Annotated in this window: 47 protein-coding genes (1 of these 47 running past the window's edge); 25 read left to right on the forward strand and 22 right to left on the reverse strand. The window is 69.1% G+C overall.

From position 1 onward, the window contains the following. Nucleotides 1–758: 758 nt before the first annotated feature. Nucleotides 759–1,010: an acyl-CoA carboxylase subunit epsilon gene (locus tag HOW07_RS14745; protein ID WP_083397471.1), complete on the reverse strand. Its 252-nt coding sequence runs from the start codon at nucleotides 1,008–1,010 to the stop codon at nucleotides 759–761. Further along, nucleotides 1,007–2,608, reverse strand: coding sequence for an acyl-CoA carboxylase subunit beta (locus tag HOW07_RS14750; protein WP_071262519.1), 1,602 nt, complete (start codon nucleotides 2,606–2,608; stop codon nucleotides 1,007–1,009). Before HOW07_RS14750 ends, HOW07_RS14745 begins: the two co-directional genes overlap by 4 nt. A 139-nt stretch (nucleotides 2,609–2,747) precedes the next feature. Between HOW07_RS14750 and HOW07_RS14755 the strand changes: the two genes are divergently transcribed. Further along, entirely contained in the window at nucleotides 2,748–3,539 is a 792-nt protein-coding gene (locus HOW07_RS14755; RefSeq protein ID WP_175117678.1) for a biotin--[acetyl-CoA-carboxylase] ligase, read from the forward strand. Here the strand turns inward: HOW07_RS14755 and HOW07_RS14760 are convergent. Then, nucleotides 3,523–4,335, reverse strand: coding sequence for an EI24 domain-containing protein (locus HOW07_RS14760; protein ID WP_121291906.1), 813 nt, complete (start codon nucleotides 4,333–4,335; stop codon nucleotides 3,523–3,525). The two genes, HOW07_RS14755 and HOW07_RS14760, sit on opposite strands and share 17 nt — an antisense overlap. A 101-nt stretch (nucleotides 4,336–4,436) precedes the next feature. Here HOW07_RS14760 and HOW07_RS14765 point away from each other — a divergent pair, with 101 nt between their 5' ends. Together HOW07_RS14765 and HOW07_RS14770 are read left to right on the forward strand one after the other, a co-directional pair. Next, nucleotides 4,437–4,994: a PH domain-containing protein gene (locus HOW07_RS14765; RefSeq protein WP_231884331.1), complete on the forward strand. Its 558-nt coding sequence runs from the start codon at nucleotides 4,437–4,439 to the stop codon at nucleotides 4,992–4,994. 129 nt (nucleotides 4,995–5,123) lie between these two features. Further along, entirely contained in the window at nucleotides 5,124–6,269 is a 1,146-nt protein-coding gene (locus tag HOW07_RS14770; RefSeq protein WP_121291905.1) for a 5-(carboxyamino)imidazole ribonucleotide synthase, read from the forward strand. Between the two features lie 178 nt (nucleotides 6,270–6,447). On the opposite strand, the gene HOW07_RS14775 is transcribed toward HOW07_RS14770, so the two are convergent. Continuing rightward, nucleotides 6,448–8,280, reverse strand: a complete 1,833-nt coding sequence (locus tag HOW07_RS14775; RefSeq protein ID WP_175117679.1) for a sulfite reductase subunit alpha — start codon at nucleotides 8,278–8,280, stop codon at nucleotides 6,448–6,450. A 23-nt stretch (nucleotides 8,281–8,303) separates the two neighbouring features. Beyond that, nucleotides 8,304–13,886 (reverse strand): glutamate synthase-related protein, encoded by a 5,583-nt coding sequence (locus HOW07_RS14780; RefSeq protein ID WP_371743693.1) that lies wholly within the window; start codon nucleotides 13,884–13,886, stop codon nucleotides 8,304–8,306. A gap of 389 nt (nucleotides 13,887–14,275) precedes the next feature. Here HOW07_RS14780 and mvk point away from each other — a divergent pair, with 389 nt between their 5' ends. Genes mvk through HOW07_RS14805 form a run of 5 tightly spaced genes read left to right on the forward strand, consistent with a single transcriptional unit; the run spans nucleotide 14,276 to nucleotide 19,800 of the window. After that, nucleotides 14,276–15,214 (forward strand): mevalonate kinase, encoded by a 939-nt coding sequence (gene mvk, locus HOW07_RS14785; RefSeq protein ID WP_175117681.1) that lies wholly within the window; start codon nucleotides 14,276–14,278, stop codon nucleotides 15,212–15,214. Then, the gene (gene mvaD / locus HOW07_RS14790; protein ID WP_314140515.1) at nucleotides 15,211–16,269 is read left to right on the forward strand and encodes a diphosphomevalonate decarboxylase; all 1,059 of its coding nucleotides are present in this window, start codon (nucleotides 15,211–15,213) and stop codon (nucleotides 16,267–16,269) included. Before mvk ends, mvaD begins: the two co-directional genes overlap by 4 nt. Continuing rightward, on the forward strand, nucleotides 16,266–17,483 hold the full coding sequence (locus HOW07_RS14795) for a phosphomevalonate kinase (protein ID WP_175117683.1): 1,218 nt from the start codon (nucleotides 16,266–16,268) through the stop codon (nucleotides 17,481–17,483). Before mvaD ends, HOW07_RS14795 begins: the two co-directional genes overlap by 4 nt. Continuing rightward, complete coding sequence (locus tag HOW07_RS14800; RefSeq protein ID WP_079002857.1) at nucleotides 17,480–18,547, forward strand: hydroxymethylglutaryl-CoA reductase; 1,068 nt, start codon at nucleotides 17,480–17,482, stop codon at nucleotides 18,545–18,547. The genes HOW07_RS14795 and HOW07_RS14800 overlap by 4 nt, the downstream gene beginning before the upstream one ends. A 59-nt stretch (nucleotides 18,548–18,606) precedes the next feature. After that, nucleotides 18,607–19,800 (forward strand): hydroxymethylglutaryl-CoA synthase, encoded by a 1,194-nt coding sequence (locus tag HOW07_RS14805; protein ID WP_175117684.1) that lies wholly within the window; start codon nucleotides 18,607–18,609, stop codon nucleotides 19,798–19,800. Nucleotides 19,801–20,021: 221 nt separating this feature from the next. Here HOW07_RS14805 and HOW07_RS14810 read toward each other — a convergent pair whose 3' ends face one another. Together HOW07_RS14810 and HOW07_RS14815 are read right to left on the reverse strand one after the other, a co-directional pair. After that, nucleotides 20,022–22,115 (reverse strand): acyltransferase family protein, encoded by a 2,094-nt coding sequence (locus HOW07_RS14810; RefSeq protein ID WP_175117685.1) that lies wholly within the window; start codon nucleotides 22,113–22,115, stop codon nucleotides 20,022–20,024. A gap of 131 nt (nucleotides 22,116–22,246) precedes the next feature. After that, nucleotides 22,247–23,350: a VIT1/CCC1 family protein gene (locus tag HOW07_RS14815; RefSeq protein ID WP_175117686.1), complete on the reverse strand. Its 1,104-nt coding sequence runs from the start codon at nucleotides 23,348–23,350 to the stop codon at nucleotides 22,247–22,249. A 146-nt stretch (nucleotides 23,351–23,496) separates the two neighbouring features. On the opposite strand from HOW07_RS14815, the gene purE reads away from it, so the two are divergent. Together purE and HOW07_RS14825 are read left to right on the forward strand one after the other, a co-directional pair. Further along, nucleotides 23,497–24,018, forward strand: a complete 522-nt coding sequence (gene purE / locus HOW07_RS14820; protein ID WP_370582001.1) for a 5-(carboxyamino)imidazole ribonucleotide mutase — start codon at nucleotides 23,497–23,499, stop codon at nucleotides 24,016–24,018. Further along, a complete protein-coding gene (locus HOW07_RS14825) occupies nucleotides 24,015–25,388 on the forward strand; it encodes an LCP family protein (RefSeq protein ID WP_254628419.1) in 1,374 nt (457 codons plus the stop codon). The genes purE and HOW07_RS14825 overlap by 4 nt, the downstream gene beginning before the upstream one ends. 110 nt (nucleotides 25,389–25,498) lie before the next feature. Here the strand turns inward: HOW07_RS14825 and HOW07_RS14830 are convergent, their stop codons facing one another. The 4 genes from HOW07_RS14830 to HOW07_RS14845 all read right to left on the reverse strand — a co-directional run bounded on the left by HOW07_RS14830 (nucleotide 25,499) and on the right by HOW07_RS14845 (nucleotide 28,991). Continuing rightward, nucleotides 25,499–26,317 (reverse strand): class I SAM-dependent methyltransferase, encoded by an 819-nt coding sequence (locus tag HOW07_RS14830; protein WP_175117687.1) that lies wholly within the window; start codon nucleotides 26,315–26,317, stop codon nucleotides 25,499–25,501. A 99-nt stretch (nucleotides 26,318–26,416) separates the two neighbouring features. Then, nucleotides 26,417–27,553, reverse strand: coding sequence for a glycosyltransferase family 1 protein (locus tag HOW07_RS14835; RefSeq protein ID WP_079002852.1), 1,137 nt, complete (start codon nucleotides 27,551–27,553; stop codon nucleotides 26,417–26,419). Then, nucleotides 27,550–28,401: a dTDP-4-dehydrorhamnose reductase gene (gene rfbD, locus HOW07_RS14840; protein WP_217485354.1), complete on the reverse strand. Its 852-nt coding sequence runs from the start codon at nucleotides 28,399–28,401 to the stop codon at nucleotides 27,550–27,552. Before rfbD ends, HOW07_RS14835 begins: the two co-directional genes overlap by 4 nt. Continuing rightward, nucleotides 28,398–28,991 carry a GtrA family protein gene (locus tag HOW07_RS14845; RefSeq protein WP_175117688.1) on the reverse strand — a complete coding sequence of 198 codons (594 nt, stop codon included), beginning with the start codon at nucleotides 28,989–28,991 and terminating at the stop codon, nucleotides 28,398–28,400. Before HOW07_RS14845 ends, rfbD begins: the two co-directional genes overlap by 4 nt. Nucleotides 28,992–29,091: 100 nt before the next feature. Between HOW07_RS14845 and HOW07_RS14850 the strand changes: the two genes are divergently transcribed. Together HOW07_RS14850 and rfbA are read left to right on the forward strand one after the other, a co-directional pair. Continuing rightward, nucleotides 29,092–29,697 (forward strand): dTDP-4-dehydrorhamnose 3,5-epimerase, encoded by a 606-nt coding sequence (locus tag HOW07_RS14850; RefSeq protein WP_175117689.1) that lies wholly within the window; start codon nucleotides 29,092–29,094, stop codon nucleotides 29,695–29,697. A gap of 2 nt (nucleotides 29,698–29,699) precedes the next feature. Next, nucleotides 29,700–30,569 carry a glucose-1-phosphate thymidylyltransferase RfbA gene (gene rfbA, locus HOW07_RS14855; RefSeq protein ID WP_175117690.1) on the forward strand — a complete coding sequence of 290 codons (870 nt, stop codon included), beginning with the start codon at nucleotides 29,700–29,702 and terminating at the stop codon, nucleotides 30,567–30,569. A gap of 30 nt (nucleotides 30,570–30,599) precedes the next feature. Here rfbA and HOW07_RS14860 read toward each other — a convergent pair whose 3' ends face one another. Beyond that, nucleotides 30,600–31,586, reverse strand: a complete 987-nt coding sequence (locus tag HOW07_RS14860; protein WP_175117691.1) for a lysylphosphatidylglycerol synthase transmembrane domain-containing protein — start codon at nucleotides 31,584–31,586, stop codon at nucleotides 30,600–30,602. 45 nt (nucleotides 31,587–31,631) lie between these two features. Between HOW07_RS14860 and HOW07_RS14865 the strand changes: the two genes are divergently transcribed. Continuing rightward, on the forward strand, nucleotides 31,632–32,837 hold the full coding sequence (locus HOW07_RS14865; RefSeq protein ID WP_175117692.1) for a glycosyltransferase: 1,206 nt from the start codon (nucleotides 31,632–31,634) through the stop codon (nucleotides 32,835–32,837). A gap of 7 nt (nucleotides 32,838–32,844) precedes the next feature. Here the strand turns inward: HOW07_RS14865 and HOW07_RS14870 are convergent, their stop codons facing one another. After that, nucleotides 32,845–33,786: a glycosyltransferase family 2 protein gene (locus HOW07_RS14870; RefSeq protein WP_175117693.1), complete on the reverse strand. Its 942-nt coding sequence runs from the start codon at nucleotides 33,784–33,786 to the stop codon at nucleotides 32,845–32,847. 217 nt (nucleotides 33,787–34,003) lie between these two features. Between HOW07_RS14870 and HOW07_RS14875 the strand changes: the two genes are divergently transcribed. Further along, nucleotides 34,004–36,859, forward strand: a complete 2,856-nt coding sequence (locus tag HOW07_RS14875) for a hypothetical protein (protein ID WP_175117694.1) — start codon at nucleotides 34,004–34,006, stop codon at nucleotides 36,857–36,859. On the opposite strand, the gene HOW07_RS14880 is transcribed toward HOW07_RS14875, so the two are convergent. The 4 genes from HOW07_RS14880 to HOW07_RS14895 form a co-directional block, all read right to left on the reverse strand. Next, nucleotides 36,841–38,376, reverse strand: a complete 1,536-nt coding sequence (locus tag HOW07_RS14880) for a glycosyltransferase (RefSeq protein ID WP_175117695.1) — start codon at nucleotides 38,374–38,376, stop codon at nucleotides 36,841–36,843. The two genes, HOW07_RS14875 and HOW07_RS14880, sit on opposite strands and share 19 nt — an antisense overlap. After that, nucleotides 38,373–38,723, reverse strand: a complete 351-nt coding sequence (locus HOW07_RS14885; protein ID WP_175117696.1) for a hypothetical protein — start codon at nucleotides 38,721–38,723, stop codon at nucleotides 38,373–38,375. The genes HOW07_RS14880 and HOW07_RS14885 overlap by 4 nt, the downstream gene beginning before the upstream one ends. Before the next feature lie 63 nt (nucleotides 38,724–38,786). Beyond that, a complete protein-coding gene (locus HOW07_RS14890) occupies nucleotides 38,787–39,527 on the reverse strand; it encodes an ABC transporter ATP-binding protein (RefSeq protein WP_175117697.1) in 741 nt (246 codons plus the stop codon). Further along, nucleotides 39,524–40,360 carry an ABC transporter permease gene (locus HOW07_RS14895; RefSeq protein WP_175117698.1) on the reverse strand — a complete coding sequence of 279 codons (837 nt, stop codon included), beginning with the start codon at nucleotides 40,358–40,360 and terminating at the stop codon, nucleotides 39,524–39,526. Before HOW07_RS14895 ends, HOW07_RS14890 begins: the two co-directional genes overlap by 4 nt. Before the next feature lie 112 nt (nucleotides 40,361–40,472). Between HOW07_RS14895 and HOW07_RS14900 the strand changes: the two genes are divergently transcribed. From HOW07_RS14900 to HOW07_RS14935, 8 genes are all read left to right on the forward strand, one after another. Then, nucleotides 40,473–41,408 (forward strand): class I SAM-dependent methyltransferase, encoded by a 936-nt coding sequence (locus tag HOW07_RS14900; RefSeq protein ID WP_175117699.1) that lies wholly within the window; start codon nucleotides 40,473–40,475, stop codon nucleotides 41,406–41,408. An 80-nt stretch (nucleotides 41,409–41,488) separates the two neighbouring features. Next, complete coding sequence (locus tag HOW07_RS14905; protein ID WP_175117700.1) at nucleotides 41,489–41,749, forward strand: hypothetical protein; 261 nt, start codon at nucleotides 41,489–41,491, stop codon at nucleotides 41,747–41,749. 2 nt (nucleotides 41,750–41,751) lie between these two features. Next, entirely contained in the window at nucleotides 41,752–43,191 is a 1,440-nt protein-coding gene (locus HOW07_RS14910; protein ID WP_175117701.1) for a glycosyltransferase, read from the forward strand. 17 nt (nucleotides 43,192–43,208) lie between these two features. After that, nucleotides 43,209–44,447: a glycosyltransferase family 1 protein gene (locus HOW07_RS14915; protein WP_175117702.1), complete on the forward strand. Its 1,239-nt coding sequence runs from the start codon at nucleotides 43,209–43,211 to the stop codon at nucleotides 44,445–44,447. Then, nucleotides 44,440–45,369, forward strand: a complete 930-nt coding sequence (locus HOW07_RS14920; protein WP_175117703.1) for an NAD-dependent epimerase/dehydratase family protein — start codon at nucleotides 44,440–44,442, stop codon at nucleotides 45,367–45,369. The genes HOW07_RS14915 and HOW07_RS14920 overlap by 8 nt, the downstream gene beginning before the upstream one ends. 109 nt (nucleotides 45,370–45,478) lie before the next feature. Beyond that, nucleotides 45,479–45,949 (forward strand): hypothetical protein, encoded by a 471-nt coding sequence (locus HOW07_RS14925; RefSeq protein WP_175117704.1) that lies wholly within the window; start codon nucleotides 45,479–45,481, stop codon nucleotides 45,947–45,949. Further along, complete coding sequence (locus HOW07_RS14930; protein ID WP_175117705.1) at nucleotides 45,949–48,228, forward strand: hypothetical protein; 2,280 nt, start codon at nucleotides 45,949–45,951, stop codon at nucleotides 48,226–48,228. The genes HOW07_RS14925 and HOW07_RS14930 overlap by 1 nt, the downstream gene beginning before the upstream one ends. A gap of 40 nt (nucleotides 48,229–48,268) precedes the next feature. Next, the gene (locus tag HOW07_RS14935) at nucleotides 48,269–50,296 is read left to right on the forward strand and encodes a hypothetical protein (protein WP_175117706.1); all 2,028 of its coding nucleotides are present in this window, start codon (nucleotides 48,269–48,271) and stop codon (nucleotides 50,294–50,296) included. A 17-nt stretch (nucleotides 50,297–50,313) separates the two neighbouring features. On the opposite strand, the gene HOW07_RS14940 is transcribed toward HOW07_RS14935, so the two are convergent. From HOW07_RS14940 to HOW07_RS14955, 4 genes are read right to left on the reverse strand one after another with little or no spacing between them, the layout of a single operon-like run. Then, complete coding sequence (locus HOW07_RS14940; protein ID WP_175117707.1) at nucleotides 50,314–51,276, reverse strand: glycosyltransferase family 2 protein; 963 nt, start codon at nucleotides 51,274–51,276, stop codon at nucleotides 50,314–50,316. A 2-nt stretch (nucleotides 51,277–51,278) separates the two neighbouring features. Further along, nucleotides 51,279–51,725 (reverse strand): GtrA family protein, encoded by a 447-nt coding sequence (locus tag HOW07_RS14945; RefSeq protein WP_175117708.1) that lies wholly within the window; start codon nucleotides 51,723–51,725, stop codon nucleotides 51,279–51,281. Continuing rightward, nucleotides 51,722–52,690 carry a Gfo/Idh/MocA family protein gene (locus HOW07_RS14950; protein ID WP_175117709.1) on the reverse strand — a complete coding sequence of 323 codons (969 nt, stop codon included), beginning with the start codon at nucleotides 52,688–52,690 and terminating at the stop codon, nucleotides 51,722–51,724. Before HOW07_RS14950 ends, HOW07_RS14945 begins: the two co-directional genes overlap by 4 nt. Continuing rightward, entirely contained in the window at nucleotides 52,687–53,793 is a 1,107-nt protein-coding gene (locus tag HOW07_RS14955) for a DegT/DnrJ/EryC1/StrS aminotransferase family protein (RefSeq protein WP_175117710.1), read from the reverse strand. The genes HOW07_RS14950 and HOW07_RS14955 overlap by 4 nt, the downstream gene beginning before the upstream one ends. 99 nt (nucleotides 53,794–53,892) lie before the next feature. On the opposite strand from HOW07_RS14955, the gene HOW07_RS14960 reads away from it, so the two are divergent. Beyond that, the gene (locus HOW07_RS14960; protein WP_175117711.1) at nucleotides 53,893–54,531 is read left to right on the forward strand and encodes an acyl-ACP--UDP-N- acetylglucosamine O-acyltransferase; all 639 of its coding nucleotides are present in this window, start codon (nucleotides 53,893–53,895) and stop codon (nucleotides 54,529–54,531) included. Nucleotides 54,532–54,693: 162 nt separating this feature from the next. Further along, a complete protein-coding gene (locus tag HOW07_RS14965) occupies nucleotides 54,694–55,293 on the forward strand; it encodes an LPXTG cell wall anchor domain-containing protein (RefSeq protein ID WP_175117712.1) in 600 nt (199 codons plus the stop codon). A gap of 43 nt (nucleotides 55,294–55,336) precedes the next feature. Here the strand turns inward: HOW07_RS14965 and HOW07_RS14970 are convergent, their stop codons facing one another. Then, nucleotides 55,337–56,902: a DUF2142 domain-containing protein gene (locus tag HOW07_RS14970; protein ID WP_175117713.1), complete on the reverse strand. Its 1,566-nt coding sequence runs from the start codon at nucleotides 56,900–56,902 to the stop codon at nucleotides 55,337–55,339. A gap of 142 nt (nucleotides 56,903–57,044) precedes the next feature. On the opposite strand from HOW07_RS14970, the gene HOW07_RS14975 reads away from it, so the two are divergent. After that, nucleotides 57,045–57,671, forward strand: the 5' portion of a protein-coding gene (locus HOW07_RS14975) for an acyltransferase (protein WP_175117714.1). Its footprint extends 603 nt past the window's final position; the window shows 627 of its 1,230 coding nt (coding positions 1–627); it begins with the start codon at nucleotides 57,045–57,047; its stop codon lies beyond the right edge, outside the window.

Genomic DNA, 57,671 nt, shown 5'->3' on the forward strand with positions numbered 1-57,671 from the left:
CGGGCGAGGAGGCGGACCTCCTCGGCGTCCAGAGCAGCACGCCGACGCTGGATCTCCTCGTACTGCTCCGAGAACTCCGCGAGCTGCGCGGCGTATTCGTCGCCGACGAGGGTCGCGGTGATGGTGGTCTCGGTCATGGGACAACTCCACCATGGACCACTGACATTCCAGATGCCGAGTCGCACCGGTTGTGGAAGTCTCCTCGTGTGCCCTTCGACAGGCTCAGGGACCGGGGAAGGGTCGCTCGTGGACCGGGAAAGGGCTGCTCAGAGCCGGAGGGAAATCGGGCGCACCTCCTCCGATCACTGAGCCTGTCGAAGTGCTTACGTGCGCCCTTCGACAAGCTCAGGGACCGGGGAGGGCGCTCAGCGGACCGGGGAGGATGCTTCAGAGGATCGGAGGAGGTTGCTCAGGGACCGGGGGTGCTCCGGACCGGGGAGGGTGCTCAGGGACCCGGGGGAAGTCGCGCAGGCGGCGGGAGAGGTCAAACGAAAGGAGGGCCAGCACCCGATGCTGGCCCTCCGTGACGTTCGTGGGTCAGAGCGGTAACCCGAATACCGCTCTGACCCGCCCCCGAACTCCTGCCCGCTTACCCTAGATGGAGCAGGAGCTGGTGAAGTGGTCTCGATGAGACTCAACTGTCGAGAATGATCATCCCCCATCAGGGGTACCCCCGACAGTCGGCACTATGGAGGACACGAACGGGGGACAGCACCGCGCGCCACGAGGGGCAACCGGTGGTCGTCCGCCCAGGCGGATCAGCCCGTGAACGCGCGCCAGTGTCCGGGGCCCGCGGTGATCCCCGTACGGAGGTTCCGCCTCGTCCGCTCCCACGTCGACGGGACACGGGGCGCCGGGGCGGTGTCGGCGTCGCGCAGCGCCTGTTCGGCGATCGCGACGCTCAGCACCGCGGTCAGCGCAGCCAGTTCCTCGTCTGTGGGCGCACCGCGCACGATCCGCAGATCGATCGACGACGGCTCGGTCGTGCTCGGCTCGGTGCCGGTGCTCACAGCGGGATGTTCCCGTGCTTCTTGGCGGGCAGGCTCGCACGCTTCGTCCGGAGTGCGCGGAGCGCCTTGATGACCGAGACCCGCGTGGCAGCCGGCTCGATGACGCCGTCCAGCTCGCCGCGCTCGGCGGCGAGGAACGGGCTCGCCACGTTGTAGGTGTACTCGTTCGCGAGGCGCGTGCGCACGGCGGCGACGTCCTCGCCGGCCTCCTCGGCCCGCTTGATCTCGCCGCGATACAGGATGTTGACGGCACCCTGCCCGCCCATGACCGCGATCTCGGCCGTGGGCCAGGCGAGGTTGATGTCGGCCCCGAGCTGCTTCGAGCCCATGACGATGTAGGCGCCGCCGTAGGCCTTGCGCAGGATGACGGTCACCAGGGGCACCGTGGCCTCGGCGTAGGCGTAGAGGAGCTTCGCGCCGCGGCGGATGACGCCGGTCCACTCCTGGTCGGTGCCGGGCAGGTAGCCGGGGACGTCGACCAGGGTGAGGATCGGGATGCTGAACGCGTCGCAGAACCGGACGAACCGACTCGCCTTCTCGCCCGCTTCGATGTTGAGCGTCCCGGCCATCTGGGAGGGCTGGTTCGCGATGACACCGACCGACCGTCCCTCGACGCGCGCGAAACCGATGACGATGTTCGGCGCGAAGAGCGGCTGGACCTCGAGGAAGTCCGCGTCGTCGACGACGTGCTCGATGACGGTCTTCACGTCGTAGGGCTGGTTCGGCGAGTCGGGGATGAGGGTGTTGAGTCGGCGGTCCTCGTCCGTCGTCTCCAGCTCCACCTCGACGTCGAAGACCGTGGCCTCGGACAGGTTGTTGTCGGGCAGGAAGCCGACGAGGGTCCGGGCGTAGTCGAGCGCGTCCGGCTCGTCGCTCGCGAGGTAATGGGCGACGCCCGAGCGGGTGTTGTGCGTGTACCCGCCGCCGAGCTCCTCCATGCCGACGTCCTCGCCCGTGACGGTCTTGATGACGTCGGGCCCCGTGACGAACATCTGGCTCGTCTTGTCGACCATGATGACGAAATCGGTGAGTGCGGGGGAGTAGACGGCACCGCCGGCCGCCGGACCCATGATGATGGAGATCTGCGGGATGACCCCGGAGGCCTGCGTGTTGCGTCGGAAGATCTCGCCGTACTTGCCGAGCGCGACGACGCCCTCCTGGATGCGCGCGCCGCCGGAGTCGAGCATGCCGATGATCGGGACGCCCGTCTTCAACGCGAGGTCCATGATCTTGATGATCTTGTCGCCGGCGACCTCGCCGAGCGAACCGCCGAAGATGGTGAAGTCCTGCGAGTACACGGCGACCTGGCGGCCGTGGATGGTGCCGGTGCCGGTGACGACGGCATCGCCGTACGGCCGTGAGCGGTCCATGCCGAAGGCGGTCGTGCGGTGCCGCACGAACTCGTCGAGTTCGACGAAGCTGCCGTGGTCGAGCAGCTGCTCGATGCGCTCCCGCGCGGTGAGCTTGCCCTTCTTGTGCTGCTTCTCGATGGCGGCTTCGCCGCTCGCCGTCACGGCCTCGTGATAGCGATTCTTGAGGTCGGCGAGCTTCCCGGCCGTCGTGTACAGGTCAGGGCCGGAGGTGGTTTCGTCGGTCACGCTTTCACCTTACCCGGTGGTCCCCCGGCCGACCCGTTGACGATCGGGTACAAGCGGCGCGCTGATCCGTTGTCGGCATCGTCCAAGCATGCCGGTGGGCGACGCGGGCACCGACGACGGGCCTCAGTAGGGTTGTGCCATGGATCTGCCCCTCGCCGCCGCCCTCGTCCCACGCCTCGAGATCCTCGCCCACGCCGGCTCCACCAACGACGAACTCGCCCGACGCGTGCGCGAGGACGGCGGCGCCGCGTGGCCGGACCGCGCGGTCGTCGTCACCGACGACCAGCGCGGGGGACGAGGCCGCCTCGGTCGCGTGTGGACGGTGCCACCCGGCACGTCACTCGCCGTCTCGGTCCTGCTCCGGCCGGTCACTCCGTCGGGTGATCCGCTCCCGCTGCAGGCCTACGGCTGGCTCCCGCTCCTCGCGGGTGCGGCGCTCGCGGAGTCGCTCCGGGAGCTCGGGGTGCCCGCCGACGTGAAGTGGCCGAACGACGTGCTCATCGGCGGTCGGAAGGTGTCCGGCATCCTCGCCGAGCTGCTGCCGAGTGGGGACGCGGTGATCCTCGGGACCGGTGTCAACCTCCGTCAGCGTGCCGAGGAACTGCCGACCGACCGGTCCACCTCGCTCGCGCTCGCCGGTCTCGTCGATCCTGACCCGGACACCGTCCTCGTCGGCTACCTGCGCGCGTTCGGCACACTGTACGACGCCTACCTGGCGGCGTCCGGTGACGCCGAGGCCAGCGGGCTCCGAGCTGCGGTCACCGAGCGATGCGTGACGTTGGACAGCTCGGTGCGGGTGGAACTCCCCGGCGGCGACATCCTGACCGGGACGGCCGAGCGGATCGACGCCGACGGGCGGCTCGTCGTCCGACCGACCGACGGTGGTGCGCCGGTCGCGGTGGCGGCCGGCGACGTCACGCACGTGCGCTGAGCGTTCCCGCCTGTTCGGTGAGGGACCGGCGTGCGAGTACCGTCGCGCCGGAGACGGCTGCCGGCATGACCAGCACGGACAGGACCGGCACGAGGAAGAGGACCGCGACCGTCATCCCGAAGCCCAGGGTGCGGGCGCGTCTCCTCGCGAGGGTCCGGCGGCGGTCGCGCAACGACAATCCCCTCGCGTCGAACGCGTAGCCCGTCAGCTCGAGGGCGAGGAACCAACCGCTCACGGCGAGCCCGAGCACCGGGACCACCGTCTGGCCGACCACCGGGACGAAGCCGAGGAGGAAGAGGACGGCCGCCGTCGGGATGGTGAGCATGAGCAGGCCGAGTGCCCGGGTGACACCGGTGAGGAGTCCGCGCCAGGCGGACTCACCCGACTCCGGAGGAGCGTCGCCGAGGGTGCGTTCGACGTCGGCCCAGATCCGCTCGTAGAAGGGGTCGCCGACGAGGAGCGTCGCTGCGGCGTAGGCGTACAGCATCACCACGACGGCGACGGCCACCAATGCCACCGCTGCGGCCACCCGGATGGACGAGCGGTACGGCTCGTCCCAGGTGTCGGCGAACGGTGTCGCCCAGTCGACGATCGTGGCGGCGTTGACGCCGAGGAGGACGAGCAGCGCGATGAACACGACGCCCACGATCGCGGCGGGGACCATGCCGAGCAGCATGCGCTTCGGCGAGGTACCCCAGAGGCGGAACCCGCCGAAGAGGATGCCGATCCCCTCGAGGAACGACCCGACGACGCCGGGGTGCTGCGCCGTCGGTGCGGTGCTGTCGGCCGGTTTCACGCCTTCATGCTAGCCGGGCGGCCGATGCACGCATGCTCGGGATCGCCGACGGGCGGGGTGGGAGCAGGCGGCGGGTTGCCGCGACTGCTAAGAATGGGAGTATGGCTGATCCCGGTATGACGGGGCCGGGCAGGCCGGCTCCTCCCGCGGCGGCGACCGAACGTGTGGTCGCACGCCTGCGTCCGCATGCCCGGCGGCTCCTGCTCCCTGCCCTCCTGCTCATCGCGGTGAGCGGCGCCGGAGCGTACTTCTTCGGCTCGTTCGACCTCGAGTGGCAGAACTGGGCCGTCCTCATCGGCGGCGGGGTGATCGTGCTGGTCGCCTGCGTCCTGCCGTTCATCGCCTGGCTGTCGGTCCGCTACGTGATCACGACCCGGCGACTGATCGTCCGTCGCGGGTTCTTCGTGCGGACGCGCCAGGAGCTCTACCACGCCCGCGGCTACGGCATCACGGTGCACAAGAGCTGGGTGCAGAGCGCCTTCGGGAGCGGCAACGTCCGGGTGACGAGCGGTGGCGAGGTGCCCGTCGTCCTGCGGGACGTGCCCGGTGCGGTCCTCGTCCAGAACGCCCTGCACGAGCTCGTTGCGGAGAACCAGAGCATCGCCGCGCCGTACCCGGCAGCTCCGCCTCCGATGCAGCAGCCACCGGTCCGACGCTGACCGGTGCGGGGCGCGCCCGGCCGGTACGATGTTCGAGTCGGGGCACCCGCCGATCCGCCTCAGGATCCGCCCGTCCCGCCTGCCGAAACGAGACCCGCCGGCCGGTCGCCGGAGAGCTGGAGTGAACCCATGAGCATTCGCGTCGGAGTGATCGGCGGCGGTCAGCTGGCCAGGATGATGGTGCCCGCGGCCGTGAACCTCGGACTCGACATCCGGGTGCTCGCCGAGCAGGAGGGCATGTCCGCCCGGCTCGCCACCGTCGAGGTGGGCGACTACCGCGACGCCGACACGGTGCTCGCCTTCGCCGAGACGGTCGACGTCATCACCTTCGACCACGAGCACGTGCCACAGCAGGTCCTGCGGGCGCTCGTCGATGCCGGTGTCCAGGTACACCCGGGACCGGACGCGCTCGCCGTCGCCCAGGACAAGCTGCTCATGCGCGAACGCCTCACGGAGCTCGGACTGCCGGTGCCCGACTGGGCGCGCGTGCACGATCAGGAGGAGCTCGCCGCCTTCCTCGCCGAGCACGGCGGGAAGGGCGTCGTGAAGACGCCACGTGGTGGCTACGACGGCAAGGGCGTCCGCGTCGTCCACGGACCGAACGAGGTCGACGACTGGTTCACGGCGCTCTCCGAGGACGCCAACGGCGGAGCACTGCTCGTCGAGGAGCTGGTGTCGTTCCGGCGCGAGCTCGCCCAGCTCGTCGCCCGGCGCCCGTCCGGCGAGGTGGTGCCGTGGCGCGTCGTCGAGACCGTCCAACTCGGCGGGGTGTGCAGCGAGGTCATCGCTCCGGCGCCCGGCTCGGCTGGTCGGCTCGCCGACACCGCGGAGGAGATCGCCGTGACCGTCGCGACCGCGCTCGGGGTGACGGGCGTCCTGGCCGTCGAACTCTTCGAGACCGACGACGACCGCCTGCTCATCAACGAACTCGCCATGCGTCCGCACAACAGCGGGCACTGGACGCAGGACGGCAGCGTCACGAGCCAGTTCGAGCAGCACCTGCGGGCCGTCCTCGACCTGCCCCTCGGCTGGACGGGCTGCCACCGCGATTGGACCGTCATGGTGAACGTCCTCGGCGGGCCCGCGGAGGGGACGCTCGACGACCGGTACCCGCAGGTCCTCGGTGCGCACCCGCTGGCGAAGGTGCACAACTACGGCAAGGACCCGCGCCCCGGGCGTAAGGTCGGCCACGTCAACGTCGCCGGCGACGACCTCGACGACGTCGTGTACGAGGCACGGGCCGCCGCGGCGTTGCTCGGAGCCGAGAACGCCTGACCGCCCTTCGACAAGCTCAGGGGCCGGGTGAGGGCCTCAGGGACCGGGTGAGGGCCTCAGGGACCGGGTGAGGGCCTCAGGGATCGGGCGGGGAGCCCAGGGACCGGGCGGGGCGCCCGGGGATCGGTGACCGGTCCCTGAGCCTGTCGAAGGGCCCTGCTCACGAGCCCGCAGCGCCTCAGTACACGTCGCGGATGTAGCGCTTCTCGCGCTTCAGCGTGTGCACGTACTCGGCCGCGGCCTCGGTCGAACGCCCGCCGTGTTCGGCGATGAGCTCATGCAGCGCCTGGTCGACGTCCTTCGCCATCCGTGAGGCGTCACCGCAGACGGCGAAGTGGCCGCCCTCCTCGAGCCAGGCGTAGAGCTCCTTGCCGTTCTCGCGCATCCGGGTCTGGACGTACACCTTCTCGCGCTGGTCGCGGGAGAACGCGAGGTCCAGACGGTCCAACACCCCTCCGGTGAGCAGCTCGCCGAGTTCGTCCTCGTAGATGAAGTCGTGCGCTCGGTGCTGGTCGCCGAAGAACAGCCAGTTCCGACCCGTCGCCCCGCGCTCGCGGCGCTCCTGGAGGAACGAGCGGAACGGCGCGATCCCGGTTCCCGGGCCGACCATGATGAGCGGTGCATCGTCGTCCGAGGGCACCCGGAAGCCCGCGTTCGCGGAGACGAAGATCCCGCTCGTGGCACCCTCCGCGACCCGGTCGGCGAGATGCGTCGACGCGACGCCGCCGTGCAGACGGTCGCCGACCGCGTACCGGACGCTCGCTACGGTGAGGTGCACGCGCCCGTCGGCCGCCAGCGGACTGGACGAGATCGAGTACGCGCGGTGCTGGAGCGGACGCAGCACGTCGAGGAGCGAGGCGGCGTCGAACCGGACCGCGGTGGAGCGCAGGAGGTCGAGGATGTCGCGGTCGCGCAACCAGGAGTCGAGCGTCTCCGCCTGGGCGAGCGCGAGGATCCCCGCCAGCTCCGAGCCCGGCGCGCGGTCGGCGAGCTCGGCCACGAGGTCCTTCGACGGGGTGCGGATCTCGAACCCGTGGGTGAGCCGGTCCGCCAGGGTCGAGCCGTCGACCGACTCGTCCGCGGTCGCGTCCAGTTCGGCGATGATGGCGTCGACGAGCGCCGGGTCGTTGCTCGGCATGACGCCGAGGGCGTCGCCGGCCGCGTATTCGATGCCGCTGTCGCCAAGGTCGAACTCGTAGTGCCGGATCTCCTTCGACGAGGCGGGCCCGGACAGGACGCGGTTGACGGCGAGGGTCGCGCCGTACGGCGTCTTGCGGGTCCACGGTGAACGCGTGCGGCCGGGCTTCTTCGCCGGTTTGGCCGCCGGCGCGGGAGCGGGTGCCGCATCGGCATCCGTCGGGGCGAGGGCGCCGAACAGCGACAGCGCCTGCGTGGTCCACGCCGCGGCGGGCTCCTCGTAGTCGACGTCGCAGTCCACGCGGGCGAGGATGCGTTCCGCGCCGAGCTGCTCCAAGCGCGTGTCGATGAGCTTGCCCGCCTGGCAGAACCCGTCGTATCCGGAGTCGCCGAGCGCGAGCACGGAGAACTTCAGGCCGTCGAGGCGTGGTGCGGTGCTCGCCTGAAGCGTCTCCCAGAACAGTCCGGCGTTGTCGGGCATCTCACCTTCGCCGTACGTGGAGGTGATGACGACGACGTGTCCCATCGTCGGGAGCCGGTCGACCTCGACGTCGTCGAGCCCGATCGTCGTCACCGCCACGCCGTAGCCGGAGGCGGCTCGGCCGAGATCCTCCGCGATGGCCTCCGCGGTGCCCGTCTGCGTCCCGACGAGCACGTGCAGGGCGAGCTGCGGCGTGCGGCCACCTGCGTCGGTGGCGTCGATCGCGCTGGAGCGGACACCGGCCAGGAAACCGGCGAGCCAGACACGCTGCTCGGGGCTGAACGGTGCGTCCGCCGGGATGAACGGGTCGTCGGCGCTGCTGCCGAGCGCGGCGAGCGCCTCGAAGAGCACCGGGCTCGATCCGATCGCCGTCGGTGTCCGTGTCTCGGTCATGATCCCCTCCGGGCCGGGCGCGTTCATCGGCCACCCGCCAGCGTCAGTTCGGCCAGAGCGGCCGATGCAAGGAGTGCTTCGGTGCCACCGGTCGCTGCGGATCGGGCACGGTTCTTGGCGTGCTGGTGCATGATCCACCCCGTGGTGCCCGGGTGGTCGATCGACCGCACGTTCCGCAGCCGCAGGGCCTCCGTGTAGTCGTGGAGTCGCTTCGACGCGATCATGGCGGCGAGCGCCCCGTCGTCGTACCGTTCGAGCAGCTCTCGAGCCGCCCGCTGCACCCGCTGCATGACGAAGAAGTCCTCGGTGAGGATGAGCGTGCGCACGCTCGCCTGCACGAGCGGGTGCGACGGGTCGTCGACGCCTGGTGTGCGGGACAGCGCGACCTCCTGGGCGAGCTTCAGCACCGTGTAGCTCGTGAGGAGTGCGTAGACGTCCTGCGGGTCAGCCGCCGGTTCGCCGAGTCCGGGGGCACGACCGCCGCGGACCGGCCGGCGGTCGCGGTAGTCGAGCTTGAAGGTGCGGAGCTGCTGTGCCGCGAGGGCCGCGCCGAGCTCGTCGAGGAGTTCCTTCCGGCTCTTGGCTGCGAGGATCGCGTCGCTGTCCTGGTAGAGGAGCAGTGCGCGGGGCATGCCGAACACGAACTGGTGCCTCGCCGTGTCCCACTCGGCGAGCAACCGGGAGGCGAGCGGCGAGCCGGTCGCCTCGACGTGCCACTCCAGCAGCAGGAGCACGGCGGCCTCGTGGAACGCCGCCTGCTCGCCCTCGGTGATCGATCCGAGGAGGAGCGAGTCCGCGCTGACCTTGCTCGGCAGTTCGCCCCGCGGGTCGTACTGGTAGACGAAGCCACCGCTCATCCCGTTGCCGAAGCCGATACCGAAGCCGCCGAGGTTCAGCACGGCGCCGTTGGTCATGTACTCGCAGGCGTAGTCGCCGACGCCCTCGACGACCGCGGTGGCGCCCGAGTTGCGGACGGCGAAGCGGTCGCCGGCCTCGCCCTGGACGAAGGTGCGGCCGCCGGTCGCCCCGAAGAGCGCGAAGTTGCCGATGAGGACGTTGCCGCCGTCCTCCGAGCTGCCGCCGCCGGGGGAGAGGATCGCGATGGTGCCACCGGAGGCGCTCTTCCCGACGCCGTCGTTGCAGGTGCCGGTGTGCCGCCAGTGCAGGCCGTCGACGCAGAACGCCGCGTACGACTGCCCCGCGGAGTGTTCGGTGCGGATGGTCACGGTGTCGGCGGCGAGCGAACGGTGGCCGCGGTCGTCGGTGACGACGGACGGGATCGCCGCCGCCTGGGCGTCGTCGAGCTCATGGTTGAGGATGCGCTCGAGGTCGATCGCGAGCTGCCCGCCCACGGAACGCCAGCGGTTGCCGAGGCGGATCCCGCCGTCGGCGTCCTCGGCTCCGAGGTCGAGCGTCGTCCGGCCGTCGTCGAAGAGTCCTGCCCGTACCCGCTCGATGAGGGCGTCGTCGAGCGTGAAGTCCTTCTCCAGGTAGACGGGGTCGGTGACGACGACCTCGGGGACGACCGCGAGCATGGCCCGCAGGTCGAGGTCCGCGACGGCGGCCGGATGGTCGACGAGGTGGAGGAGGTCGGTGCGACCGCGGGCTTCGCGGAGCGAGCGGAGGCCGAGGATGGCGAGCCGCTCGCGGACGTCGTGCGCGATGTTCAGGAGGTACTGCGCGAGCGCGCGCGGGTCGCCGTCGAAGGTCTCCGGGTTGGTCGTGAGACCGGCCGGGCACTTCACGTTGCAGTTCTTCGCCATGACGCACTTGAGCATCATGAGCGCGGTGGTCCCGAACTCGAAGCTGTCGCCGCCGAGCAGGGCGGAGATGACGACGTCGCGACCGGTCTGGTGCGCGCCGGAGCAGCGCAGGGTGACCTTCGACCGCAGACCGTTCGCGCTGAGGGCCTGGTGGACCTCGGCGATGCCGATCTCGGCGCTGCGTCCGGCGTACTTGAGGCTCGTCACGGCGGCTGCGCCGGTCCCTCCGGTGTTGCCGGCCACGTTGATGACGTCGGCACCGGCCTTGGCGACGCCGACGGCGATCGTGCCGATGCCCTCGGAGGAGACGAGCTTGACGACGACGCGGACCCGTGCCGCCTTGCAGTCGTGGATGAGCTGCGCGAGGTCCTCGATCGAGTAGGTGTCGTGGTGCGGTGGCGGCGAGACGAGCTCGATGCCGGGCGTGCCACCCCGGGCGGCGGCGATGTCCACCGTCACCTTGGGAGCCGGGAGCTGACCGCCTTCGCCGGGCTTCGCGCCCTGGCCGATCTTGATCTCGAGCTCCTGGAGCATCGGGTCGGCGAGGTAGCCGGCCCAGACGCCGAAGCGCCCGGAGGCGAACTGCTTGATGCGCGAGCCGCGGATGGTGCCGTAGCGGGACAGGTGCTCGCCGCCCTCGCCACTGTTCGACATCCCGCCGACCATGTTGGTGCCGTGCGCGACCGCCTCGTGCGCGGTCGCCACGAGGGCGCCGTGGCTCATCGCCCCGGATGCGAGGGATCGGGTGATCTCGCTCGCCGGCTGGACGAGGTCGGTCGAGATGCTCTCGGCCCCCTCGACGAGCATCGAGAAGTAGTCGTCGGCGGACCCCGTCGCCTCGACGATGAGGTCGCCACCGGAGATCCAGTGCCCCGTCACCTCGCCGCCGAAGCGGTGGACGTAGTACTCGCCGAGCGCCGAGACCCGGGTGAGGTCGCCCGCGAGCGGTCCCGTGAGCTGCAGCCGGTGCCGACCCTGCTCGGTCCGCGTCGCGCGCAGGCCGCGGACGACGATCGAGGAGTTGCCGACGGGGCCGAGCCGATCGAGCTCGCGCGCGAACTCCTCCGGGGTGGTCAGCCGGGTGATGTCCTCGGGCAGCACGAGCACGTCGCGGAGGGCGGCCGGGCGACGGCGCCGCTCGGTGGTCATCGACTGGACGAAGGAGCGGTAGCCGGGCGTGATGGTGAAGGCGTCGATCTCGTCGTCGTCGAGGGCGTCGAAGGAGGTGTGCTGGTAGGCGTCGTCGTCGATCCCGAACGCGTCCTCGAGGTTCCCGATGGTGTGGAGGCGCAGCGGGTCGTCGCCGAGCGTGCCGCCGTCGCGGTCGACGGCGGTCGTGCCCGCTCGCGGCAGCTGCACGGGCTCCTCAGTGAGGTCGACGAAGCCGCGGACCGCGGTCGTCCCGTAGGAGTGGCCGGCGCCCTCGGCGCGTTCCTTGAACAGGCCGAGGAGCGGGACGTCCGCGTCGCTCGACGTCGTCAGGGCGCGCTGGTGCCAGGCGCTCGCCGTCCGGGCGATCCCGGCGAACCCGACGCCGCCGACGGGGGCGCGGAGGTGCGGGAAGGCGCGCGCGAGCACGGGGTCGCTCGTGTCGAGGTAGTTCGGCTCGAAGAACTCTCCGCCGATGTAGCTCTCGACGGTGCACAAGCCGACCCGACCCATGGTCTTCAGGAGCGACTTCTCGGCGGCGTACGCGAACCGTCGGAACGCGGCTTCCACCTCGTCGGGGTGCTGCTGCTCGGCGCGGAGGCGGACCGCGAGCGGGTGCACCGCCGACGCACCGAAGCCGAGGGCGGAGGCGACGTGGTGCGAGGACGGCAGCTGGCCGCTGTCGACCACGAGCGACACGCGGAGCCGGAGGCCGTCGTCGATGAGTCGCTGGTTGACGGCCGCCACGACGAGGATGAGCGGCAGGGCGGCACCCTCCGCGTGGACGCCGCGGTCGCTGAGGATCGCGATGCCGCCGTTCTCTGCGGCGAACCCGGCGACCTCCGCGGCCACGCGCTCGACGGCGGCCTCGAGCGCGTCGGCGTTCGCCTGCGCGTCCACCTCGGGCCGGTAGAGGATGTCGAACCACGCGACCGGCGACTCGTGCTGAGCGCTGAGGCGCCGCAGTTCGTCCTCGCTGACGATGGGGGATCGGAGGACGAGCTGCTTCGTGCCGACCGTGCCGCTACCGGGCTTCGGACCGAGCGCGACCCGCAGGGTCATGCCGTCAGCCTCACGGATGCTGTCGAGCGGCGGGTTGGTCACCTGGGCGAAGCGCTGGGAGAAGTACTTCGCCAGGCCGCCCTCCTGGTCGGACAGGGCGTTGATGGCGTTGCCGTAGCCCATCGCCGAGATCCGCTCCTTGCCAGAGGCGAGCATCGGGTCCGTCATGAACCGGAAGCTCTCCTGGTTGAGGGAGTAGGCGACGTAGCGCTGCACCTGGCTCAGCCCACCGCGGTAGGCGAACGCGTCGTCCGCCGAGGCCGTCGGTGCGGACACCGGGACGCCCCGGTCCTCGAGCGCGTCGAGGTCGGTGGCCGATGCGGCGAGCATCGCCGGGTAGTCCTTGCGTGCCGCGAGGAGCTCGAGCGCCTCGCCCGTTCGGAGGCGCGTGCCCGTGCGGTGGTCGTAGGCGAGCATGCCGCCGGCCTCGATGCGACCGCGGTGGACCACCTCGTCGTCCGGGAACGGCAGCTGCCCCGCCTCGGAGGTGACGCAGAGGTAGTCTGCCGTCTCGACGCTGCGCAGCGGGCGCAGGCCGAGGCGGTCGAGCCGGGCGCCGACGGTCGTGCCGTCGTTGAAGATGAGGGCGGCCGGGCCGTCGTTCTTCTCCTCGACGAGCGAGAAGTACTCGAGCATCGCCCGAACCTCGCGGCTCAGCGTGCGATCGTTCTCCCAGGCCGGGGGCATGACCGATACGACCGCCTCGAGCAGTTCGAGGCCGTCCTCGACGACGCGGCTGTGCAGCGTCTGGTCGAGGCGCGAGCTGTCCGACTGGCCCCTGGCCCGGATGATCTTCCGGCCCCGCGATGCCGCCAGCGCCGTCTCGGACAGACGGTTCTTGCGGTCGGTGTTGAGCTCGCCGTTGTGCGCCATGAGGCGGAAGGGCTGCGCCATCGACGGGTGGGGAGCGGTGTTCGTCGAGAACCTGGTGTGGAAGGCGAGGGTCCTCACCCGGTGCAGGGGGTCGGCCAGGTCGGCGAAGTAGGGGATGACCTCGCCGGAGTTGAGGCGTCCCTTGAGGACCTGGGTGCGCGTGCTGAGCGACAGCGGGTACAGGCCGTCGAGGGTGAGGTCCGTGTAGGCGGTGGCCTCGATCGCGAGCAGGGCCGCGTGCGCGCGCCGGTCGAGGTCCTCCGTGGAGGCGTCGTCCGACGGCTCGAAGATCCACTGCCGGATCGGCAGCTGGTACTGCACCGCCTTCGGGCGCAGGACGGCGTCGACCGTCGGCACGGCACGCGCGAGCAGCACGGTGAAGCCGGCCTCGACGAGCGAGCGTTCGATGAGCGCCTCGGCGTCGCCGATCCGACCGTGGTCGACCGGGAGGAAGACGTTCGCGACGCCGAACCGCCCGGCGACGAGCGGCTTGCCGACGAGGGAGCTGAAGAAGTCGACCGAGAGGTCGATCTGCACGCCCGCTCCGTCGCCGACACCCTCGGAGGACATGCCGCCGCGGTGGGGGATGGCGCACAGGGCGGTGTCGCCGAGGGCGATGACGTCGTGGCTCTGCACGCCGTCCTTACGGGTGATGAAGCCGACGCCGCAGTCGCTCTTGTCGGTCTGGCGATCGACGAGGTCGGGCAGGGGCGATGGTGCTGCGGTGCGCGGGCGCGGTGGAACGGAAGACGAGATCACGACGGGGTACCCCTCGGAATGCGGGCGCTGGACGGCCCGGAGACGGTGAGATGACGGGACCGGATCTACGTCGCTGGAGGCTGGGTCCGTGTCGACGCGGGCGCTGGGTGCGGCGGCCGTCGTCTGCATGAATGGAGGTGTTCCGATCCTAACCGGGCCGTCCCGCCCACTCAACCGTAACGAGCCGAACCCGGCCGATCGGCGTAGGCTGGGTGTTTCCGGTACGTATGGGACACGCCGTGAGCGCTCCGGCGGCTCCCGTCGACGGCCCATCGCGCAGCGCCCGGATGCGCTGCGGGGCGGCTCACGAGCCGGCCCGTGGTGGATCGGATCGCGACCGGACGACCGATGTGCAGCCAGCTGCATGTTTTTCGGACCAGAATGGTGAGATGACGACAGAGCACACGGCTGCGACCGGTCGCGGCTTCGCGCACGCCAAAGCGATCCTGCTGGGCGAGCACGCCGTCGTCTACGGTTCTCCAGCCGTCGCCCTGCCCATCCCGTCGCTCCGGGTCGAGGCGACCGCCCGGCGCATCGACGGGGCCTCTGTCCTCGACACCGAGATCTCGCTCGGCCCGCTTGACGCCTCCGATCCGCTCGGGACCACCGTCCTCGAGACCCTCGCGCACGTCGGTGCGGCCCCGGCCGGCGTCGAGGTCGTCGTCCGCGGGACGCTCCCGATCGGACGGGGCCTCGGTTCGAGCGCCGCAGCGGCCAACGCGATCGTGGACGCCGTCGCCGACCTCCACGGTGTGGCGCTCGACGACGCCGACCGGTTCGAGCTCGTGCAGCGCGGCGAACGCGTCGCCCACGGGACGCCCAGCGGCCTCGACGCCCGGGCCACGAGCGCCTCGACACCCATCCTCTTCACCGCCGGCCGGGTCGAGCATCCGCCGATCCGCTTCGGCGGCAGCTTCGTCGTGGCCGACACCGGTGCGCGCGGGTCGACCCGGAAGGCGGTCGCCGACGTCCGCACCTTCGTCGAGCTGCACCCCGAGCGCGGCCGGACGCTCCTGGCCGAGCTCGAACGCGGGACCCTGGCGGGCGTCTCAGACCTCGCCGCGGACCGCCGCGACGACCTCGGGACCCGCATGAACACGGCGCAGGTCGTCCTCGACGAACTCGGCGCCGGCCACCCCGCCATCACCGCGCTCATCGAGGTCGCCACGGCGAACGGCGCCCTCGGCGCGAAGCTCACGGGCGGCGGGCAGGGTGGATGCATCATCACCCTCGCCGCGGACCCCGCGTCAGCCCGACGCATCTCGCAAGCCCTCCTCGAGGCCGGAGCACTCGGCACCTGGACGATCGACGCGGAGGACTACGCGTGACCCTGACCCCGCAACAGCACGCCGAGACCGCGTCGGCCGACGGCGCCGCGACCGCGCTGGCCAACCCCAACATCGCCCTCGTCAAGTACTGGGGCAAGCGGGACGAGGCGCTCATCCTCCCGTGGACCGGAAGCCTCTCACTGACCCTCGACGCGGCGCCCACGACGACGACGGTGCGACTGACGGACGCAGCCGACGACGTCGTGCTCCTCGGCGGACGAGCCCTCGAGGGCACCGCCCGCTCCCGCGTCACACGCTTCATCGACCTCGTGCGCGCGCTCGCCGACCGAGACGAGCGCGTCACCGTCGACTCCCACAACGAGATCCCCACGGGCGCCGGCCTCGCCTCCTCGGCCTCCGGCTTCGCTGCACTGGCGCTCGCCGCATCGACCGCGTTCGGACTCGACCTCGATCGCCGTGCCCTCTCCCGGCTGGCGCGCCGTGGCTCGGGATCGGCCTCCCGCTCGATCTTCGACGGGATCGCCGTCTGGCACGCCGGGCACGACGACGAGAGCTCCTTCGCCGAGGCGGTGCCCGCGCGCGGACTCGAGCTCGGCATGGTCCTCACCGTCCTCGACGCCCGGGCCAAGTCGGTCTCCAGTCGCGACGGCATGCGGCGCACGGTCGACACCTCCCCGTACTACCCCGCCTGGGTCGAACGCACCCCCGTCGAACTCGAGGAGATGCTCGCCGCGATCGCCCGCGCCGACTTCACCGCGGTGGGCACGATCGCGGAGCGGAACGCGATGCGGATGCACGCCACGATGCTCGGCGCCGAGCCGCCGGTCAGGTATTGGGGACCGGCGAGCGTGGAACTGCTCGATCTCGTCGCAAACCTCCGAGGCGACGGCCTCGAATGCTATGCGACGATGGACGCCGGCCCGAACGTGAAGATCCTGTGTCGAGCCGACGCGGTCGACGAGCTCGCGACTCGGATCCTCGAGGCGCAGCCCGACATCGGCGTCATCCCCGCCAGAGCCGGACGGGGCGCGAGGCTCATCACCTCGGAGCCCGGCGGATCGGCGGGCGAGCAGACAACGGAAGGAGCGCGATGATCGAGATCAAGGCGCCCGGCAAGCTCTTCGTGGCCGGCGAGTACGCCGTCGTCGAACCAGGGCACCCCTCCATCCTCGTCGCGGTCGACCGGTGTGTCACCGTCCGACTCGAAGCGAGCGAGCACGAGGGCCGCATCTTCTCCGACCAGTACGGCCGAGCGCCCATCATCTGGCGTCGCAACCGCAACGGGGTCGTCGTCGAGCACGAGGAACGCCCGCTCGACCACGTCCTCTCCGCCGTGAGCACGATGGAGACCCTCGTCGCCGAGCTCGGCGTGGCGCAGCGGTTCTCCGCGCTGTCCATCACCAGTGAGCTCGACGACGCGAGCGGCAGGAAGTTCGGCCTCGGCTCGAGTGCCGCCGTGACGACCGCCACCATCCGCGCCCTCGACGAGTTCTACCAGCTCGACCTCACCCGGACGCAGATGCTCAAGCTCGCGATCCTCGCCACCATCGACGTCGCGCCGGCAGCCTCCGGCGGCGACCTCGCGGCGAGCATGTTCGGCGGCTGGCTCCGCTACACCTCACCCGATCGGGCTCGGCTGCGCGAGGTGCGCCACCGAGAAGGGGTGCTCGCCGCCCTCCGCGACCCCTGGGCCGAGCTGGGACTCGAGCGACTGTCGCCGCCGACCTCGCTCCGGCTCCTCGTCGGCTGGACCGGCGAGCCCGCCTCGACCACGCGTCTCGTCGACGAACTGCAGTCCCGCAAATGGGCGGAGACCGCCCACTACACCTCGTTCCTCGCGGCCAGTCGCGCCGCCGTCGACGCCCTCACGATCGGCTTGAACGACGAGGACCCGGCCCTCGTGCTCGGTGCCGTCCGCTCCGCGCGCGCGACGCTCGCCGGTCTCGGACGCGACGCCGGTGTCGACATCGAGACCGCCGCGCTTGCTCAGCTCTGCGACGCCGCCGAGCGTCTCGGCGGGGCGGCCAAGTCGTCCGGTGCCGGTGGTGGCGACTGCGGGATCGCGTTCATCGGCCAGTCCGTCTCCACCGCCGCCCTCGAAGACGACTGGTCGGCGCACGGCATCGAGCGGCTCCCGCTCACGGTGCATCCGCCGACCGGACTCATCGACGCCGCCCACAGCCCGTGGGGGCCGTCGGAGATCAGCCGTACCGACGACGACGCGGTCGAATCCATCAGATCCACCTACGCTCGTGCTTTCGCCGAGCAGCACGACGTCCTCCGGGGCGGAACGGAACACCACGCATGAGCAACGAACCCGACGGCGTCGCACCGGTCCCACTCAAGTGGATCGGTCCGCTCCACCTGAGCGGCAACGTCATGGAGGGCGAGCAGGAGGTCCCGCTCGCCACCTACGAGAGCCCGCTCTGGCCGTCGGTCCGTCGGGGCGCCCGCATCTCCTCCATGGTCCCCGGCGGCATCCGCGCGACGCTCGTCGACGAGCGGATGAGCCGCTCCGTCCTGTTCGAGGTCGACTCCGCCGGCGACGCCCTGCAGGCGCTCCGCGAGATCGAGCGCAGCCTCCCCGAGCTGCAGGCCGTCGTCGCACAGTCGAGCCACTTCGCAGAACTCATCGAGATCAACTCGCAGATCGCCGGCAACCTGCTCTTCCTGCGCCTCGAGTTCCGCACGGGTGACGCGTCCGGGCACAACATGGTCACGCTCGCGGCGGACCGTCTCATGCCGTACATCATGGAGCGTTGGCCGATGCTCCGGTACGGCTCGATCTCCGGCAACTTCTGCTCTGACAAGAAGGCGACCGCGGTCAACGGCATCCTGGGTCGTGGCAAGAACGTCGTCACCGAGATGACGATCCCGCGGGCGATCGTCGAGCGGTTCCTGCACACGACGCCCGAGCAGATCGTGCAGCTGAACGTGCGCAAGAACCTCGTCGGGACGATCCTCGCCGGTGGCCTGCGTAGCGCGAACGCCCATTACGCCAACATGTTGCTCGCGTTCTACCTGGCGACCGGCCAGGACGCCGCGAACATCGTCGAGGGCTCGCAGGGCGTCACGCACGCCGAGGTCCACGACGGCGACCTCTACTTCTCCTGCACCCTGCCGAACCTCATCGTCGGCACGGTCGGCAACGGCAAGGGGCTCGGCTTCGTCGAGGAGAACCTCACCCGCCTCGGGTGCCGAGAGGACCGTGAACCCGGCGCCAACGCCCGGCGACTCGCCGTCCTGTGTGCTGCCGCCGTCTGGTGCGGCGAACTGTCACTCCTCGCCGCGCAGACCAACCCCGGTGAGCTCATGGCCGCCCACCTGAAGCTCGAACGCAGCGCGCAGACCGCGGCCGGCGCGCCCGCCTGACCCTCCCACCGCACCGGGGGACCGGTGCATCGTCGACGCTCGAACGGAGCACCCCGCACGTGAACACCAACCAGACCACCAGCCCCGCCGTCGGCATCGACGACATCGCCTTCGCGACCGGTGCGAACCGCATCGACCTCGCCGAGCTCGCGGGGCGCTTCGGCGTCGAGCCCGCCAAGTACTACGTCGGTCTCGGCCAGAGCGAGATGAGCGTCCCGGCCGCCGACGAGGACATCGTGACGATGGCCGCCGCAGCCGCAGCGCCGATCATCGAACGGCACGGCAGCGACCGGCTCCGGACCGTCCTGTTCGCCACCGAGTCCGGGATCGACCAGTCGAAGTCCGCGGGCGTCTATGTGCACCGGCTGCTCGGCCTGCCGCAGGCGGTCCGCGTGGTCGAGCTCAAGCAGGCCTGCTACTCGGCCACCGCAGCGCTGCAGTTCGCGGCTGCACTCGTGGCACGGAACCCCGAGGAGACCGTGCTCGTCATCGCGAGCGACGTCGCGCGGTACGAACTGCACTCCAACGCCGAGCCGACGCAGGGCGCCGGGGCCGTCGCCATGCTCGTTGCCGCAGATCCGGCCATCCTCGAGCTCGAGACCGCGACCGGCGTCTACACGCAGGACGTCATGGACTTCTGGCGCCCGAACCACAGTGCGACGGCGATCGTCGACGGCAAGCTGTCCATCTCCGCCTACCAGGACGCCATCGAGGGGGCCTGGGCGGACTACCGGTCACGCGGCGGAGCGGACTTCTCCGAGGTCGACCACTTCTGCTACCACCAGCCGTTCACGAAGATGGCGATCAAGGCGCACCGGCACCTGGCCAAGTCGCTCGGCGCAGGGCGCACCCAGGAGGAGTTGGACGCACAGATCGAGCCGACGACCGGGTACAACCGCCGGATCGGGAACAGCTACACGGCCTCCGTGTACCTCGCGCTGCTCGCGCTGCTCGACGGTGACGACGACCTCACCGGTCGGCGCATCGCGTTCCTCAGCTACGGATCGGGTGCGGTCGCGGAGTGTTTCAGCGGCATCGTGCGTCCGGGCTACCGCTCGGCTCTGCGGAGCGACCTGAACCGTGCGCAGCTCGATGCGCGGACGGTCGTCGACGACGCCCGCTACCTGCAGCTCCTCGAGGACGCGGCGTCGGCCGACGTCCACGACTCCGACCGTCCGCGCGAGACGGGTGCGCCGTTCCGTTTCGCGGGCGTCGTCGGCGACCGCCGGCAGTACGAGCGCACCTCCGCCTGACCGCTCCCGCGCCCCGGCTGTCTTGGGTGGTCGCCAGCGCGGTGCGCTGACGTCACCGCGGGTCGGGGACGTGAGCGCGGGTCTCCAGAGGGGCGCGCTCACGCGTGTGCCCCGCGGTCGTGCCGGTTCCCCCACGCTCGCGTCAGCGCCCCGCGCCGACGCCGGGTTCGACACGCTCGCGTCAGCGCACCGCGCTGGCACTCCACCAGATCAGGGGCTGGTCACCCCCGGGCGGTGGCGGCTCGGATGCGGTCGACGAGGAACGGGCCCAGGGTCCGCGACCAGGTGGCCGTGATGTGGTGCAGATCGCGATAGACGAGCACGTTCCCGACGGCGAGCGGGCAGGTCCCTGCGGCGCAGTACAGCTCGCCGAGATCCACGACCGGCACGGCGCCGTCGGTCATCGCCGCCGTAGCGGTGTTCAGGTCGAACGTCGGGTACGCCTCGGCCACGGGGAAGGCGCACGCCCCTGCGATGAGCTCGGCGGCGCTCGCGCGGTCGACGCAGGCCGCGGCTTCGGTCGGCACGCGGGGATTGTCCCGCAGCACCACGATCGACGTCCCCTGCTCGAGCACCGGTGTCCATGCGGCGAGCGTCGCGCCTCGGATCGCGGCCTGTTCGGCCACCGAGGTCTCGTCCGGACTCTTGGAGGTCACCAGGATGATGTCGTACGGCCGCCCACCCGTGAACGCCTCCTGCATGAGCGTCCGCCGGGCGTCGCAGGCCGCCGAGTCGTCGGGTCCCGGTGCCCGCCACTCGCAGCCCTTGCCGACGTACACGTCGAGCCGCCAGTTGCGTGCCTCGAGCTGGTCGACGAGGCCTGGGATGAGCATCGTGGCGTGCGAGTTCCCGGAGAGCGCGACCCGCGTGGCGTCCGGGCGATCCGAACCGAAGGTGCAGCCGGGGAAGTCCGGCGCGTCGGCGGCTGCGGAACACCGGAAGGTGTCGCCCGTGTCCTCGGTCCGCACCGACAGCGGCGGCAGGAGTTCATCCGCCAACGCCGGATTGGTGCAGCCCGACACGGCCGCATCGGCACCGAAACACGGCTCACCGTCTGCGACGTAGGCGTCCACGGTGCTCGCGAGGGTGCGTTCCTCGGCGGCGACGGTCAGCAACCCCGCCGTCGGGATGCAGAGCACGAGTGCGGTCGCCGCGCCGGCCGACAGGACGGTCCGTGCGGGGCGGGCGTGCGCGAGGACGGGGGCTCGTCGGACGGGGTCCTCGACGAACCGTTTCGTCAGCGCGGCGAGGACCACGGCGACGACCAGGAGAGCGGCCGCGATCGCCCGACCGAGCGGGTCGTCGAGCGCGAGGGGCACGCCGAGTACCCACGGTGCGACCACGATGAGCGGCCAGTGCCACAGGTACAGCGAGTAGGAGAGATCGCCGAGCAGGAGCGACGCACGCGTCCGCGCGAGGGTCGTCACGGACCACCGGTGGGTCGACGACCCACCGACGATCACGAGGAGCGTCCCGAGCACCGGGAGGGCGGCGGCGATCCCGGGGAACGCCGTCCGCTCGGTGAAGGCGACCAGCGCGACCGCCAGGAGGACGACGCCGAGGACACCGGAGGCCGTCCGCCAACGGGTGCGGTGCACGACCACGACCGGCCCGAGCAGCGCGAGGAGACCGCCGGCCGCGAACTCCCAGGCACGGGTCGGCGTGGCGAAGTACGCCGGTGCCGGGTCCGCCGCCGTGTACAGGATCGAGCACAGGAGTGAGGTGGCACCGATGATCCCGAGCGCCACACCGAGGGTGCGGCGGAGGTCCAACGCTCGCCGCCGGGTGAGCCACACGCACAGCACGACGACGAGCGGCCAGCCGAGGTAGAACTGTTCTTCGACGGAGAGCGACCAGAAGTGCTGGACCGGTGACGCGGCGCTGCCCTGTGCGAGATAGTCCACCGAGCTCCCGGCCAGGAACCAGTTCTCCCAGGAGGTCGCGCTCGCCACGGTCTCGGTGAAGAACTGCGTCCAGGCGCTCGGTGGAGCCAGCCGCCAGATGAGGACGGCGGTCACGGCGAGCACGAGCAGGGCGGCCGGCAGGAGCCGCCGGATCCGGCGGGCCCAGAACGCCTGGAGATCGACGCGTCCCGTCGCATCGGCCTGGCGCGCGAGGTGGCTCGTGATCAGATACCCGCTGACGACGAAGAACACGTCGACGCCGACGTAGCCGCCGGGCAGGAGGGTCGACGACAGATGGAAGACCACGACGGACAGGACGGCGATCGCGCGGAGCAGCTGGATGTCGGGCTGCGTGCGCGGAACCGCTCCGAGGAGGGGGGACGCGCCGGTCCGCTCCTGCACCAGCCTCACGCGATCTCCTCCGCCGTCCGGGTCGACGGACGGCGGGCTCAGCGTAGGGAACGCCGGTGACGCACTCGTGGACGGCAGATGACCGGTTCGCTTCGGCTTCAGGTGTTCACGACGGACGACCGACGATCGGGTCAGCCGACGTTCGCGCCGAAGAGCAGGCCGAGCACGTAGGTCGCCGCGGCCGCCCCGTATCCGATCGCGAGTTGCCGCAGTGCCCGGCGGAGTGGTGGACCGCCGGAGAGGAGCCCGACGACGGCGCCGGTTCCGAGCAGGGCCACCCCGACCAGGAGTGCGGCGACGAGCAGTGCGGCGACACCCTGCAGCCCGAACAGGTAGGGCAGGACCGGGATGACGGCGCCCGATGCGAAGAAGCAGAAGCTCGAGAGTGCAGCTCCGAGCCCGGTCCCGATGGCCTCGTGATCCAGCGCGGCACGGGCCTCGCGCTCGTAGGTCCCGGCACCGACGCGGGCCAGGACATCCGCGGCGTGGGCCTCGGCCTCCCCGACGTCCATTCCGCGTGCGCGATACACGAGGGCGAGTTCGTTCGCGTCGACGTCGAGGTGGGGGAGGGCGTCGTCGGCCGCCGGGTTGGGGCTGGACGCCTCGAGCAGTTCCCGCTGCGACCGGACCGAGACGTACTCGCCGGCTCCCATCGACAGCGCGCCCGCCAGGAGGCCCGCGAGCCCGGCGGCGAGGACGACGCCGTTGCCGACGCCGGTGGCGCTCATGCCGATGACGAGTGCGAGGTTCGAGACGAGTCCGTCGTTCGCTCCGAACACGGCCGCCCGGAAGGTTCCGGACAGTCGGTTGCGTCCACGGGCGGCCAGGCCCCGGACGACTTCCTCGTGGATCTGCTCGTCGGCGGCCATCCGCTCGGTGGCCGCGCGTTCGGTCGCGTAGGGCGAGCGTGACTCGGCACGCTGGACGAGCGCCAGGACGAAGACGGATCCGAACCGCCTCGCGAGCCAGCCGAGCAGCCGGGTCCGCAGGTCACCGCGTTGCGGCTTGCCGACGTCGTCGCCGAGCAGGGCGATCCAGTGCGACTCGTGGCGTTTCTCGGCCTCGGCGAGCGCGAGCAGGATGTCGCGCTCCTCACCGCTCCGCCGACCGGCGAGGTCTCGGTAGACGGCGGCCTCGGCGCGTTCGTCGGCGAGGTATCCGCGCCACCGCCGCAGCTCGCGCTGGCTCGGTGGCTCAGGGCGTGCTGCGGATCCGTCCGCGGTCGACGTGCTCATCCGCCGATTCTCCCAGACACCGGTCGATCGGGGCGCTGCGCGGTCCGGAGGCGTCCTCGGACCGGGGCCGCCTCGGCGAGGGCTTGTCCGCCACCTGCGGTGCGTCATGAGCTGATCTTCAGCCGCCGCGATCTACGATGGTGCTCATGCCCGAGAACTCCGCCCCGTCCCTTGACGCCCCGCCGCTCGTCGGCGTCGTGATGGGCTCGGACTCCGACTGGAACGTCATGAGCGATGCGGCGCAGGTGCTCCGCGACTTCGGCGTGCCGTTCGAGGTCGAGGTGCTGTCGGCCCACCGCACGCCCGAGAAGATGATCGCCTACGGCAAGGCCGCCCATGGCCGTGGCGTGAAGGTCGTCATCGCCGGAGCCGGCGGCGCGGCGCACCTTCCTGGGATGCTCGCCTCCGTGACGACCCTGCCGGTCGTCGGCGTCCCGGTGCCGCTCTCCCGCCTCGACGGTCTCGACTCGCTCCTGTCGATCGTGCAGATGCCCGCGGGGGTGCCGGTCGCGACCGTGTCCATCGGCGGCGCGAAGAACGCCGCACTGATCGCCGTCAAGATCCTCGCCACGGCCGACGACGCCCTGCACCAGGCGCTCGTCGCCTACGCCGAAGCCCTCGCCGACTCGGTCGAGGAGAAGAACCGGAACCTCAAAGCGCAGCTATGACGAGTGCAGCCACCGCCGCGAAGCCGATGCGGTATCCCGACACCCGTTCACGCGAGGTGATGACGAAGCGTGCCTGGTGGCTCGTCGTCCTCAACCTCCTGATCCCCGGCTCTGCACAGGTGCTCGCCGGGAACCGGAAGCTCGGCCGGTTCGGCCTCGGGTTCACCCTCTTCCTGTGGCTGCTCGTCGTCGTCGGCATCGCCACGATGTTCCTCGCCCGCGAGGTGCTCTTCACCCTCGCGACGAACCCGATCGCGCTGACCGTCGCCCAGGTCCTCCTCGTCGCCTACGCGATCCTGTGGGTCGTGCTGACGCTCGACACGCTGCGGCTCGTCCGCCTCGTGAAGGCCTCACCGAACGCCAGGCTCGGCGTCGCACTGTTCACGACCCTCGCCATGGTCCTGGTCGCCGGTGGCGCCGGGTACGGGGCCGTCGTCGCCGGTGCCACGCGCGGCTCGATCTCCTCCATCTTCGGCAACACGGGTCCCTCGGAGCCGCCGGTCGACGGCTACTACAACATCCTGCTGCTCGGTGGTGACGCCGGCCCCGACCGCGACGGCATGCGGCCGGACAGCATGTCGGTCGTCAGCATCAACGCCGAGACCGGGCAGGCGACGACGATGTCCATGCCGCGCGACCTCGTCGACGTCCCGTTCCCCGCGGGCAGCGAGATGGCGTCCCTGTACCCGGACGGCTACGACGACTCCTGCGATGTCGACGTCTGTCAGCTCAACTCGATCTACACCGAGATCGAGCTGAAGAACCCCGAACTGTTCCCCAAGGCGACGTCCGAGGCGAGTGAGCCCGGTATCGAGGCGATGAAGCAGGCCGCAGAGGGCATCACCGGGCTGCACATCCAGTGGTACGTCCTCATCGACATGTACGGCTTCGCAACGCTGATCGACACGCTCGGTGGAGTCGACATCGACGTCAAGGAGCGGCTCCCGATGGACGGCGACGCCGACCTCGAGAACGTCACGGCGTGGATCGAGCCCGGTCAGCAGCACATGGACGGCTGGACGGCGCTCATGTACGCCAGGTCGCGGCACTCGACGAGCGACTACGACCGCATGGAGCGCCAGCACATCCTGCAGACGGCGATGCTCAAACAGTTCAACCCGGCGAACGTCCTGGCGCGCTTCCAGGACGTGGCAGCCGCGGGCGGCGACGTCGTCAAGACCGATGTGCCGCAGGGCATGCTCGGCTACTTCGTGAACCTCGCGCTCAAGACGCGCGAGCTGCCGATCAACTCCCTGCAGTTCGTCCCGCCGACGATCGATCCGGAAGAGCCCGACTACACGCTCATCCACCAGATGGTGCAGGATCAGCTGTTCCCGCCGTCGCCGAGCCCGGAGCCCGACGCCGGCTGAGCCCGGTCCCTGAGGCGGCTTCCCGGTCCCTGAGACGACTTCCCGGTCCCTGAGCCTGTCGAAGGGCGGTCCCTGCGCCACTTTATCGGTCCCTGAGCCTGTCGAAGGGCTCAGCGCACGGTCGCGATGATCTCACCGTGCGGGACGGCGAACCATCCGTCGTCCGCGCCGACCCAGTCCCGCCACGCTGTCGAGATCAGCGCGAGGTCGGCGTCGTCCGCGATCCCGGTCTCGAGCGCCTGGGTGGCGAAACTGGAGGTTCGCGCCCGCTCGGACCACGCGCCTCCCCACCACTCCCTGTCCTCCGGAGTCTCGAACGACCAGACACTCGCGCTGCTCCGGATGTCCGCCACCCCGGCTTCCATCGCCCACGACTTGAGCCTGCTCCCGGCATTCGGTTCACCGCCGTTCGCCCTGGCGAGCTCCTGGTAGACCTCCATCCAGCGGCTGAGTCCGGGGGACAGCGGGTACCAGACCGCTCCGCCGTAGACGATCTCGCGCAGGGCGATGACGCCGCCCGGTCGGACCACCCGCCGCAGTTCGCGGATCACGGCGACCGGGTCGGCCACATGCTGGAGGAGCTGGTGGACGTGCGCGACGTCGACGCTGTCGTCGGGGAGGTCGAGTGCGTAGGCGTCACCGACGGTGAAGCTCACGTTGCCGATGCCGGCGGCGGCCGCGCGGGCTCGGGCGTCGGCGGTGACCTCGTCCGAGGCGTCGACGCCGATGACGCTGCCGGGCGCCACGAGGCGGGCGAGGTCGAGCGTGATCGTGCCCGGCCCGCTGCCGAGGTCCAGGACCCGGAGGCCTGCGTGCAGATGGGGGAGCAGGTGCGCTGCGGAGTTCTCGGCGGTGCGCCAGGAATGGGTGCGCAGGACACTGGGGTGGTGGCCGAGCGTGTAGCGCTCGCGAGCGGTCGATGAGGTCACCAATCAACCCTACGAGTGTCGGATCGCTCGTCCGCCCACGTTACGAACGGGCGGGTTCAGCGGTGTGGATCGACGCCGATCGTCATCATTCCGGCCGGCTCAGATCTCCGCATGCAGCTGCCAGACGCGTTCTGCGGAATCGCGCCAGCTGAAGGCCTGCTCGCGGTCCATGCCGAGGATGCGCAGGCGGGAGAGGCGTTCGCTGTCGCCGATGACGTCGTTGATGGTGGCGATGAGACGATCGGCGTACCCCTTGGCTCCGGACTCGACCACGACGCCGGCTCCACCGCCGACCTCGACGAGCGCCGGCACGTCGGAGTGGATGACGGGCGTGCCGAAGCGGAACGCCTCGACGAGCGGGAGCCCGAACCCTTCGGCGAGACTCGGGTAGACGAAGGCGGTCGCGCGGTCGAGGACGACGGCGAGGTCGGCGTCGTCGAGGAATCCGAGTGCACGCACCCGCCCCTCCGGCAGGCCGGCTTCATCGGCCACCTGGGCGAGGGTGACGTCGCCCCAGCTGTCGGTGCCGACGATGAGCAGCGGGAGGTCGGGGGCGCCGGGGCGGCCGAGGCCGGTGATGAGCTCCGTGATCCCGCGGCGGGGGTCGAGCGAACCGACCGACACGAGGTATTCGGACGGGAGGTCGAGCGTCCGTGCGCGCCCGTCTGCGTCGGTGGGGATGGTGAGTGTCGTCGCGGCCGCGCCGCCGATGACCCGGACACGATCGCCGAGATCGACGATGTCGCGCAGTTCGTCGGCGACCGCATGCGTCGGGACGACGATGGCGTCCGCGTGCTTCCGCGCCCGCTTGACCATCGCCTTCTGCCAGGCCACCGACATCGGCGTCAGTGACGAGGGGTGCGACCAGGCGAGCGTGTCGTGGATGGTGACGACGATCTGGTTGCCGTCGTTGATGCGATCGTGGCGGTTGAGTGGGGCGAGGAGCCCCGGGGCGTGCACCATGCCGTTCGCCGTCCCGGGTGCGACGATGCCGAGCTGCCAGGCGGCACTGAGCTCGCGACGCGGCAGCGTGGTGCGATGCAGCGCCGCCAGTCCGGGGAGCTTGGACTCCAGGAGGTCGATCTTCTCCTTCGGCACCGCCGAGACGATGCCCTCGACGTCGCACCCCGCCGGGGCGCTCGCGATGAGCTCCCGGGTGAGTTCCTCGGAGTATCGACCGACGCCACCGGCGACCGGCGCGACGATCTGGTCGACGACGACGCGCAGGGTGGTCACGGCGCCGTGACGACGCCGTGCTGCGTCGCTGCCTCGAAGGCCTCCCGCCAGTCACGCATCGGGGCGAGACCGGCGGTGGACCAGGCGTCGTGACCGAGCACCGAGTAGGCGGGGCGCGGGGCGGGGCGGACGAAGGCCGAGCTGTCGGTGGGGGAGACCCGTGCCGGATCCGCGCCGACCGCCGTGAAGACCGCCTGGGCGAACTCGTACCAGGAGGCCTGCCCGGCGTTGGTGCCGTGGTAGACACCGGCGGGTGCGTCGGCGTCGAGCAGCGCGACGATCTGCGCAGCGAGGTCGGCGGTCCATGTGGGCTGCCCCAGCTGATCGGTGACGACGGCCGGGTCGACGCCGTTCGCAGCCAGCTTCGCCATGGTCGCGGCGAAGTTCGGTCCGTTCTTGCCGTACAGCCAGGCCGTCCGGACGATGTAGCCGCCGTTCGGGTGCTCGGCGAGGACGGCTCGTTCCCCGTCGGCTTTCGTCCGGCCGTAGGCGCTGATCGGGGCCAGCGGGTGGTCCTCCTGGTACGGCGAGGTGGCGGAGCCGTCGAAGACGTAGTCGGTGGACACCTGGACGAGCTTCGCGCCGGCCTCCCGGGCGACGACCGCGAGGTTGCGGGCGCCGACAGCGTTCACGGCGGCTGCGTCGGCCTCGTGCGATTCGGCGTCGTCGACCTTCGTATAGGCGGCGGCGTTGATGACGGCGGTGTGACCCGCGACAGCGGCGCGGACGGCCTCGAGGTCGGTCACGTCCAGCTCGGCGCGACCGAGGGCGGTGACCTCGCGACCCGTCAGGGCCTCCTGCAGGTCGTGGCCGAGCATGCCGGAAGCGCCGGTGATCAGGTACGTCAAGATAGGGGTCCTCTCGGGAGTGGCCCGTTCATCGTACCCGGCTCGGTCGGGGAGGTCGCTGACCGGGCGGCGCCGGCCGGCGGCTCCTGGAACAGGGTCCGCTGGGCCTCCTCCACACGGGCGAGGTTGGCCAGGCCGTCCGCCCGGTGGTGCCCGTACACCCAGAACCGGTAGAGGAAGAAGCGGAAGAGGGTTCCGAGGCCCAGTCCGATGACGTTCGACGCGATGTTGTCGGCGAGCAGCGAGGTGAAGCCGAGCACGTAGTGGCTCATGTAGAGGCACCCGACCGCGATGGCCATCCCGCCCAGGGAGACGATCACGTATTCGCCGAGCTCCAGGATGAAGTTCTTCCGGCGGTGCTCGCGGAAGGTCCAGTACCGGTTGCCGATCCAATTGAAGACGATCGCGACCGAGACGCTGATGACCTTGGCGCCGATGGGGGACTGGGCGAGGTGGTCATGCCCGAAGACGCCGACCCGCAGCAGGTTGAACACGAGGACGTCGAGGCCGAAGCCGATGAGTCCGACGACGCCGAACTTCACCGCGTACGCGGCGACGCCGTCCCAGAGGCGGCGGAGCTGGGGGATCATGGCGGGCCGTTCTGTGCGCGGACACTCGATTATGCCTGAGGCGGCCGGGAACGGAGCCGCGGGATGCCGCCACGGGGCACCGTCTTGGTAGACTCCCCGGGTGCAGATCCGCGAACTGAACGTCCCCGACAGCTATGAGATCACGCCGAAGCAGTTCGGCGACGACCGAGGCGTCTTCCTCGAGTGGTACCGCTTCGACAAGCTCGAAGAGGCCTCAGGTCGGTCCATCAAGCTGGCCCAGTCCAACACGTCGGTGTCGAAGCGCGGCTCGGTCCGGGGCATCCACTTCGCCGACATCCCGATCGGGCAGGCGAAGTACGTCACCGCCACGCGCGGTGCCGTCCTCGACTACGTCATCGACATCCGTGTGGGTTCGCCGACCTTCGGCCAGTGGGACTCGGTGCTACTCGACGACACCGACCGCAGGGCCATCTTCATCTCCGAGGGCCTCGGTCACTGCTTCGTGGCGCTCACCGACGATGCCACCGTCAGCTACCTCGTGACCGACGTCTACCGTCCCGACCGTGAGCACGGTATCAACCCGCTCGACGAGCGGGTCGGTCTCGTCATCCCGCCGGAGGCAGGCACCCCGCTGCTCTCACCGAAGGACACCGAGGCCCCCGGCCTCGACGAGGCGGCCGCCGCCGGCCTCCTGCCGACCTGGGACGACGCCCGGGCGTTCTACGCGACCTTGAAGGGGAACTGACGATGCGCGGCATCATTCTCGCCGGTGGATCCGGCACGCGGCTCTGGCCGATCACCAAGGGCATCTCGAAGCAGCTCATGCCCATCTACGACAAGCCCATGATCTACTACCCCCTGTCGACGCTCATGATGGCGGGGATCAAGGAGATCCTCATCATCACCACCCCTGAATACAACGAGCAGTTCCGTGCGCTCCTCGGCAACGGTGACGACCTCGGCATCCGGCTCGAGTACGCGGTGCAGCCCTCGCCCGACGGCCTGGCACAGGCCTTCATCATCGGTGAGGAGTTCATCGGCGACGAGAGCGTCGCCCTCGTCCTGGGCGACAACATCTTCCACGGCACCGGCCTCGGTTCGGCCCTCCGCAGCCACAACGACATCGACGGCGCGCTCATCTTCGCGTACCAGGTGGCAGACCCGAAGGCCTACGGCGTCGTGGAGTTCGACGACGACTTCAAGGCGCTCTCCATCGAGGAGAAGCCGGCCAAGCCGAAGAGCAACTACGCGGTTCCCGGGCTCTACTTCTACGACAACTCGATCGTCCAGATCGCCAAGACGATCGAGCCCTCTGCGCGAGGCGAGCTCGAGATCTCCACGGTCAACGAGCGCTACCTCGAGCAGGGCGCGCTGCAGGTCCAGGTGCTCGACCGCGGTACCGCCTGGCTCGACACCGGCACCTTCGAGTCGATGATGCAGGCGTCCGAGTACGTGCGCGTCATCGAGGACCGCCAGGGCTTCAAGGTGGGCTGCATCGAGGAGATCGCCTGGCGCGCCGGGTGGATCGACGATGAGCAGCTCGCCGCCCTCGCCGCGCCGCTGGTGAAGAGCGGCTACGGCCGGTACCTGCAGACGCTGCTGGCACAGCAGAGCTGAATCGGTTCGCTCCCCGCACCCGACCTGCGCTCAGCGTGGGTCGGGTGTCGGCGTTTCAGCGTCCGCCGGTGGGTCCAGGTCTGCTGCATCGGCCGACTCCGGATGGACGACGACCGCGGTCACACGACCTCGGACGACCGCGTACACGCAGACGGCGACGTCGACGATGATGAGCAGGAAGCGGCTGACGAGCACGATACCGAGGATCGAACCGACGGCGACGGTGTTCGCGAGCACCAGGGCCAGGATCGCCTCGCGGACTCCCGCACCCGCCGGAGCGATGACCGCCAGGAAGCCGGCGACCCAGGCGAGCGAGTAGCCGAAGACCGCCGGCAGGATCGCCGTCGGGTCGACAGTGCCCAGTGCGGACACGATGCACCAGAGGTGGAGCCCGAACGCGCCCCAGCTGGCCAGCGACCAGCCGACGGCGGAGAGGAGGGGCAGACTGCGGAGTTGCGGAAGTTTCTCCCGCCGCCGCATCAGGGCGAACATCCATCCCAGCACGAGCCGCATCACCGGGGGCAGCAGCGCGATCACGCCGATGGCGACGAGGGCGATCAGGAGCGGCGCGTATTGCCGGAGCGCGGGGAACCCGAAGAGCGCTCCGACCGCCAGCGTCGAGCCGGTGACGAGACTGACTCCCAGTTGTGCCGTGAGCGTCACGACCGTCGTGGCCGTCGGCAGGCCTGCGCGACGCCCGAGCTGGCTGCCGGCGACGATCGGCCAGACCCCGCCCGGGATGTACTTGCCGATCTGCGAGACGAAGACCACGTAACCGGCTTCGCGGACCGAGATGCGGTGGCCGAACGCGATCACGATGGCGCGCCACGCGAGCATCGACAGCGCCACCCCGGCGAACCCGGCGATCGCGGATCCGACGAGCCACCACGGGTCCATCCGTGCCACGCTCGTCGAGAACGAGGACCAATTCGCGACCACGGTCCAGGCGATGCAGGCGACGACCACGGCCGCGAAGCCGACCTGGAGCGGCTTCCTATACTTGGTGAGGATCTTCATGGGATGTGCCCATTATCCCGCAGCGACCCGTGAAGGAGTCACCCGATGCCGAAGCCCAGACTCCTCGTGCTGGCGTCCACCTGGCCGGCGGTCCCTGAGGACGGGACGCCGTCGTTCGTCCGCGACCTCGCGATCGAGGAGGCGGAGCAGTTCGAGGTGCTCGCCCTCGTGCCGAGGGTGCCCGGTTCCGCGGCCGAGGAGCAGGACGGACCGATCCTCGTCCGGCGGTACCGCTTCTTCCCGACGAGATGGGAGGATCTGGCGGACGGCGCCATCCTCGAGAACCTTCGCGCCCGCCGGACGCGGTGGCTGCAACTGCCGTTCTTCCTGCTCGGGCAGCTCGTCGCGACGCGCAGGGCGGTGCGACGATTCAAGCCCGACGTGCTCCACGTCCACTGGATCGTGCCGCAGGGGATCATCGCGCGTGTCGCCGCCGCTCGGGTGCCGAAGCTCCTCACCTCGCCGGGCGGCGACATCTACGCGCTCGATTCGGCGCCGATGCGCCGGGTGAAGCGCTGGGTACTCGGGAACGCGGACCGGGTGACGGTCATGAACCGGGACATGTTGGCGCGAGCCGTGGAGCTCGGGGTCCCCGCTGAGCACGCCAGGGTGCTGCCGATGGGCACCCGACTGCCTGCGGTCGACGCGCGAGCCGACTCGCGACCCGACATCGTGCCGCTTCCGGAGGGCGAACGCCCCCTACGCATCCTCTTCGTCGGGCGCCTCGTGGAGAAGAAGGGGCTGCACGTGCTCCTCCGCGCACTCCGTGGGCTTCCGGCCAGTCCTGCCTGGACCCTCGAGGTGGGAGGGGACGGGCCACTCCGCGGAGCGTCCGAGGTGCAGGCCGAGGGCCTTCCGGTCACGTTCCACGGCCAGCTGGATCGGGACGCGCTCGATGCCGCCTTCGCGAGGGCCGACGTCGTGGTGTTCCCCTCGGTGCTGTCCGCCTCGGGGGATCAGGACGGCCTGCCGGTGGTCATCCTGGATGCGTTCGCTGCCGGAGCCTGCATCGTCGTCTCCGACCTCCCCGGTCTGAACGAGGCCGTCGTCGACGGGGTGAGCGGTTTGATCGTGCCACCGGACGACGAAGACCGTCTGACCGAGGTGCTCGGTCGACTGCTCGCCGATGCTCCACTCCGTGCGCACCTCCGGCGGGGCGCCCGGGAACGGGCGACCGAGTACTCCCTGGAGACGGCGGGCGCTCGGTACTCGGCGGTGCTGCACGAGGTGCTCGCCGAGCGCGCGCGGTGAACCGCCCTCAGTCGCCGTAGCGTCGCAGCTTGAGGTAGTCCAGTGTCTCCTCGCTGAGGGTCCGGTTGATCCGGGTGAGATCCGCCACGACCCCGATCGCGAAGGAGAGGAGCGATCCCATCAGCAGCGTGGCACCGACGAGCAGCGACTGCAGGTGGTTCCCGCCGTCGTCGATCCACATGAGGACCGCGTAGCGCAGGAACGGGATCAGTCCGGCGACAGCGAGGAGGGCTCCGAGACCGGCGAACACGACGTATGGCCGATACATGAGATAGGCGCGGGTGATCGCGACGCCGGATTGGTACATGTGCTCGCCGATGTTCCGGAAGAGCCTGGACTCGCGGGTCTTCGCGTTAGTCGTGACCGGGATGCTGGTGATCGCGAGACGCTTGTAGCCTGCCTGGATGATCGTCTCCATGCAATAGCTGAAGCGGGTGACGACGTTCAGTCGGATCAGTGAGTACTTCGAGTACGCCCGGAAGCCGCTCGCCGCGTCGGGGAGGTCGGTGCCCGCCGCCTTGTTCACGACGAAGCTGCCGAAGCGCTGCATGGACTTCTTGAACGGCGAGAAGTGCTCGATCAGCGCGGTCTGGCGGTCGGCGACGACGATGTCGGCGTCACCGCGGAGGATGGGCTGGACGAGATCTCCGATCCGGTCCTGTGGGTACTGGTTGTCGCCGTCGGTGTTCACCACGATGTCGGCGCCGTGCAGCAGCGCGTAGTCGACGCCGTCGCGGAACGATCGCGCGAGACCCATGTTCCGGGTGTGCTGGACGATGTGGTGCACCCCGTGCGCCCGGGCGATCTCGACCGTGCGATCGGTCGACCCGTCGTCGATGACGAGGATCTCGATCTCGTCGATTCCCGGGATGACGGTGGGGATGGACTGCAGCACCGACGGCAGGGTCTCCTCTTCGTTCAGGCAGGGGATCTGAACAATGAGTTTCATACGACCTTCTCGGGTGGCTGCGGACACAACCCTCCCATTATCCCCGAGGTCTGAGAAACCGGGCCCACCGTGCGTGCCTGGCATACTTGACGGGGCTACCCGAGCCGACCCGGTGTGAAGGAGCAGGACGATCGATGTGAGTACGGCTCCCGCCGTGGACCGAGACGACGACCGTGACGCTCGCGGGAGCCTGTTGATCCGGTCGCTTCGAGTGACCGTGTCCATCGTGGCCTGGGGAGCACTCGTCGTCTTCACCCTCCTCTCGATCGGTGGTCCACTGATCGGGAGTGGGACCTTCCTCGGAACCGACGTCCTCCGCGTCCTCCCACCCTGGACCTCCGCGTTCGGTCACTCCCTCGCTGTGACCAACGGCATGATCGGCGACACGGTCGACACCGTCACTCCGCAAGCCTGGTCGATCGTGCAGGCAGCGAAGGATGGAGTGTTCGCGGCGTGGAATCCCTGGGTCGGCGGCGGCACGGAGCTCGGCGCGCTACCCAACTCCGGTGTCTACTCGCCGATCTCGATCGCGTGGTGGGTGGTGCCGTTGGAGTACGCACCGGGCGTGACGAAGCTGATCGAGATCGCCGTCTCGACGCTCGGGATGTCGCTCCTGCTCCGCCGGCTCGGTGCTCCGAACGCCGCATGGGCGATCGGCAGCCTCATCTTCGTGAGTTCGGGGTTCATGATCGCCTGGACGAACTGGCCACAGACGCGCGTGGCGGCGTTCATCCCGCTGCTGTTCTGGGCCCTGGACCGCGCCGCGGTGGCGAGGCGTCTCCGAGACGCGGTGCCGGTCGGTGCCACGCTTGCGGCGATGTTCCTCGGAGGGTTCCCGGCGGTTGTCGGCTATGCGCTCTACGCGGGCGGAGCGTACGTCGTCCTGCGCTCGCTGGTGGCCGACCGCACACTGCGGGCACTGATCCGCGCGGCGGTCGTGAGCGCGACAGGGGTCGTCCTCGGCGGTCTGCTCGCCGCCGTCACCCTCGTCCCCTTCGCGATCAATGCATCGAGCGTCCTCGACTTCTCGGTCAGAGAGCAGACGCCGGCCGATCATCTGCAGGTCACTGACCTGGCCTCCGCCGTCGTGGCGCAGTTCGTCGGGTTCGAAGCGAGCGGCGCCACCTGGGGCGACGGATCGCCCATCGAGCGCCTCTCGTACGTCGGCGTCGTGGCGGTCCTGCTCGTCCTCGCTGCGATCATCCTGGTTCCAGCGCGGGGCGGGCGGCGCCCCGTCCTGTGGTACTTCGTCGGCGGCCTCGCACTGTGCGGTGTCCTGATCTACATCGGCGGCCCCCTCCTCGCTGCCGCCCAACACCTGCCGATCTTCTCGAACAACCCGATCGGGCGCCTGCGCGTGATGTTCGGGTTCTTCGCGGCCGTGGCGGCTGCGCTCGGGTTCGCCGCCGTCGGCGGGCGGTTGCTCGACGGGGCGTCGACCGCACCGACCTCGGGCGTCGACCCGACGACTCCGGTCGAGTCCCGACGCACCAGATGGGCCCGTCGGGCGTCGGCCACCGTGGTGGTCCTCGCGATCCTCGTGGGCGGCGTCTTGGTCCTCCGCGACGCCATTGCGCTCGTGCCGAGTGAGTACCGCAGCTATATCCGCGACGCCTCCGTCTCCGCCGCGTGGATCGGCTCGGTCGGGATCATCGCCGTACTCGTCGCCCGCTTCGGGCGACTGCGGCCACTGCGGCTGTCGGCGCTCGTCGTCGTCCCGGTGCTCGTCGCTGCCCCGGCGCTCACGCTCGCCGACACCTGGTGGCCGGTTTCGCCGACGACGACCGTGTACCCGGCTACGCCGGCGCTCGACTACCTGGCGGACCACCTCGGCGATGAACGCTACGTCAGCGTCGATCAGGCGGGCTTCCCCGGCACGAACGCGATGTACGGACTCCGCTCGGTGGACGGTCACGCTTATCAGACCTCCCAGTGGAAGGATCTCCTCACCGAGATCGACCCCGACATGCTGCTCACGCCCACCTACTCGACCCTGCCGTCGGCGCAGCTGGGCTCCTCACTGCGTTCGTCGGTCCTCGACCGGCTCGGAGTCCGGTACGCCCTCCTCGGGCCAGGGGTCGCCGTCCCCGGCGTCGTCACCGAGGAACTCGCCGGCGGTGGGAGCCTCGAGTTCGACGGATCGGCGCCACTCCGTTCCGGAGTCAGGACGGGCCCCGTGCGTGCCCTGACGGTGCAGTTCGACGGCTCGGTCGCTCCGGTCGACGACGTCGAGCTCACGACCGACATCGTCGATGCAAGCTCGGGGGAGTCGATCGCGTCGACCTCGACCTGGCAGCCGATGCTCAGTGGCTCTCAGAACATCGCCGTCGACGGCGACGAGATCGCCGCGGGGACGGCATGGTATGCGGTCTTCTCCATCGATCGAGGCCGGTCCTCGCTCCTCGCGGCCGCTGGTGACCCGACCGTACCGGCGATGTCGACGACCGCTCCGGCCGACGACGGCCTGAACGTCGTGCACACGGGCGATGCGACCGTCCTGGAGCGAGCCGATGCGTTGCATCGTGTCCGATGGGCATCAGACGCAATCGTCGAGTCGGACCCGGAGCGACGGGTGTCGATGCTCGCGGACCCGGACCTCCCCGGTTCGACCGTGGTGCTCGAACACCCGTCCGACCTCCCGCCTCGGACGGCGGAGCCCGCTACCGACGATGACGCCGTCCCCGCGGAATCGGCCATCACCCGGGTCGAAGACACCGGGGTCACGGGGGACATCCGCGTCGAGACGTCCGGGACCGAGGCCGGCTGGGTCGTCTTCGACGACTCACTCCGTCGGCCGGGATGGACCGCGACGATCGACGGGACGTCCGTGCCGTTGCTCGACGCAGAACACGCGGGCGCTGCGATCGCTGTCCCGCCGGGAGACCACGCCGTCGAACTGGTCTACCGTGCCCCAGGGCTCGCCGCAGGCGCGGCGGTCTCCCTCGGGACGGTCGGCCTGCTGCTGCTCTGGTGGATCGGAGCGCGCGTCATCCGTCGCGTCCGCAGGCCGGTCGACGTGGGGGTCGAGAACGACGCGGAGCCGAGGGTGGGCGGTCAGACGACCGGCGTGTAGGGGTCGCGACCGAACGCCACCCAGCGCGCCAGCAGGATCTCGACCTCGTTCCGGGAGAACTCGGGCGCCCGGGACTTCGACTCGAAGTGCGAGAACTCGACTCCGGACATCCAGAGGAGTCGGTAGCCGACGGACCGCAGTTTGAGCGACAGGTCGACGTCGTTGAAGTTGATCGGAAGCCCCTCGAAGAATCCACCGACCTCTTCGAAGACGTCGCGCCGGAGGGCGACACACGCCGCCGTGAGGCCGGACACCTCACGGTTCACCTGGAGGGCCCCGAACCCGCGATCATCGTCAGCCGCCGTGAGGAAGGCGTGGGTGAACTCGTTGTCGTTGTACCGGTGCCCCGCGTGCTGCAGGGACCCGTCCTCGTATCGGAGTTTCGCGCCCGTCATGCCGACGTCGGGTTCGCGCAACGGCGCGATCAGGCGGTCGATCGCGTCCGGGGTGATGAGCTCGGTGTCGTCGTTGAGGAAGACGACGATCTCGCCGTGCGACGCCAGGAAACCGACGTTGCACTTCCGGCTGAAGTTGAACGGTCCGTCGAAGGGCACGAGCCGGACGGCATCGGGAGAGAGGCCGACGAGTGCGTCGAGCACCGGCCCCGGCGTGTCGAGGTCGTGCACGATGACGACCTCGAGGTGGTGGATCGTCTGCGCCGCCAGGACCGATCGCACGGCTTCCAGCACGAACACGCGCTCCGACCCGAAGACCGTGCCCGAGGTGCCCCGGGTCGGGATCACGATACTGACGTGGCGGGGGTCGCCCGGGTGTCGATGCACCCCGAACGTGCCCGGTAGGGGACCGAGCACGGCGGAGGCGGCGATACCGCGGCGATCCAGTGCCGCCTGCACCGACTGTCGGCCGAACTCCCAGCCGACCGGATCGGTGGTGTCCGAGAGGCTGCGTCCACCGCCGGCCACGCGGTACACGGCGTGTGGAACGTGGACGATCCGCCCGGCCTGCTCGGTCGCGCGGAGCACGAAGTCCTGAGGTGCCGCTTGTTCGAAGCGCTCCTCGAACCCGCCGATGCGGTCGGCGAGGGAGCGGGAGACGACCGCGAGACGGAGGGCGTAGGGCTGACCGAGGAGGCGCTCCGGAGACCATTCCGGCTTGGTGAACTCGGTGGTGGTCGTGTCGTCGCCGACCCGGACGTGTTCGTCGGAATACAGGAAGTCGGCGTCCGGGCAGGATGCGAGGGCCGCGGCGATCCGCACGACCGCGTCATCACGGAGCGAGTCGCCCGGTCGGACGAGCGCGACGAACGACCCGGTCGCGGCACGCAGACCGAGGTTCATCGATGCGATCGCGGTGGCCCCCGGCTCGCTCCACAGCGAGCGGACGCGGGGGTCGTCCGAGGCGGGGCCCTCTGCGGCGCCGACGACGAGCACCTCCCAATCGCTCGAGAGCTGAGCGGCGAGGGATTCGAGCGTCGCGTCGAGCGCGCCAGGCGCGGCGTCGCCCTCGACGACGATGAAGGAGATCAACGGACGGAGGTCTGCGTGAGCCTCGGTCATCGGGCGCGGTTGCCGAGTCGTTTGACGAGTCGGGCCGGCGCCAGCAGCGCTTTACCCGCACCCCAGGTGGCGGATCCGGTGAACTGATGGCTGAGATCGGACAACGCCTGGACACCGGCTGCCTCGACGGCCGCGAGGTCCTCCGCATGACGGCGGCGGAGTTGCTCGAGTTCCAACGCGGCGCTCGCCTCGCCCGCGATCCGCGTCTCGTGTTCGCGATCCAGGGCGGCCTGCAGCGCGGCCGTATGGCCGGCCTGGGCGATCAGCTCGTCTCGGAGCTGGAGGATCACGTGGGCGAGGGTGTCGGAGTCAGCTCCGGACGGGCGATGCTCGGTTGCCGTCGACATCGGGGTCCTTTCTTCGGGGGACACCCGTAGCGTACCCGAGGGGCGTCCGTACTGGCTGGCCGCCTAGGGCTGGTGGGGGTAGGACTGTTCGTACGCCGCGATCACGGAATCCGCCTCGCCGACGAGTTCCAAGTTCCCCTTGTTGATCCAAGCGGCGTGGTCGCACATGGACTTCACGGAGCCCATGGAGTGGCTCACCAGGATGACCGTCTTGCCCGCAGCCTTGAAGTCCTCGAACTTCTGGAAGCACTTCTGCTGGAACTCCGCATCGCCGACGGCCAGGACCTCGTCGACGACCAGGATGTCCGGGTCGACGTTGATCGCGACTGCGAATCCCAGACGCACGTACATGCCCGAGGAGTAGTTCTTGACGGGCTGGTCGATGAACTGCTCGACGCCCGAGAAGGAGACGATCTCGTCGAACTTGCCCTGGATCTCCTTGCGGCTCATGCCGAGGATGGAACCGTTCAGGAAGACGTTCTCGCGTCCGGAGAGTTCCGGGTGGAACCCGGAACCCACCTCGAGGAGCGCGGCGACCTTGCCGTTGGCGGTGATGGTGCCGGTCTCCGGGTAGAGGATCTTGGCCAGGCACTTCAACAGGGTCGACTTGCCCGAACCGTTGCTGCCGATGAGGCCGAACGTCGAGCCGGTCGGGACGTCGAAGCTGATGTCGCGGAGGGCCCAGAAGTCCTCGTGCACGGAGATCTTGCGACGCATGATCGCCGACTTCAGGCTCTGGTTCCGCTCGTGGTACAGGCGGAACTTCTTGCTCACGTCGTCGACGTGGACTGCGATGTCGGTCATAGGATCTCCGCCAGTCTCTTCTCTTTCCGTGCGAACACCCACATGCCGACCAAGAGGGCGACGACGGCCCAGGCCACGCATGCGAGGACGTCGGCAGGGTCGGGGAAACGGTTGTCGTACATGAGGTTCCTGAACACGTCGACGAAGTGCAGCATCGGGTTCAGCTCGTAGACGTCCCAAACGGTGATCGGTGTTCCGAACAGCCCTCCGACGTTCTTCGACGCATCGCTGACCAGGGTGGACGGGTACACGATCGGCGTGAGGTACATCCAGATCTGCAGCACGATGCCCAACAGGTATTGCGTGTCCCGGAAGTAGACGTTCGCCACGGCGAGGATGAGACCCACGCCGGTGGCGAACACGGCGAGCAACGCCATCATCAGGACGACGAGGGGAAGCCAGGGAAGGACGAACGATCCGACGATGAGGAGTGCGATGGTCAGGACGGCCATCTCGAACAGCCAGTTGTACCCGACCGTCAGCACCGACGAGATCGGGAGCACCATCCGCGGGAAGTAGACCTTGGTGATGAGCCCTGCGCCACCGACGATCGAACCCATGCTCGTGCTGAGGGCCGTGGAGAAGAAGGTCCACGGCAGTAGTCCGCACAGGAGCCAGATGGCGAAGACGTTGACCCCGCTGGGGTCGCCGGGGCTCGGCTGGACGCGGAAGATGAAGGCGAACACGAAGGTGTACACGAGCATCGAGGCGAGCGGGCTGGCGAGTGACCACAGTCGTCCGAAGATGGTCCGCTTGTACTGCCCGCGGATGTCTCGGAGGGTGAGATTCGCCAGGAGTTCCCTGGCGGAAGCCAGATCCCTGAGATACTGCATTGAGCCTCGATTGTGCATTCGGGAGATGATTCGACGACGTGAACCACGTCAATCTACCTTAGCTTTCCTGGACATCGCGCCGACGGCACGACCCACCCCGAGAAGGAGCCTCATGAGCCATGCCGACGAAACCCGACCCGTCGTCGGAGACCCGGTGATCGGGTCCCCGTGGATCAGCCCGGCCTCCTACTGGATGCCGAACCACATCGTCCAGTCCGCCTGGTTGGAGCACGCGCCGTTCGCCTTCTGGATCGTGGACGCTTTGCGCCCCGCCAGCTATGTCGAACTCGGGACGCACAACGGCTTCTCCTTCTTCACCGTCTGCGATGCGGTGACGCGCCTCGGCCTCGGAACGGCCTGCACCGCCCTGGACAGTTGGGAGGGGGACGACCAGGCGGGCTTCTACGGGGAGGACGTGTACCAGTCCGTCCGGACCATCCGTGACGAGGAGTACGCAGAGGTCGCGACACTGCTCCGTGGTTACTTCAGCGACAGCGCCGACCACATCCCGGACGGATCGGTCGACCTCCTGCACATCGACGGTCGGCACGGTTATGAGGACGCGGTGGAGGACTGGGAGACGTACGCACCGAAGTTGTCGAGTCGCGGCGTCGTCATGTTCCACGACACCTTCGAGTTCGAGAACGGCTTCGGGGTCCACCGACTGTGGGCGGAACTCGTCGAGCGGTTCCCCGACACGAGCTTCCAGTTCGAGCACGGCCACGGACTCGGGGTCATCGGCGTCGGTGACGAACTGCCGGAGTCGGTGAGCGCGTTCTTCCGTGCTGCACGCACGGACGCGGAGCGCGTGCGAGCCGACTACCACCACCTCGGCCGTGCGGTGGCGGTCCGATACGAGGAGGACCTCGACTACCGCAACCGTCTCCACCTGGCGGCCGAGGCGGTCACCGAGGCCGAGGCTCGACTCGCGGTCGCCGAGGACCTCGTCGCACGGGCCGAGCGCGATCGGGCGGCCGTCCTCCACAGCACGTCCTGGCGGGTGACGGCCCCGCTCCGCCGAGTGGTACAGGGCCTCAGACGTTCCTGAGTGCGCCCAGAGGGCCCCTCGGAGCCCCGGTGTTACACTCGACCAGTTCATCCGGCAGACGCAGAGCGAGGCCCATCACCATGTCAGCTGACCGTCCGACACCTGAACGGATCGTCGAGGAGCGTCGCGTGCTCGAACTCGTCGACCGCATCCTCGGTCTCGAAGCCGAACTCGCGCGGGTCTCCGTCTACAACAACCCAACGCGCGAGCAGTTCGAGGCTTTGGAGCGCGAGAACGAGGGGCTTCGGCAGCAGGTCGCGGCCCTCCACACGACGCGAACCTGGAAGGCCGGGCGTGCCGTACTCGCTCCGCTCCGGATCGTGTCGCGAGGCCGGAGCTGACGGTGTCAGCTGTCGCGCCCGAAACCCTGACCGTCCTGGCCGCAGGGTTGCCCGACGGTGCCCTCGCCCGCCTCCGCGATTCGTTCCCGGCCGACGCCGGTGAGACCGTCGCCCTCGAATCGGACGATGCCGCGGTCGTCGGAGCCGCGATCGATCTCGTGTCGACGCCGTTGGTCGCCGTCGTCTCCCGGCCGCTCGTGTTCGCTCCCGGTGCCGCCGCCGACATCGCCAAGACCTTCGTCGCCCATCCCGACACCGAGGTCCTATACACGGACGAGGCCTTCGTCACCGAGGCCGGCCGTTCCGACGTCCTGAAGCCGGACCCGGCACCGGAACGCCTCCGGAACCAGTACTTCTGGGGCGACCTCGTCGTCTTCCGGACCGAGTCCCTCCGTCGGCTGGGAGGTCCGCGCGAGGGGTTCGCCGACGCGACCGCCTACGACCTGGCGCTGCGCGCCACACGTGCGGGGCTGTCCATCCGTCATCTGGCGACCCCCGCGGTCGTCGTCGACGCGGAGGCGAAGCTCGGCGCCCTCGACGAGTCCGGCGTGGAGCCCGCGCGTCGCGCTCTGGAGGAACACCTCAGCGCCACCGGAGGCGGGACCGTCCGCTCCATCGGACGTGACGGTGTGCACGACACCGTGCGCCCCGTGCAGGGCGAACCGCTCATCTCGATCGTCATCCCGACGCGTGGTCAACACCTCCCCGGGTCGACGCGCAGTTACCTCGTCGACGCGATCGAGAGCATCGTCGAGCGGAGCACCTACGGGAACTACGAGTTCGTCGTCGTCGTCGACGACGTGGCGGATGCCGGGGTCATCGAGCGTATCGCGGAGCTCGCCGGCGACCGACTGCACCTCGTCACCTGGACCGAGTCCTTCAACTTCTCGGGCAAGATCAACCTCGGTGTCCTCAACGCCGTCGGCGAGTACGTCCTGATCCTGAACGACGACGTCCGCGTGCTCACGCCTGACTGGCTCGAGGCCATGCTCGCGCTCGCCCAGTTGCCGAACGCCGGGATGTCCGGCTGCATGCTCTACTACGAGGACGACACCATCCAGCACGCCGGTCACCATTATTGGCGCGGCGACACCATCCACGTCGGAATGAACCTTCCGCGGGGCACCGCCGGGCCGACCGACGGCTATCGGGTCGAGCGCGAGGTGGTGGGGATCACCGCGGCGTGCGCCATGATGCGGCGCTCCGTGTATCTCGAGGTCGGGGGCATGACCACGCTTCTCCCCGGTGCGTTCAACGACGTCGACCTGTGCCTCAAGGTGTTGCAGCAGGGGTACGACATCCTCTGGACGCCGCACGCCGAGCTCTACCACTACGAATCGAAGACCCGCGATGCCCGTGTCCGACACTACGAGGTCGCGACCGCGTGGGGTCGCTGGGAGCACCGCATGCACCAGCCCGGCTACTGGCCGTACCCTGTCTAGGTGACAGAGAAAGAATCATGAGATCCCTCCTGCGTTACCTCAAGGTCAGCCTCCATGTGCTCCGGCACGAGGGTCCACGGCATTTCGTCCGTCGCGTGCAGATGAACCTGCGCGCCCGGGTCAAGGGCAAGACGATCTACCTGCCGGTCATCATCGACGACGCCATCGCCGTCGACTGGACCGAGCCCGGCCCGCAGCTGCTGGATCCCGTCGTCGTCACCGACCGGAAGTCGCACATCGCGTGGATCATGTCGCCCCCGAGTGCCACCAGCGGCGGTCACCAGAACCTCTTCCGGTTCATCGACTTCGCCGAGCAGGCCGGTCACACCTGCAGCATCCACTTCTACAACAGCATCGGGGTCGTGGTCGATGTACGCGACATGCGTCGGATGCTCACGCAGTCGCACGCCTACCCGGACGTCAAGGCGAGTTTCCACAACTACGATCCGAAGCGCGGCGTCGGCCCCGGGCACGATGCGCTGTTCGCCACCGGGTGGGAGACCGCCTACCCCGCGTACACCGATCCCTCGAACGCGAGGCGGTTCTACTTCGTCCAGGACTTCGAACCCTCGTTCTACGCTGCCGGGACCGAGGCGATCCTGGCCGAGAACACCTACAAGTTCGGCTTCCACGGCATCACCGCCGGCGGCTGGCTCTCGACGAAGCTGCATGACGAATACGGCATGCCGACCGATCACTTCGACTTCTCCGTCGAGCGGAAGTACTACTCCGTGACGAACCGCGAACCGCGCAAGGAGATCTTCTTCTACGCACGCCCGGTCACGCCACGCCGCGCCTTCGAGCTCGGTGTCATCGCGCTGACCGAGTTCGCCAAGCAGCGGCCGGAGTACATCATCAACATGGCCGGATGGGACGTCTCGGACTGGGACATCCCGTTCGAGTACAACAACCTCTCCGGCCTCGAGATCTCCGAGTTGAACGCCATCTACAACCGATGCGCCGCCGGCCTGGTCCTGTCGCTCTCGAACATGTCGCTCCTCCCGCTGGAACTGATGGCGAGCGGCGTCGCCCCGGTGGTCAACGACGCCCCGAACAACCGTCTGGTCTCGGACAACCCGTTCATCGAATACGTACAGCCCGCGCCCGGCGCGATCGCGAAGCGACTCGTGGAGGTCGTCGATCGTCCCGACGCGGTCGCGCGATCCATCGCGATGTCGGAGTCGCTCGAGAACACGACCTGGCAGGACAGCGGCCGCCAGTTCGTCGAGGCGTTCGAACGGGCAATGCGTGGCTAAAGCACTCGTCATCGGCGCCAACGGCTTCATCGGGTCCCACCTGGTGGACGCCCTGGTCGCCGATGGACACGACGTCTCCGCGTTCGACCGCTTCAGCAGCGGGGAGCCGAGCTACCGCTCCTCCGGTGTCGAGCTGTTGCGTGGAGAGTTCCTGAGTCGCACCGACCTCGACTCCGCTGTTCGCGGGAAAGACCACGTCTTCCACTTCCTGTCGACGACGAATCCCGCGACCGCCGAGGCGGATCCGACGCTCGACATCCGGACGAACGTCGCGCAGACGGTGGAACTGCTCGAATCGTCTGCGGCCGCCGGCGTGGGGCACTTCTACTTCGCGTCGACGGGTGGGGCGATCTACGGGCCGCAGGGCAAGGAGAGCTACGGCGAGACCGACCGCGCACTCCCGGTTTCGCCGTACGGCATCGGCAAGCTGACGATCGAGCACTACCTGCACTACTTCCGGACCATGCACGGGCTCGACTCCACGAGCCTGCGGATCTCCAACCCGTACGGCACCAGGCAGCACCCGCACAAGAAACAGGGTCTCATCCCGATCGCGTTGCGGCAGGTCGCCATGGGGGAGACCACGGTCCGGCTCGGCGACGGCTCGATGGTCCGTGACTACATCTACGTCGAGGACGCGGTTCGCATGATCACCGCGATCGTCGGCCGTGATCGCCGACACGACCTCTACAACATCGGCAGCGGGGCGGGCTATTCGATCAACGAGGTCTTCGACTCGCTCCGTCGGGTCACGGGCATCGACTTCCCGATCGAGGACCGACCGGCGCCGCCGACGTTCGTCGACCGGGTCGTGCTCGATGTGAGCCGGTACACCGAGGAGTTCGGAACACCGTCGATCGTCGACCTCGACGACGGCGTCCGCGCCACCTACGAGGAGCTGCTCATCTCGTTGCGTGACTGATCCCCTCGTCGTGCCCGTCGCCGCACCGATACCGCCCAGGTGTCGCGGTGGTGTCGACGGTACCGCTACCCTGAACGGGGGTAGTCGCTGTCGAGGAACGAGGAAGACCATGCCGACACGGATGTCAGGGGGAGCCGCCGCCGTCGCAGTGGCGCTCGTCGCCCTCGGGCTCGCCGGCTGCACGTTCGGTGACGACGCTCCCGATCCGACGGGTTCATCGACCAGCATCGCGCCTGGCGTCGAGCCGACGGACAAGGGTGACGCGACACCTGAACCGGACCCGGCGGACGCCGTCATGAGCTTTGCCGGCGTCGATGTCGACGGCACACAGGTCTCCGCCGCCGGCTACGTCCAGGGGCTCCTGGAGAACGGTGGGGCCTGCACCTTTACTTTCACCGGTCTGGGTGAACCGGTCTCCGTCGCCTCCGAAGGGATCGCGGACTCGAGCACGACGAGCTGCGGTACGGTGTCGGTCCCGATCGCGCAACTCCCGTCGGGGACCTGGTCGGTCACCCTCAGCTACACGTCGGCCGCCGCCGGCACTCTCACTTCGTCTGCTCTCACTGTGGAGGTGCCGTGATGCGTTTACGGATTCCAGCTGTCCTGGCCTCGATCGCGCTCCTCGCCGGTCTCTTCACCGTCGCGCCGGTGGTCGCACAGCCCGCCTCGGCGGCAGTCGCGAGCGACTTCCAGGCGGGCAACATCATCAGTGACGCCCTGTTCTACGACGGTGGAGCGATGACGGCCGGGCAGGTGCAGGGGTTCCTCAACTCAGCACGCCCGTCGTGTCGTTCGGGCTACACCTGTCTGAAGGACTACGGGCAGGCGACACCGAGTCGCGCCGCCGTCGCAGGACGCTGTGCGGCCTACGCAGGATCAGCGCTCGAGTCGGCCGCGACGATCATCGCCAAGGTCGGTGCGGCGTGCGGGATCAGCCAGAAGGTCCTCATCGTCATGCTCGAGAAGGAACAGAGCCTCATCACCGATGACTGGCCATCCGCTCGGCAGTACCGGAGCGCGATGGGCTATGGATGCCCGGACACCGCGGACTGCGACACGAACTACTACGGGTTCTTCAACCAGGTCTACGCCGCGGCGCTGCAGTTCAAGAACTACCAGGCCAACCCGACGCGGTGGAACCACGTCGCTGGCCGGGTGAACGCGGTCCGGTTCAATCCGAACGCTGCCTGCGGGTCGAGTAACGTCTTCATCCAGAACGCCGCGACGGCCGGCTTGTACAACTACACGCCGTACCAACCCAACGCCTCCGCGCTCGCCAACCTGTACGGCACCGGCGATGCGTGCGGCGCCTACGGGAACCGGAACTTCTGGCGGCTCTACACCGACTGGTACGGGTCGACGACCGGCGGATCCAGCCTCATGAAGACGGCCGACTCCGCAGCGATCTACGTCGTCACCGACACCCAGAAGTACTACATCACCGACACCACCACGCTCGCCGCCTACTCGTCCCTCGGTGGGATCGCGACGGTCTCCCGGTCCACGCTCGACCGGTATCCGACGGCGGGCAATGCCACGCGGATCATCCGCTCGGCCAGTGGCGGCATCTACTTCATCGATGCCGGGATCAAGGTCGGGTTCTCGAGCTGCGGGATGGTCGTCGACTACGGCGGTTCGTGCAATGCGGGTGGCTACACCCAGTTGACGGATGCGCAGACGTCCCTCTTCGTGAGTTCCGCCGCCGTGGTCACTCCGGTCTTCGCGACCACCGCAGGGGCTCGGTATTACGTCACGCTCGGCACGAAGCGCGAGATCTCGGATGCGACCGCGCAGGCAGCGGCGGGGATCCCCGCGCCGATCATCGTGCTCACCGAGGACGGCATCGCCAATCTTCCGGACGGTGCGCCGATCGTACGCGACTCGATCTATCTGAACTCCCGAGGGCAAGGCGTGTACAACTACGTCGTGAGCGGGAAGAGCTACACGATCGGAGCCGGTACGGCACCCACCCTGGGGCTCCCTGGCCGGTCGGCAAGCGCTCTCTGGCCGCGGAACGTCGCGAAGCTCGGAGCGGGCGGTGCGTTCACCGGTGCGGTCGTGTCGACCGCCACGTCGACGCCGCAGATCGTGACGGCGGCCGGACGCTACTCCTGGCAGGGCGGTCCGGCCCTCGCGACGGTTCCCGCCACCCAGTCCTTCATCGACAGCTATCCGGCGCTGGGCACGATCGGAGACGGGGCCAACGTCAAGGGGGCGACGTCCGCCGTCTACCTGTTGACCGGTGGGAAGTTGCGAACGTACACCTCGTGGAACGCACTGGTCGCGATGGTGAACAACGCCAACCCGTCCATCATCACGCTGCCGCCACCGGTCATCGGTCAACTGGCCCCAGGCGCACCAGTTCTGACCCCGGGCTCCTTGGTACGCACCGAGAGCTCGAACACGGTGTACCTCATCGACGGCGCCCAGAACCGCGTTCCGGTCTCGAGCTTCGACTACACCACGGCGCTCGGCTTCACCGGGACCTCGTTCGTCGCTCAGGCCCACCTCGACGCATACACCGTCGACCCGGCACCGCTCGGCTTCGGGATCACCTGCAACGGTCAGGACTACCTTGCAGCCGCCGGGACGATCCACAAGCTCGACCCCTCCCTGAAGAGTCTGTACCCCATCCGGTTCACGGCGTTGTCGCCCATCACGTGCGCTCTCCTGACTCCGGGTATCGACGCGGGCAAGTTCATCCGAACGCCGAACGGCACGATCTACCTGCTCGAGGGAGGCACCAAACGCGGTATCTCCTCGATGGCTCGGTTCGCGGAGCTCGGAGGCGTCGTCGGTGCTTGGTTGGACGTGCCGTACACACTGTCGGATCAGTTCCCGGTCGGCCCGAACGCGTAGCCGGCAGCTGCCGGGTCGCGTCCCCGGTAGGGTGGGGAGAATGCGTGCCCCGACCGTCATCCGTACCTGGCAACGGCGCTTCGCCGACGCTGTGGAGCCCACGACCGAGGGGCTGCCGAACCGACGGACGCTCATGGTGCCGCTCATCGCGCTCCTCGTCGTCTTCATCGCGCTCGTCGCAGCGGGTATCACCGGGAGTTCGAGCGGCATCCTCAACCAGTCGGTGAACTCTGCGGCTGATCCGAACCTCCTGGCCGGTGAGCCGCGGAACATCAGAAGCGATGAGTGGTCTGTTCAGACCTCGTGGGTCATCTCGCAAGTGGAGCAGGGCCTCCCGGTCGTGAACGAGAACTTCCCCGGTGGCATGGACTCCACCGTGCAGAACGATCTTCCGAGCGCCGACTGGTCGATGGCGTTCCGGCCCCACCTGCTGGGGTTCAGCGTCCTCCCGCTGGACAACGCGATGGCCGTCCGGTGGTGGCTCCCCGCGTTCGCCATGCTCGCTGCGGTCTACCTGTTCGCCATCACGCTCCTGCCGCGTCGGCCGGTGACCTCCGTCCTGTTGTCGGTCGGTTTCTTCTTCGCGCCGTTCTTCCAGTGGTGGTATCTCCCCATCACCTTCTGGCCTGTGGCCTGGGCGTTCCTCCTGATGGCCGCGGTCGTCTGGCTTCTCCGGACACGCCGACTACTCCCGAGGATCGTCCTCCCGCTGCTCGTCGGATACACCGCCGTACCGGTCGGGATGGGCGTCTACGTCCCGTTCATCATCCCGGCGACACTGGTCGCCCTCGCCTTCTGCATCGGGTTCGTCGTGACGAGGAGCAGCTCCTCGATCTCCGGTGTCGGAGGCCGCTTGCGGTCGCTGTGGCCGATCTTCGTCGCTGGTGCCGGGGCTGCCGGTGTCCTCGGACTCTGGGTCGCCACCCGTTGGAGCACCATTCAAGGGTTCACGTCGACGGTCTATCCGGGCGAGCGGCTCCAGAGCACCGGGGTCGCCGGTCCCAAAGAGCTCCTCTCCCTGTTCTCCGGGCCCTTCACACGCTGGCTCGGCGAGGCCGAAGGGGTGCCCTTCGGCATGAACGCCTCGGAAGCATCGACCTTCATCCTGGCCGGTGTGTTCCTCGCGCTGCCCATCCTGTGGCTCATCATCGGTCAGGTCCGTCGGAAGCTGCCGCTCGATTGGGCGTCAGCCTCCATGCTCATCCTCCTCGTCCTCATCGCGGCATTCATGTTCGTGCCCGGATGGGACGCGATAGCGCACCTCCTCTTGCTCGACCGCTCTCCCGTGAGTCGGATCCGCCTCGCTGTCGGCATGATCGCCATGGTGTTGACGGTCCTGCTCATCGTGCGACTCGACGAACGTCGGCGGGCCGGGGAACGACGGCTGCCGCTCTGGGTGCCGGTGTCGACGACCGGGCTCGCCGCTGCGACGACCGCGGCCATCGCGTGGTACGTGCTCCGGTACGACAACATCCTGACCGCCGGGACGCTCTGGATCGGGATCGTCCTCCTGTCCGTCGCCGCGGTCTGGTGGTTCGTGCGTGGTCCGGTGGCGGTCGGCGCGGCGGCGTTCGCGCTGGTGTCACTGCTCGTCGGCGGGAACGCGAATCCCGTCTACGTCGGTGTCTACGACCTGAACGGTACGACCCTCGTGAAGACGATGAAGGAGATCGACGCTGCGCGTCCGGGGGCCTGGGTCGGCGCCGGGAACTCCGGTCTGCTGGGGGTCACCCTCGTGCAATCGGGCCTGACCTCCTTCAACGGCGTGCAGAGTTTCCCTCCCACGGAGATGTGGCGGATGATCGACCCGACTCGCGCCTCCGAGAACGCGTGGAACCGGCTCGGCAACGTCAGCTGGGGCGTCGGCGAAGGCCCGCCGTCACCGTTCAACCCGACCGACGATCAGATCCGTCTGACCTTCGACTCCTGCAATTCGTTCGCGCAGGAACACGTCAGCTACGTCCTGTCGGAGTTCCTCATCGAGCAGCCGTGTGTGCAGCTCATGCGGACGGTGCACCAGGGCCCGTCGACCTTCTACATCTTCGAGGTCGTCCCGGGTTCTGACTGAGACCCGGGGAGGATCCGTCACACCGAGTCGTACGGAGGGTGCGTCGGTGTCTGCGGGCTGGCCTGGATGTCCAGCTGCAGAGCACTGATGAGCATCTGCGTCCCGATCATGAGGGGGAGCGCGGCGAGCATCACCGTTGCCGCAGTCGCGACCACCGACGCGGCGACCTGGAAGCACACCCAGATGGCGACGGCGAGACCGAACACGAAGAGCACGAGTCCGAGGCTGAGGAGCAAGGCGATCGGTGAGAACGACCACAGGACGTAGCGGTACCAGATGCGGCGCCAGAACCCCTGCGTGAGCAGGCTGAGGAGCTCCGGGACGACGCGGCTGAGCTTGATGCTCGAGACCTCCTCGCCGTAGACAGCGGGGATGGGAACGTCGACCGCGGGTACCTGCAGGATGTTGAGGTGGATCAGGAAGTCGTTCTCGAAGCTGTAGCGGCGTGAGACGTGGTCGAGGGGGACCCGACGCAGCTCGGAGGTCCGCACAGCGGTGTAGCCGTTCTGCGGGTCGAAGAGGTGCCAGTACCCGGAGGCAAGTTTGGTCATGAACGAGAGGACGATGTTCCCGAACACGCGGTAGCCGGGCATGCCGTGGAAGGACTCGGGCGAGAAGAACCGGTTCGCCTTCGCGAAGCCGTAGCCGTCGGTCGTGACCTTCGTCAAGAGCTCGGGAAGGTACTCGGGGTCCATCTGCGCATCGCCGGCCATGATCACGTTCACGTCCGACCCGAGTTCCATGGCGCGGCGGTGTCCGGTGATGATGGCGCCACCGACACCTTGGTTGACCTCGTGGCGGATGAGGACGACGCGGGGATCGGCTGAGCGGCTGACGACGCCGCTCGTGTCGTCCGGGCTGCAGTCGTCGACGATGACGATGTGGTCGACGAAGTCGGGCATGGTGTCGATGACCGTCGAGATCATCTTCTCCTCGCGGAAGGCGGGGACGACGGCTGCGATGGTTGCTCCGTTGAACACGGTCACTCCTCCTGGAGGCCGGCGGGGCCGGCGGGGGTGTCGGGGCGATGGGCGAACACCCAGTACCGGTAGGCGAAATAGTTCCAGATCGTCGTCGCGACGGTCGCGACGACCTTGCCGCCGATCCATCCGGCGAACGTGGTGTCGATCAGTGACACGATCGCGGCGGTCGCGATCGTGTTGAAGACGACGAGGATCGCGTACTTCACGAGCGCACCGCCCTGCGGGGCTTGCGACCCGAACGCGAACACGCGCTGCATGGAGTAGGTGTAGACGAAACTCAAGAGGAAGGCCACGACCGTCGCGACCGGGAGCGGCCACCCGAGGACTGTGTAGAACAGCGCGAGCAGGCCGAGGTCGACGAGGAACGCCGAGCCTCCGACGAGGAGGTATCGGACGCCGCTGTTCCAGACCAGCTTGCGGAGCCGTCCTGGCCGGGGAGCGGTCACGCCCGCGCCAGGGCGCTGTCGAGCACCTGGGCGATGACCTCGTGCGGGGGCAAGAGGCTCCTGCGCTCGGTGGCCGCGTCCTCGACGCCGTCCATGATCCGGCAGAAGTGGGAGAACTGTGCCGTGAGGGGCTCGACGCTCGTGACCATCTCCGGGATCTCGATGACGGTCTGCTGGCGGTAGCCCCGGTTGGCGCCGCCGACGAGGTCCTCGGAGATGTGATGGTAGACCGTCACGTCCCGGCGAAGGAGGTCGATCTCGATGAGCCGCTCGCGCTCGTAGACAGAGACCTGCCGGATCTTCTTCTGGCCCATGCGGCTCGCGGAGATGTGCGCGATCGCGCCGGTGTCGAATCCCAGGACCGTCTCGGCCACATCCTCCGCACCGCGCTCGGAGCGCTCGTGGAAGAACCCGAGTGAGGAGGACACGGAGGTGGTCTGCCCACCCGCCAGCACGATCGACAGGTCGACGTCGTGCACGAGGAGGTCCCACGCCACACCGGTGCGGATGCGCGGTGCGTAGGGCGAGTGGCGTGTCGCCGACAGGTGGACGGGTGACTCGATGAAGGAGCGGGCCGTCAGCACCGCAGGATTGAACCGCTCGAGCAGACCGCACATGAAGGGGAGGTCGGCTACGTCGGCGGCGGCGAGGATGTCGCGTGACTGCCCGATGTCGGCGGCGATCGGCTTCTCGATCAGCAGCGGCGTCCCGCTCTCAAGCACCTGCATCGCCAGAGGTTCGTGGGCCTCGGTGGCGGCGGCGACGATCACGCCGTCGATCTGCTGGAGGTCCGGCAGCTCGGGCGACCAGTGCGCGCCGTACTGCTCGGCGAGGCGGCGACCGACGTCCTCGCGCGGGTCGACGAGGACGGCGAGATCGGCGAGATCGGATTGCGCCACGACTCTCGCGTGGTTGCTGCCCATCATCCCCGCGCCGACGACCGCGAACCGCTTCCGGGCGCTCATCGTCCACCTCCGGCGACGGCACGGACCGCTTCGACGATCGTCGCGATGTCCTCCTCGGACAGCTCCGTGTGGACCGGGAGGGAGAGGACCTCCGACGCGACACGAGCTGCGACCGGGGTCGCGTCGGCGATGACGTCGGGCCGGCCCTGGTACGCCTCGGCATCGATGATCAGGCCGGGGTAGTAGATGCCGCTACCGACACCTCGTTCGGCCAGCGCACCGACGAACGCGTCCCGCGTGACGGCGGACTCGCTCGTCACCCGGATCGTGTACTGGTGCCAGACATGATCGCGATCGGCGAAGGTCACGGGCGTGACGATACCGCGCACGTTCTGGAGGCCGTCGGTCAGGGCCGCCGCGTTCCGACGTCGCTGTGCGACGGTCTCGGAGTAGCGTTCGAGCTGTGGGAGGGCGAGCGCCGCATGGAGGTCGGTGAGGCGGTAGTTGTTGCCCGCCATGACGTATTCGTACCTCGCCCGCATCCCTTGATTGCGGAGGATGCGGAGGCGCGCGGCGATGTCGTCGTCGTCCGTGGTGATCATGCCGCCTTCAGCGGTCGTGATGTTCTTGGTGGCGTAGAAGGAGAAGGTGCCCATCCCGAAGCTGCCGGCTGCTCGTCCCCGGTACCGTGCGCCGTGCGACTGCGCCGAATCCTCGACCACGCGGAGTCCGTGCGCAGCCGCCAGACGCTCGATGGGCTCCATGTCCGCCATCTGGCCGTACAGGTGGACCGGCATGACGACCCGCGTCCGGTCGTTGATCAGGCGCTCCACGGAGGTCGGGTCGAGCGCGAAATCCGTGTCGTTGATGTCCGCGAACCGCACGGTCGCGCCGGCCTGCAGGATTGCGTTGACCGTCGCGACGAACGTGAACGGCGAGGTGATGACCTCGTCGCCGGGCTTGAGGTCGAGCACCTGCAACGCGGCGACGAGCGCCGTCGTGCCGTTGTTGACCGCGATCGCGTGCCGGGCATCATGGAGCGCGGCGAACCGGGCTTCGAACTCGGCCACGACGGGCCCCTGTGCGATGACTCCGGATCGGATGACGTCGAGCACCCGCCGCTCCTCGGCTTCGCCGAATCGGACCGTGGTGATTGGAATCATGTCGCCTCGTTCTTACGTGCACGGGGGACGTCCCCCAAAGGGATACGATACCCGCTATGCGTCTGCTGTGAACGACGCGCGTCCTTCTATGCTGTGGGCATGAACACTCTCCACCCGACGGCCATCATCAGCGGCGAGGTCACGATGGGGGAGGGCAACGTCATCGGCCCGTTCGTCGTGATCACCGGTCCGGTCTCCATCGGCGACGACAACTGGATCGGAGCGGGCGCGGTGATCGGGGCCATCCCCGAGGTCCGCTCCTTCCCGCACCTGCCGGTCGACGGTCCGGACGGCCTTGAGGAGCCGCGCGGCGTCCGGATCGGTGACCACACCGTGATCCGCGAGTACAGCCAGGTCCATCAGGGATGGCAGGCGGCCACGGTCATCGGCGATCGCGCCTTCATCATGAACCAGTCGTACATCGCGCACGACTGTCAGATCGGTGCCGACGTGACCATCGCCGGGGGAGCGCGTCTCGCCGGACACGTCCGCGTGGGCGATGGTGCCAACATCGGTCTCGGCGCGCTCGTCCACCAGCGTCGGGAGATCGGCCGGGGCGCCATGGTCGGCATGGGGTCGGTCGTCACGCGGGACGTCCCGGACTTCGCGAAGGCGTATGGCAACCCCGTCCGCGTGCACGGTCTCAATCTGCGCGGCGCGCAGGCCGCCGGCTATCAGGACGGGGACCTCGCTCTGCTGGCGGCAGCGTTCGACCAGTCGGGCGAGGCGCCACGTTAGTATCGGCCATCGGACTACTCGGGGGGACGACCATGTCGATGGGGAATTCGCGCGGATCGCTGCTGCACATTTCCTGACGACGGCGAGCGCATACCCGGTATTCTGTACGGCATTCACGGCACCGGTGTTCCGGGAGCGACGATCGCGCTCGACGGCGGAGGCATGAGGACGGCCGTCGTCCAGCCCGACGGAACCTGGTCGGTCCCGTTCATCCCGCCCCTGTTCCCGTCGAACGAGTACGACTTCAGTGCCACGCAGACCGTCGGCACCGAGACGTCCGAACCCGCGTTCCTGTCGTTCTCGCTGTACTTCCCGCCTCGGATCCTCTCGCCCGTCGACGAGTACGTCTTCCCGCTGAGTGAGGCTCCCGTCGAGGTCGCCGGATTCGCGGCCCAGGGGTCGATCATCCGTGCGGTCCTGGACGGCGTCCCGCAGACAGCCGAGGCGACACCGAACGCCGATGGAGTCTTCCAATTGCGGTTCGACACCGCGGTCGGTCCTGGAGATCACGAGGTCAGCGTGACGGAGGAGCAGGAGGGCGGCATCTCGAGCCCGGTCGCCCACACGTTCACGGTCGAGGCCGGGCCGGCGTCGGCGGCGTTGCCGGATGCCGGGTCGGACGGCGGTATACCCCGCCTTCCCGACACCGGTGTCGAGGCATCGCCGCTCGGACTCCTCCTGGTGGGCCTCGGGGGAGTCGTCATGGCCGTCGCAGGGTGGTCGCGACGCGCTCGCAACCGTCAGCTGACGCACGCGATCTGACCGCGGCCGTCCCCGAAGCTCCAGACCGTCGGGAGACGCCGGCTCACGCGTCGAGACGGGGGCGGCTGTCCTGCTCGACGGCGTGCGATGGCTCCACGACCGGAGCCGCGCGGAACACCCGCCGCGCGAGCAGCACCCACACGATCATGACGAGCGTGAAGAGGACCACGAGGCTGTTCCAGCCGAACGGCGGCTCCCAGCCGTCGTCGAACAGCATGGCCGAGAGGCTCCCGTTCGCCCCGACGATGTAGCGACGCAGCACCATGAAGAAGGCCAGGAGCTGTCCTGCCGCGAGGAGCACGTACCCGCCCGTCACGAATCGGGAGAGCTTCGCATCCGCACCGATGCCGGCGTCGTCCAGGGCGAGCCCGGCGACGATCAGCAGACAGACCAGGATCGCGAGCATGTACCGGCCCTGCCAGATGAAGCCGTACTGCGTATACACCCCGATCTGCGTGATCGCGGGGACCAGGACGGTGACGGCGAGCAGGACCCAGACGGCCCAGCGGGTGCCCTTGCGTCCCCACAGGACGGAGGTCGCGAGCAGGAGCAGGATGGCGCCGATCCACGCGGCGATGGTCAGCGACGGTGCACCCGTGTCGACCCACCCGAAGAAGCCGATCATGCCGAAGAAGAAGTCGACGGTCTGCAGGAGGGTGAAGACGAAGACGAACGCCAGGCCCACGATGCTCGGCTTCCCGGGTTCGGTCTCGGCGCCGTACACCGGCGGGAAGACGTACCAGAGCACGGTGAGGAGGCCGACGACGGCCAACCCGGCGATGAGTGCCCATGCAGCAGGCTTCCGAAGCAGCTCGAGCGTCCGCTCCCGGCTCCCGAGCAGCATCGCGACGACGGCGATCACGAGCACCCACAGGAGTGAGATGCTGCGACCGGTCAGGAGGAAGGATGCCGTGAGGAGGGCGAGACCGGCCTGCTCCCAGAGCCGACGGCCGAGCTGTCTGCCGCGGAACGTGGCGAGCAGCGTCGCGAAGAGGCCACCTGCTGCTGCGGCTTCGAGCCCGTTCGGGTTGATGGAACCGCCCAGGTACAGCACCATCGGCGTGATCGCGACGATCCCGCCGACGACCGCCCAGCGGAACCGGGCGAGCAGGGTGAGCTGCATGACCATGATCGCCAGCGCGAGCGAGCAGAGGACGGCACCCGCGAGTCGCATGCCGTAGAACGCCGCGTCACCTTCGAGGAACAGGGACGGCCAACCCACCAGGGCGTAGAAGACGGGCGAGTTGAGCCCCGCAGAGCTTCCGGTGGCGACCAGGTCCTGGTCGCGGTCCCGGACGGCGTCCTGGCAGTCGGCGGTCTTCTCGGCGTCGAACGCGAAGCAGACGAGGTCGTGCGCGTTCGCGATGTTCTCGGGGACCGTCGCTTCGGCGAGCGACGGGTTCTTGTCCCAGGGCTCGGACACGACTTGGCCACGTGCCACCGCGGCGGCGCGGATCGCATGGGACGGTTCGTCCGGTACCGAGCCGATGGGGGAGGCGAGCGCCCAGAGGGCCATGGGCGCGAGGATCGCGACGAACGCGACGAGGAAGGTGAGCCACCGCCGTCGCTCCCATCGCGTCGGACGGTCTGTGGGAGCGAGAGCTGCCATGCGCGGAGTGGTCCAATCGGAATGCGGGGCGTCACCGCCGTTCGTTCGCCGGTCAGTCTACTGGCGTGTGCACGGAACGCCGGGTAACCCGACACGAGCGCGGTATTCTGGGGCGACCCTCCCGCACGACCGATCGGACCGCATGACGTCGACGACGAACGTACCGTTCGATCAGCCGGCCCAGGCTCGCGGACGACGCGGCCCGCGGGTCTCGTTGAGCGACGGACTCGCCGGCCACCGCAACTCGCTCGGCATCATCCGCCTGGTGCTCGCGTCCGCCGTGATCTTCTCCCACGCCTTCCCGACGGGAGGTTGGGGCGAGGACCCGTTGCTGCACCTCAGCCGAGGTCAGGACACCATCGGCGGCATCGCGGTCGCGGGGTTCTTCGCGGTCAGCGGCTACCTGATCGCCAAGAGCGGCGCGTCCGCCGACATCGTCCAGTTCCTGTGGCGTCGTGCGCTGCGGATCTTCCCGGCGTTCTGGACGGTCCTGATCGTCGGCGCCGTCGTCGTCGGACCCGTCGTCTGGATGCTGAGCGGCAACACGCTCCAGTCCTACATCGGCGGACAACCGATCAGCTACATCGTCCTCAACGCCGACCTGGTCATGCGGCAGTACGGGATCTACGACATCTTCGCGCAGACGACACCGTACGGACAGTCGCTGGGCGGTCAGAGCGTGTTCAACGGTTCGCTCTGGACACTCGTGTACGAGTGGTCCTGCTACCTCCTCATCGCGATCCTGCTCGTGACCGGTGCACTCCGTCGG

The sequence above is a fragment of the Plantibacter sp. MCCC 1A11337 genome, from assembly GCF_013349365.1.
Taxonomy (GTDB): Bacteria; Actinomycetota; Actinomycetes; order Actinomycetales; family Microbacteriaceae; genus Plantibacter; species Plantibacter flavus_A.

Coding starts and splice junctions, on each gene's coding strand:
- HOW07_RS14755 (WP_175117678.1), top strand. CDS start 2,748: ATGGATCTGCCCCTCGCCGCCGCCCTCGTCCCACGCCTCGAGATCCTC.
- HOW07_RS14765 (WP_231884331.1), top strand. CDS start 4,437: ATGGCTGATCCCGGTATGACGGGGCCGGGCAGGCCGGCTCCTCCCGCG.
- HOW07_RS14770 (WP_121291905.1), top strand. CDS start 5,124: ATGAGCATTCGCGTCGGAGTGATCGGCGGCGGTCAGCTGGCCAGGATG.
- HOW07_RS14775 (WP_175117679.1), bottom strand. CDS start 8,280: ATGACCGAGACACGGACACCGACGGCGATCGGATCGAGCCCGGTGCTC.
- mvk (WP_175117681.1), top strand. CDS start 14,276: ATGACGACAGAGCACACGGCTGCGACCGGTCGCGGCTTCGCGCACGCC.
- HOW07_RS14795 (WP_175117683.1), top strand. CDS start 16,266: ATGATCGAGATCAAGGCGCCCGGCAAGCTCTTCGTGGCCGGCGAGTAC.
- HOW07_RS14800 (WP_079002857.1), top strand. CDS start 17,480: ATGAGCAACGAACCCGACGGCGTCGCACCGGTCCCACTCAAGTGGATC.
- HOW07_RS14815 (WP_175117686.1), bottom strand. CDS start 23,350: ATGAGCACGTCGACCGCGGACGGATCCGCAGCACGCCCTGAGCCACCG.
- purE (WP_370582001.1), top strand. CDS start 23,497: ATGCCCGAGAACTCCGCCCCGTCCCTTGACGCCCCGCCGCTCGTCGGC.
- HOW07_RS14825 (WP_254628419.1), top strand. CDS start 24,015: ATGACGAGTGCAGCCACCGCCGCGAAGCCGATGCGGTATCCCGACACC.
- HOW07_RS14845 (WP_175117688.1), bottom strand. CDS start 28,991: ATGATCCCCCAGCTCCGCCGCCTCTGGGACGGCGTCGCCGCGTACGCG.
- rfbA (WP_175117690.1), top strand. CDS start 29,700: ATGCGCGGCATCATTCTCGCCGGTGGATCCGGCACGCGGCTCTGGCCG.
- HOW07_RS14860 (WP_175117691.1), bottom strand. CDS start 31,586: ATGAAGATCCTCACCAAGTATAGGAAGCCGCTCCAGGTCGGCTTCGCG.
- HOW07_RS14865 (WP_175117692.1), top strand. CDS start 31,632: ATGCCGAAGCCCAGACTCCTCGTGCTGGCGTCCACCTGGCCGGCGGTC.
- HOW07_RS14870 (WP_175117693.1), bottom strand. CDS start 33,786: ATGAAACTCATTGTTCAGATCCCCTGCCTGAACGAAGAGGAGACCCTG.
- HOW07_RS14880 (WP_175117695.1), bottom strand. CDS start 38,376: ATGACCGAGGCTCACGCAGACCTCCGTCCGTTGATCTCCTTCATCGTC.
- HOW07_RS14885 (WP_175117696.1), bottom strand. CDS start 38,723: ATGTCGACGGCAACCGAGCATCGCCCGTCCGGAGCTGACTCCGACACC.
- HOW07_RS14890 (WP_175117697.1), bottom strand. CDS start 39,527: ATGACCGACATCGCAGTCCACGTCGACGACGTGAGCAAGAAGTTCCGC.
- HOW07_RS14895 (WP_175117698.1), bottom strand. CDS start 40,360: ATGCAGTATCTCAGGGATCTGGCTTCCGCCAGGGAACTCCTGGCGAAT.
- HOW07_RS14900 (WP_175117699.1), top strand. CDS start 40,473: ATGAGCCATGCCGACGAAACCCGACCCGTCGTCGGAGACCCGGTGATC.
- HOW07_RS14905 (WP_175117700.1), top strand. CDS start 41,489: ATGTCAGCTGACCGTCCGACACCTGAACGGATCGTCGAGGAGCGTCGC.
- HOW07_RS14915 (WP_175117702.1), top strand. CDS start 43,209: ATGAGATCCCTCCTGCGTTACCTCAAGGTCAGCCTCCATGTGCTCCGG.
- HOW07_RS14925 (WP_175117704.1), top strand. CDS start 45,479: ATGCCGACACGGATGTCAGGGGGAGCCGCCGCCGTCGCAGTGGCGCTC.
- HOW07_RS14930 (WP_175117705.1), top strand. CDS start 45,949: ATGCGTTTACGGATTCCAGCTGTCCTGGCCTCGATCGCGCTCCTCGCC.
- HOW07_RS14935 (WP_175117706.1), top strand. CDS start 48,269: ATGCGTGCCCCGACCGTCATCCGTACCTGGCAACGGCGCTTCGCCGAC.
- HOW07_RS14950 (WP_175117709.1), bottom strand. CDS start 52,690: ATGAGCGCCCGGAAGCGGTTCGCGGTCGTCGGCGCGGGGATGATGGGC.
- HOW07_RS14955 (WP_175117710.1), bottom strand. CDS start 53,793: ATGATTCCAATCACCACGGTCCGATTCGGCGAAGCCGAGGAGCGGCGG.
- HOW07_RS14960 (WP_175117711.1), top strand. CDS start 53,893: ATGAACACTCTCCACCCGACGGCCATCATCAGCGGCGAGGTCACGATG.
- HOW07_RS14965 (WP_175117712.1), top strand. CDS start 54,694: ATGAGGACGGCCGTCGTCCAGCCCGACGGAACCTGGTCGGTCCCGTTC.
- HOW07_RS14970 (WP_175117713.1), bottom strand. CDS start 56,902: ATGGCAGCTCTCGCTCCCACAGACCGTCCGACGCGATGGGAGCGACGG.